Source organism: Rhodanobacter sp. PCA2 (assembly GCF_013620825.1).
GTDB lineage: Bacteria > Pseudomonadota > Gammaproteobacteria > Xanthomonadales > Rhodanobacteraceae > Rhodanobacter_A.
Genome location: NZ_NJIC01000008.1, coordinates 1 through 56,482 on the forward strand (window position 1 = coordinate 1; position 56,482 = coordinate 56,482).

General features: G+C 70.0%; 57 protein-coding genes (1 of these 57 cut by a window edge). 54 read left to right on the top strand and 3 right to left on the bottom strand.

Annotated elements, in window-relative coordinates:
• Positions 1-74: 74 nt before the first annotated feature.
• The 36 genes from PCA_RS01540 to PCA_RS01715 all read left to right on the top strand — a co-directional run bounded on the left by PCA_RS01540 (position 75) and on the right by PCA_RS01715 (position 35,533).
• Positions 75-1,166 (top strand): flagellar basal body P-ring protein FlgI, encoded by a 1,092-nt coding sequence (locus PCA_RS01540; RefSeq protein ID WP_343204388.1) that lies wholly within the window; start codon positions 75-77, stop codon positions 1,164-1,166.
• A gap of 12 nt (positions 1,167-1,178) precedes the next feature.
• Positions 1,179-2,156: a flagellar assembly peptidoglycan hydrolase FlgJ gene (flgJ, locus tag PCA_RS01545; protein WP_181300380.1), complete on the top strand. Its 978-nt coding sequence runs from the start codon at positions 1,179-1,181 to the stop codon at positions 2,154-2,156.
• 22 nt (positions 2,157-2,178) lie between these two features.
• A complete protein-coding gene (gene flgK / locus PCA_RS01550) occupies positions 2,179-4,071 on the top strand; it encodes a flagellar hook-associated protein FlgK (RefSeq protein WP_181300382.1) in 1,893 nt (630 codons plus the stop codon).
• A 14-nt stretch (positions 4,072-4,085) separates the two neighbouring features.
• A complete protein-coding gene (gene flgL / locus PCA_RS01555; protein WP_219918459.1) occupies positions 4,086-5,300 on the top strand; it encodes a flagellar hook-associated protein FlgL in 1,215 nt (404 codons plus the stop codon).
• 348 nt (positions 5,301-5,648) lie between these two features.
• Complete coding sequence (locus PCA_RS01560; RefSeq protein WP_181300384.1) at positions 5,649-7,103, top strand: flagellin; 1,455 nt, start codon at positions 5,649-5,651, stop codon at positions 7,101-7,103.
• 346 nt (positions 7,104-7,449) lie between these two features.
• Positions 7,450-8,892: a flagellar filament capping protein FliD gene (fliD, locus tag PCA_RS01565; protein ID WP_181300385.1), complete on the top strand. Its 1,443-nt coding sequence runs from the start codon at positions 7,450-7,452 to the stop codon at positions 8,890-8,892.
• A 13-nt stretch (positions 8,893-8,905) separates the two neighbouring features.
• The gene (fliS, locus tag PCA_RS01570) at positions 8,906-9,328 is read left to right on the top strand and encodes a flagellar export chaperone FliS (protein ID WP_181300387.1); all 423 of its coding nucleotides are present in this window, start codon (positions 8,906-8,908) and stop codon (positions 9,326-9,328) included.
• A complete protein-coding gene (locus tag PCA_RS01575) occupies positions 9,325-9,621 on the top strand; it encodes a flagellar protein FliT (RefSeq protein ID WP_181300389.1) in 297 nt (98 codons plus the stop codon). The genes fliS and PCA_RS01575 overlap by 4 nt, the downstream gene beginning before the upstream one ends.
• A 112-nt stretch (positions 9,622-9,733) precedes the next feature.
• Positions 9,734-10,291, top strand: a complete 558-nt coding sequence (locus PCA_RS01580) for a PilZ domain-containing protein (protein ID WP_181300390.1) — start codon at positions 9,734-9,736, stop codon at positions 10,289-10,291.
• A 333-nt stretch (positions 10,292-10,624) separates the two neighbouring features.
• Positions 10,625-12,055, top strand: coding sequence for a sigma-54-dependent Fis family transcriptional regulator (locus PCA_RS01585; RefSeq protein ID WP_181300392.1), 1,431 nt, complete (start codon positions 10,625-10,627; stop codon positions 12,053-12,055).
• Positions 12,056-12,169: 114 nt separating this feature from the next.
• Entirely contained in the window at positions 12,170-12,496 is a 327-nt protein-coding gene (gene fliE / locus PCA_RS01590) for a flagellar hook-basal body complex protein FliE (protein ID WP_181300394.1), read from the top strand.
• Between the two features lie 46 nt (positions 12,497-12,542).
• Entirely contained in the window at positions 12,543-14,255 is a 1,713-nt protein-coding gene (gene fliF / locus PCA_RS01595) for a flagellar basal-body MS-ring/collar protein FliF (RefSeq protein WP_181300395.1), read from the top strand.
• The gene (gene fliG / locus PCA_RS01600) at positions 14,245-15,261 is read left to right on the top strand and encodes a flagellar motor switch protein FliG (RefSeq protein WP_181300397.1); all 1,017 of its coding nucleotides are present in this window, start codon (positions 14,245-14,247) and stop codon (positions 15,259-15,261) included. The genes fliF and fliG overlap by 11 nt, the downstream gene beginning before the upstream one ends.
• On the top strand, positions 15,261-15,893 hold the full coding sequence (locus tag PCA_RS01605) for a FliH/SctL family protein (RefSeq protein WP_181300399.1): 633 nt from the start codon (positions 15,261-15,263) through the stop codon (positions 15,891-15,893). Before fliG ends, PCA_RS01605 begins: the two co-directional genes overlap by 1 nt.
• Positions 15,890-17,269, top strand: a complete 1,380-nt coding sequence (gene fliI, locus PCA_RS01610) for a flagellar protein export ATPase FliI (RefSeq protein WP_181300400.1) — start codon at positions 15,890-15,892, stop codon at positions 17,267-17,269. Before PCA_RS01605 ends, fliI begins: the two co-directional genes overlap by 4 nt.
• On the top strand, positions 17,266-17,691 hold the full coding sequence (fliJ, locus tag PCA_RS01615; protein ID WP_181300402.1) for a flagellar export protein FliJ: 426 nt from the start codon (positions 17,266-17,268) through the stop codon (positions 17,689-17,691). Before fliI ends, fliJ begins: the two co-directional genes overlap by 4 nt.
• A gap of 49 nt (positions 17,692-17,740) precedes the next feature.
• On the top strand, positions 17,741-18,910 hold the full coding sequence (locus PCA_RS01620; RefSeq protein ID WP_181300404.1) for a flagellar hook-length control protein FliK: 1,170 nt from the start codon (positions 17,741-17,743) through the stop codon (positions 18,908-18,910).
• A gap of 256 nt (positions 18,911-19,166) precedes the next feature.
• Positions 19,167-19,649, top strand: coding sequence for a flagellar basal body-associated FliL family protein (locus PCA_RS01625; RefSeq protein ID WP_181300406.1), 483 nt, complete (start codon positions 19,167-19,169; stop codon positions 19,647-19,649).
• Position 19,650: 1 nt separating this feature from the next.
• Positions 19,651-20,667 carry a flagellar motor switch protein FliM gene (gene fliM / locus PCA_RS01630; RefSeq protein ID WP_181300408.1) on the top strand — a complete coding sequence of 339 codons (1,017 nt, stop codon included), beginning with the start codon at positions 19,651-19,653 and terminating at the stop codon, positions 20,665-20,667.
• Positions 20,664-21,014, top strand: coding sequence for a flagellar motor switch protein FliN (fliN, locus tag PCA_RS01635; RefSeq protein WP_181300410.1), 351 nt, complete (start codon positions 20,664-20,666; stop codon positions 21,012-21,014). The genes fliM and fliN overlap by 4 nt, the downstream gene beginning before the upstream one ends.
• Before the next feature lie 8 nt (positions 21,015-21,022).
• Entirely contained in the window at positions 21,023-21,424 is a 402-nt protein-coding gene (locus tag PCA_RS01640) for a flagellar biosynthetic protein FliO (RefSeq protein WP_181300412.1), read from the top strand.
• A 125-nt stretch (positions 21,425-21,549) separates the two neighbouring features.
• Positions 21,550-22,257 carry a flagellar type III secretion system pore protein FliP gene (fliP, locus tag PCA_RS01645; RefSeq protein ID WP_255436603.1) on the top strand — a complete coding sequence of 236 codons (708 nt, stop codon included), beginning with the start codon at positions 21,550-21,552 and terminating at the stop codon, positions 22,255-22,257.
• A 283-nt stretch (positions 22,258-22,540) separates the two neighbouring features.
• Positions 22,541-22,810, top strand: coding sequence for a flagellar biosynthesis protein FliQ (gene fliQ / locus PCA_RS01650; protein ID WP_181300413.1), 270 nt, complete (start codon positions 22,541-22,543; stop codon positions 22,808-22,810).
• Entirely contained in the window at positions 22,810-23,592 is a 783-nt protein-coding gene (fliR, locus tag PCA_RS01655) for a flagellar biosynthetic protein FliR (protein WP_219918473.1), read from the top strand. Before fliQ ends, fliR begins: the two co-directional genes overlap by 1 nt.
• Positions 23,593-23,595: 3 nt before the next feature.
• Positions 23,596-24,729 carry a flagellar biosynthesis protein FlhB gene (gene flhB / locus PCA_RS01660; protein ID WP_181300415.1) on the top strand — a complete coding sequence of 378 codons (1,134 nt, stop codon included), beginning with the start codon at positions 23,596-23,598 and terminating at the stop codon, positions 24,727-24,729.
• A 19-nt stretch (positions 24,730-24,748) separates the two neighbouring features.
• Positions 24,749-26,839, top strand: a complete 2,091-nt coding sequence (flhA, locus tag PCA_RS01665; protein WP_181300416.1) for a flagellar biosynthesis protein FlhA — start codon at positions 24,749-24,751, stop codon at positions 26,837-26,839.
• Positions 26,840-26,964: 125 nt separating this feature from the next.
• The gene (gene flhF, locus PCA_RS01670) at positions 26,965-28,260 is read left to right on the top strand and encodes a flagellar biosynthesis protein FlhF (RefSeq protein WP_181300417.1); all 1,296 of its coding nucleotides are present in this window, start codon (positions 26,965-26,967) and stop codon (positions 28,258-28,260) included.
• A gap of 14 nt (positions 28,261-28,274) precedes the next feature.
• Positions 28,275-29,210, top strand: a complete 936-nt coding sequence (locus tag PCA_RS01675; protein ID WP_181300418.1) for a P-loop NTPase — start codon at positions 28,275-28,277, stop codon at positions 29,208-29,210.
• Positions 29,207-29,935, top strand: coding sequence for an RNA polymerase sigma factor FliA (locus PCA_RS01680; protein ID WP_181300420.1), 729 nt, complete (start codon positions 29,207-29,209; stop codon positions 29,933-29,935). The genes PCA_RS01675 and PCA_RS01680 overlap by 4 nt, the downstream gene beginning before the upstream one ends.
• 61 nt (positions 29,936-29,996) lie before the next feature.
• On the top strand, positions 29,997-30,404 hold the full coding sequence (gene cheY, locus PCA_RS01685; protein WP_181300421.1) for a chemotaxis response regulator CheY: 408 nt from the start codon (positions 29,997-29,999) through the stop codon (positions 30,402-30,404).
• Positions 30,401-31,042, top strand: a complete 642-nt coding sequence (locus tag PCA_RS01690) for a protein phosphatase CheZ (RefSeq protein WP_181300423.1) — start codon at positions 30,401-30,403, stop codon at positions 31,040-31,042. The genes cheY and PCA_RS01690 overlap by 4 nt, the downstream gene beginning before the upstream one ends.
• An 11-nt stretch (positions 31,043-31,053) precedes the next feature.
• Positions 31,054-32,925 (top strand): chemotaxis protein CheA, encoded by a 1,872-nt coding sequence (locus tag PCA_RS01695; RefSeq protein WP_181300424.1) that lies wholly within the window; start codon positions 31,054-31,056, stop codon positions 32,923-32,925.
• 5 nt (positions 32,926-32,930) lie between these two features.
• Entirely contained in the window at positions 32,931-33,671 is a 741-nt protein-coding gene (locus PCA_RS01700; protein ID WP_181300426.1) for a flagellar motor protein, read from the top strand.
• Entirely contained in the window at positions 33,668-34,717 is a 1,050-nt protein-coding gene (gene motD / locus PCA_RS01705; RefSeq protein WP_181300427.1) for a flagellar motor protein MotD, read from the top strand. Before PCA_RS01700 ends, motD begins: the two co-directional genes overlap by 4 nt.
• Entirely contained in the window at positions 34,714-35,193 is a 480-nt protein-coding gene (locus tag PCA_RS01710) for a chemotaxis protein CheW (RefSeq protein WP_181300429.1), read from the top strand. The genes motD and PCA_RS01710 overlap by 4 nt, the downstream gene beginning before the upstream one ends.
• Positions 35,183-35,533 carry a DUF2802 domain-containing protein gene (locus PCA_RS01715; protein WP_181300431.1) on the top strand — a complete coding sequence of 117 codons (351 nt, stop codon included), beginning with the start codon at positions 35,183-35,185 and terminating at the stop codon, positions 35,531-35,533. Before PCA_RS01710 ends, PCA_RS01715 begins: the two co-directional genes overlap by 11 nt.
• Positions 35,534-35,591: 58 nt before the next feature.
• On the opposite strand, the gene PCA_RS01720 is transcribed toward PCA_RS01715, so the two are convergent.
• Both PCA_RS01720 and PCA_RS01725 read right to left on the bottom strand, forming a co-directional pair.
• Positions 35,592-35,861, bottom strand: a complete 270-nt coding sequence (locus PCA_RS01720) for a flagellar biosynthesis protein (RefSeq protein ID WP_181300432.1) — start codon at positions 35,859-35,861, stop codon at positions 35,592-35,594.
• Positions 35,858-36,997: a flagellar hook-length control protein FliK gene (locus PCA_RS01725; protein ID WP_181300434.1), complete on the bottom strand. Its 1,140-nt coding sequence runs from the start codon at positions 36,995-36,997 to the stop codon at positions 35,858-35,860. Before PCA_RS01725 ends, PCA_RS01720 begins: the two co-directional genes overlap by 4 nt.
• Positions 36,998-37,215: 218 nt before the next feature.
• On the opposite strand from PCA_RS01725, the gene PCA_RS01730 reads away from it, so the two are divergent.
• The 12 genes from PCA_RS01730 to glpK all read left to right on the top strand — a co-directional run bounded on the left by PCA_RS01730 (position 37,216) and on the right by glpK (position 48,510).
• Positions 37,216-37,545 carry an STAS domain-containing protein gene (locus PCA_RS01730; RefSeq protein WP_181300436.1) on the top strand — a complete coding sequence of 110 codons (330 nt, stop codon included), beginning with the start codon at positions 37,216-37,218 and terminating at the stop codon, positions 37,543-37,545.
• A 13-nt stretch (positions 37,546-37,558) separates the two neighbouring features.
• On the top strand, positions 37,559-37,921 hold the full coding sequence (locus tag PCA_RS01735) for a response regulator (RefSeq protein ID WP_181300438.1): 363 nt from the start codon (positions 37,559-37,561) through the stop codon (positions 37,919-37,921).
• 10 nt (positions 37,922-37,931) lie between these two features.
• On the top strand, positions 37,932-39,911 hold the full coding sequence (locus tag PCA_RS01740; protein ID WP_181300439.1) for a chemotaxis protein CheA: 1,980 nt from the start codon (positions 37,932-37,934) through the stop codon (positions 39,909-39,911).
• A 101-nt stretch (positions 39,912-40,012) separates the two neighbouring features.
• Positions 40,013-40,519 (top strand): chemotaxis protein CheW, encoded by a 507-nt coding sequence (locus tag PCA_RS01745; protein WP_181300441.1) that lies wholly within the window; start codon positions 40,013-40,015, stop codon positions 40,517-40,519.
• Between the two features lie 13 nt (positions 40,520-40,532).
• On the top strand, positions 40,533-42,245 hold the full coding sequence (locus PCA_RS01750) for a methyl-accepting chemotaxis protein (RefSeq protein WP_181300443.1): 1,713 nt from the start codon (positions 40,533-40,535) through the stop codon (positions 42,243-42,245).
• A gap of 2 nt (positions 42,246-42,247) precedes the next feature.
• Positions 42,248-43,132: a protein-glutamate O-methyltransferase gene (locus PCA_RS01755; RefSeq protein WP_181300445.1), complete on the top strand. Its 885-nt coding sequence runs from the start codon at positions 42,248-42,250 to the stop codon at positions 43,130-43,132.
• Positions 43,132-43,782 carry a chemoreceptor glutamine deamidase CheD gene (gene cheD / locus PCA_RS01760; RefSeq protein WP_255436593.1) on the top strand — a complete coding sequence of 217 codons (651 nt, stop codon included), beginning with the start codon at positions 43,132-43,134 and terminating at the stop codon, positions 43,780-43,782. Before PCA_RS01755 ends, cheD begins: the two co-directional genes overlap by 1 nt.
• 70 nt (positions 43,783-43,852) lie before the next feature.
• Positions 43,853-44,944, top strand: coding sequence for a chemotaxis response regulator protein-glutamate methylesterase (locus PCA_RS01765; protein ID WP_181300447.1), 1,092 nt, complete (start codon positions 43,853-43,855; stop codon positions 44,942-44,944).
• 14 nt (positions 44,945-44,958) lie between these two features.
• Positions 44,959-46,137 carry a methyl-accepting chemotaxis protein gene (locus PCA_RS01770; RefSeq protein ID WP_181300449.1) on the top strand — a complete coding sequence of 393 codons (1,179 nt, stop codon included), beginning with the start codon at positions 44,959-44,961 and terminating at the stop codon, positions 46,135-46,137.
• An 11-nt stretch (positions 46,138-46,148) separates the two neighbouring features.
• Complete coding sequence (locus PCA_RS01775; RefSeq protein ID WP_181300451.1) at positions 46,149-46,448, top strand: STAS domain-containing protein; 300 nt, start codon at positions 46,149-46,151, stop codon at positions 46,446-46,448.
• A gap of 113 nt (positions 46,449-46,561) precedes the next feature.
• Positions 46,562-46,912 (top strand): hypothetical protein, encoded by a 351-nt coding sequence (locus PCA_RS01780; protein WP_181300453.1) that lies wholly within the window; start codon positions 46,562-46,564, stop codon positions 46,910-46,912.
• Between the two features lie 95 nt (positions 46,913-47,007).
• Positions 47,008-48,510, top strand: coding sequence for a glycerol kinase GlpK (glpK, locus tag PCA_RS01785; RefSeq protein WP_181300455.1), 1,503 nt, complete (start codon positions 47,008-47,010; stop codon positions 48,508-48,510).
• 86 nt (positions 48,511-48,596) lie between these two features.
• On the opposite strand, the gene PCA_RS01790 is transcribed toward glpK, so the two are convergent.
• Positions 48,597-49,532 carry a carbohydrate kinase family protein gene (locus tag PCA_RS01790; RefSeq protein WP_181300458.1) on the bottom strand — a complete coding sequence of 312 codons (936 nt, stop codon included), beginning with the start codon at positions 49,530-49,532 and terminating at the stop codon, positions 48,597-48,599.
• A 273-nt stretch (positions 49,533-49,805) separates the two neighbouring features.
• On the opposite strand from PCA_RS01790, the gene PCA_RS01795 reads away from it, so the two are divergent.
• The 6 genes from PCA_RS01795 to mltB form a co-directional block, all read left to right on the top strand.
• Positions 49,806-50,852 carry a rod shape-determining protein gene (locus PCA_RS01795; RefSeq protein WP_181300460.1) on the top strand — a complete coding sequence of 349 codons (1,047 nt, stop codon included), beginning with the start codon at positions 49,806-49,808 and terminating at the stop codon, positions 50,850-50,852.
• A 12-nt stretch (positions 50,853-50,864) separates the two neighbouring features.
• Positions 50,865-51,887, top strand: coding sequence for a rod shape-determining protein MreC (gene mreC, locus PCA_RS01800; RefSeq protein WP_181300462.1), 1,023 nt, complete (start codon positions 50,865-50,867; stop codon positions 51,885-51,887).
• On the top strand, positions 51,884-52,369 hold the full coding sequence (gene mreD, locus PCA_RS01805) for a rod shape-determining protein MreD (RefSeq protein WP_181300463.1): 486 nt from the start codon (positions 51,884-51,886) through the stop codon (positions 52,367-52,369). Before mreC ends, mreD begins: the two co-directional genes overlap by 4 nt.
• 15 nt (positions 52,370-52,384) lie before the next feature.
• Positions 52,385-54,364 (top strand): penicillin-binding protein 2, encoded by a 1,980-nt coding sequence (mrdA, locus tag PCA_RS01810; RefSeq protein WP_181300464.1) that lies wholly within the window; start codon positions 52,385-52,387, stop codon positions 54,362-54,364.
• Positions 54,361-55,482, top strand: a complete 1,122-nt coding sequence (rodA, locus tag PCA_RS01815; protein ID WP_181300465.1) for a rod shape-determining protein RodA — start codon at positions 54,361-54,363, stop codon at positions 55,480-55,482. The genes mrdA and rodA overlap by 4 nt, the downstream gene beginning before the upstream one ends.
• A 103-nt stretch (positions 55,483-55,585) precedes the next feature.
• Positions 55,586-56,482 carry the 5' portion of a lytic murein transglycosylase B gene (mltB, locus tag PCA_RS01820; RefSeq protein WP_255436595.1) on the top strand. It continues 108 nt past the right edge of the window, so only the first 897 of its 1,005 coding nucleotides appear in the window; the start codon lies at positions 55,586-55,588; its stop codon lies beyond the right edge, outside the window.

Consider the following 56,482-nt stretch of genomic DNA (forward strand, 5'->3'; position numbering starts at 1 on the left):
CCTCTTCCCTCCGGGGAGAGAGGGAACCCCCCGCGCCCTTCGCCCCCTCCCCTGCCTGGCAGGGGAGGGTTGGGGTGGGGTGCTTCGCGCTGCTGCTCGCGCTGCTGGCTGTCCCCGCCCACGCCGACAAGATCCGCGACCTCGCCTCGGTCGGCGGCGTGCGCGCCAACCAGCTGATCGGCTATGGCCTGGTGGTGGGCCTGGACGGTTCCGGCGACCAGACCACGCAGGCGCCGTTCACCACGCAGAGCCTGGAGAACATGCTGCAGCAGTTCGGCATCAATGTGCCGGCCAACGTGCGCCCGCAGCTGAAGAACGCTGCCGCGGTGACGATCACCGCCGAGCTGCCGCCATTCGCCAAACCGGGCCAGACCATCGACGTCACCGTGGCCTCGATCGGCAATGCCAAGAGCATCCGTGGCGGCGAGCTGCTGATGTCGCCGCTGCGCGGCGCCGACGGCAACGTCTACGCGGTGGCGCAGGGCAGCGTGGTAGTGGGTGGCATCAGCGCGCAGGGCAAGAGCGGCTCCAGCGTGCAGAAGAACATCTCAGCCAGCGGGCGTATTCCGAACGGCGCCACGGTGGAGCGCAGCGTGGCGTCCGCGTTCGCCGCCAGCGACCAGCTGCGGCTGAACCTCAATACGCCGGACTTCACCACCGTCTCGCGCATCGTCGGCACGATCAACCGCACCTACGGCGCGGACACCGCCCGCGCGGTGGACGGCGGCACGGTGGAGGTGCGCGTGCCGCAGGACCCGACCCAGAAGGTGGCGTGGCTGGGCACGATCCAGGATCTCGACGTGACCCCTGGCGCGCCGCCCGCGCGCGTGGTGGTGAACTCGCGCACCGGCACCGTGGTGATCGGCTCGGACGTGCGCGTCACCGCGGCGGCGGTAGCGCACGGCGCGATCCAGGTCACCATCGGCGAGCAGCCGCTGGTCAGCCAACCGGCACCGTTCGGCAACGGCCAGACCGCGGTGGTGCCGTCCAGCAGCGTGCAGGTCAGTGAGGAAGGCGGGCACATGTTCAAGTTCGGTCCGGGCGTGAGCCTGGACGCCATCGTGCGCGCGGTGAACCAGGTCGGCGCCTCGCCCAGCGACCTGATCTCCATACTGCAGGCGTTGAAGCAGGCCGGCGCGTTGCACGCGGATCTTGTGGTCATCTAGCGGGCCATCGATGTGACCGACGCCGCGCTGTCCGCCAACGCCTCGCTGAGCACCTGGACCGACCTGTCCGGGTTCGGCCAGTTGCGTGCGCAGGCCCAGCGCGATGGCAAGGCGGCGCTGCCCGCGGTGGCGCAGCAGTTCGAGGCGCTGTTCACCCAGATGATGCTGAAGTCCATGCGCGCCGCCAGCGACAGTTTCGGCGACGCGCTGGGCGACAGCGATGCGGGCAAGGCCTACCGCGACCTGTTTGACCAGCAGCTCTCGGTGAATCTGGCGCAGGGCGGCAAGGGACTGGGCATCGCGCAGATGCTCCTGCGTCAGCTGGGCGGCGCCATCGTGTCGCCGGCGGTCGGCGCCGCCGGTGACCTCGACGGCATCGGCGATCCCGCCCGCTTGCCGGCCACGCCCGACCAGTTCCAGCGCCGCCTCGCCAACGTGGTGGAGGCGGGGCGCGAGGTCGGCCGCAGCGCGATGAAGTGGCTGCCGCAGGACGCGCAGGAATTCGTGCACGCGCTGGCGCCGCATGCCGAGGCCGCGGCGCGTGCGCTGGGCGTGTCGGTGCGCAGCGTGCTGGCGCAGGCTGCGCTGGAAACGCAGTGGGGCCGGCATATGCCGCACAACGCCGACGGCTCCACCAGCTTCAACCTGTTCGGCATCAAGGCCGGCGGCAGCTGGGACGGGCGCAAGGTCAGCGTGCCCACGCTGGAGTACGAGGACGGCGTGGCGGTGCGCCGGCGCGCGCAGTTCCGCGCCTACGATTCGCCGGCGCAGTCGTTCAGCGACTACGCCAACCTTATCGCCTCCAATCCGCGCTATGCCGCCGTGCGCGGACACGGTGACGACGTGCGCGGCTTCGCCCGCGCGCTGATGCGCGGCGGCTACGCCAGCGATCCGTCCTATGCCGACAAGATCAGCGCCATCGCCGCGAGCCCGCAGATGCGTGCCGCGCTCGCGGCGCTCAAGAATCCGGCCGCGATGCCGAACGAATAAGCGACACCAGGAACCCTGATCCATGTCCAGCCTGCTCAACATTGGTGTTTCCGGCCTCAATGCCGCCCAGCTCGGCCTCAAGGTCAGCGGCAACAACATCGCCAACGCCGATACCGATGGCTACAGCCGCCAGAACATCGCGCAGGTGGACCGGGCGGGCCAGAACAACGGCCGCTACACCATGGGCGCCGGCGTGGACGTGATCGCGGTGCAACGCGCCTACAGCCAGTACCTCACGCAGACGCTGTGGAGCAGCAACACCGCGCTGCAGGGCGCCCGCACCACCAACGAACTCGCCACCACACTGAACGGCCTGCTGAAGAACGGCGGCAACCTGCAGTCGGCGCTGGACAGCTTCTACGGCGGCTTCAACGCGGTGGCCAACGCCCCGAACGACCAGTCCGCGCGCCAGGCGCTGCTGGGCAACGCATCGGCGTTGACGATGGCCTTCAACACCCTGGGCCAGCAGTTGGACCAACAGCGCGCGCAGATCAACACGCAGATCGCCGATGCCGTCGGCAGCGTCAACTCGCTGGTCAAGCAGATCGCCGCGCTCAACACCAGCATCAGCCAGGGCGGCAACGTCCAGCCGAACGCCTTGCTCGACCAGCGCGACGACCTGGTCAAGCAACTGGCTGGCGTCACCGGCATCTCGGTCGCAGCCCAGCCCGACGGCACGCTGAGCGTCTACAGCACGTCCGGCCAGGCGCTGGTCAGCGGCAGCTATGCCTACGGCTTCCAGGTCGGCAGCAATACCTACGACGCCGGCAGCACCACGGTGCTCGACGCCAGCGGCCACGACATCGGCGCGCGCCTGTCCGGCGGCACGCTGGGGGCGTTGCTGTCGTATCGACGCAACACGCTGGACCCCGCACAGAACCAGTTGGGCCGCGCCGCGCTGGCGCTGGCGCAGAGCGTCAACGCACAGCAGGCCAGGGGCCTGGATCTGAACGGCAACCAGGGCGGCCCGTTGTTCAGCGTGCCCGCCCCGGCCGTGGTGGGCGCAGGCGGCAACCAGGGCAGCGCCACGGTGGGCGCCAGCGTGGGCGACCTCGGTGTGCTTACCAATGACGACTACGTGCTCACGTATACCGGCAGCAATACCGCGCCATCGGTCAACGGCTGGGCGCTGGCCACCACCGGCGGGCGCGCGGTGGCGATGGCGGCGAACGCCGACGGAACACTGTCGGCCGAAGGCCTCGGCTTCACCGTCTCCGCCGGCGCCCAGGTCGGCGACAGTTTCCAGATCCGGCCCAGCCGCAACGCGGCCAGCGGCCTCGCACTGGCCACCGGCGATCCTTCCGCCATCGCGGCGGCAGCGGCGCTGAAAGGCACGGCCGCCGGCAGCAACACCGGTGGCGTTACGGTGGGCTCGGTGAGCGTGCGCGACAGCAGCGACGCGAACCTGTTCGCCGGCGCCACGGTGAGCTTCGGCGCGAACGGCAGCTATACCGTCACCGATGCCGCCGGCAACAGCAGCATCGGCACCTACACGGCCGGCACGCCGATCCAGTTCGACGGCTGGAGTCTCGACCTCAAGGGCGCGCCGGCCAGCGGCGACAGTTTCAGCATTGGCATCAACAGCGGCGGCCTGAACGACAACGGCAATGCGCTGGACCTCGCCGGGCTCGCCGATGCCGGCGTGCTCGACGGCGGCCGCACCTCGGCGTTGCGCGCCTATGCGGACCTGACCAACCAGATCGGCCTGGCCGGCAGCATGGCGGCCAACGAGCTCACCACCCGGACCGGCCTGTACAACCAGGCGGCCAGCGCCCAGCAGAGCGTGGCCGGCGTGAACCTGGACGAGGAGGCGGCCAGCCTCATCAAGTACCAGCAGGCCTACCAGGCCTCGGCGCAGGTGATCTCCACCGCGCAGACGCTGTTCACCAGCCTGATCTCCGCCATGCGCGGCTAAGTGGGAGTACATCCATGATCCGCCTCTCCACCAGCTGGATGTACCAGCAGTCGCTGACCACCATGCTCAACCAGCAGGGCGTGCTCAGCGCCACGCAGAACCAGGTGAGCAGCGGCCAGCGCATCAACCTGGCCTCGGACGATCCGGCCGGTGCCGCCCAGGTGGTCTCGCTGAACCATGTCCTGGCCAGCACGGCGCAGTACTCCGCCAACATCGGCGCCGCCAACGCGCGGCTCTCCACCGAGAGCAGCGCGCTCGATTCCTTCAACGCGCTGCTCGACCAGGCGCGCTCGATGGCGGTGCAAGGCATCAACGGCACGCTGTCGGCCTCCGACCGCCAGGACATGGCCACCCAGCTCGTGCAGATCCGCGCGCAGCTGGTGCAGCTGGCCAACAGCACGGACGCCAGCGGCAACGCGCTGTTCGCCGGCACCAGCACCACCACCACGCCTTTCGTGCTCAACGGCGACGGCTCGGTGAGCTACGCCGGCAACGGCGGCAACCAAATGACCGCGATCGGCAGCGGCCTGCGCATCGCGAACAGCGACGCGGGCGCTGGCCTGTTCATGGACATCCCGGCCGGCAACGGCTCGTTCGTCGCCAGCGCGGCGGCCGGCAACGGCGGCACCCTGCTGGTGGGCGCCACCAGCGTCACCGACAGCAGCGCCTGGAAGGCCGCGACAGCCGCCGGCCCGGTGAACTACCAGATCAGCTTCGACGACGCCGGCAACTGGACCGCCACCGACGCCGGCAGCGGCGACGCCGTTGCCGGCGGCAGCTACCGGGATGGCGGCAGCATCAGCTTCAACGGCATGACGATCGCCCTCAGCGGCACGCCCGCCGCCGGCGACACGGTGAACGTGGGTTCCGGCCGCACCCAGGACGTGTTCGCCACGCTGACCCACATGATAGCCGCGCTGGGCGACAGCAGCCTCGACGACACGCAGCTCAACAACGCGATGAGCCGGCAGATGGAATCGATCGATCGGGCGCAGGACCGTATCTCCAGCACCCAGACCGACGTGGGCGGTCGCCTGAACCGGCTCGCCCTGCAGCAGAGCACCTACAGCGACCTTACCTTGACCTATCGATCCACCCTCTCCGACGTGCAGGACGTCGACATGGCCAGCGCCATCAGCCAGCTGATGCTGCAATCCACTGCCCTGCAGGCATCGCAGCAGACATTCGCGAAAGTGCAGGGGATGAGCCTGTTCGATTACCTGAAGTAGTCGGCCCGGCGATCCGGGGCGGTCTCCGGGCGCCAACGGCCGTCGGGCGGCGGCGCAAATCTCGAATGGACGTCCATACGCCGCGCATACGCGGCGGCGTTCCAGCACCTCGCCGGAACGCAAAGACGCGTTTCCGGCCCATTGCCGGAGTACGGCCGGATGACGATGGGCCATCGCCGCGGATGGCTTCGCGCACGATGCGCGCCAGCACGAAGAAAGTTCGCTGGTCCGGCTCAAGAAACCTCCGCCGGCGCCGAAAAGCTTCCCGAGGCGGTTGGCACTCCGGTCGAGGAGCACCGCCGGAGCAAACATCCGACAGCTTCAAGACCGCTCATTAGGAGACACCCCATGGCACTGGTCATCAACACCAACGTTTCTTCGTTGAACACGCAGAACAACCTGTCGAAGTCGCAGAGCGCGCTGGCCCAGGCCACGCAGCGCCTGTCCTCCGGACTGAAGATCAACAGCGCAGCCGACAACGCCGCGGGCTTCGCGATCTCGCAGCGCTACACCACCCAGATCGGCGGCCTGGCCCAGGCCAGTGCGAACGCCTCGGACGCGATCAACCTCGCGCAAACCGCCGGTTCGGCGCTGGACCAGGTGACCGCGAACCTGCAGGCGATCCGCGACCTGGCCGCGCAGTCGGCCAACGGCACCTACAGCGACGACGACCGCAAGACCATCGACAACGAAGTGCAGCAGCGCCTGCAGGAAGTGACCCGCATCGCGAACCAGACCACGTTCAACGGCAAGAAGGTGCTGAACGGCTCGCTGCAGTCGCAGAGCTTCCAGATCGGCGCGAACGTGGGCCAGACGGTGAGCGTGGCGCTGGCGCAGGGCGTGAAGGCCAGCGACCTGGGCCAGGTGGCCGAGGTCAAGAGCGGCGACATCAGCGCGATCTTCGGTGCCGGCGCCGGCAGCCTGGCGACCAAGGGTTCTGTCGCAGCGGGCAATGTCACCGGCCTTGCCTCGGGCGTGAAGTTCACGATCGGGGGCGCCTCGGTCGACATCGCCAGCGCGACGGACCTGACCGACCTGGCAGGCAAGATCAACGCGGACGCCAACTTCAGCGCGAACTACGTCGCCAGCGTGAATGGCACCGGCATCCAGATCGATGCCAAGACTGCCGGCGCCGACACCATGCAGGTGAGCGGGCTCACCGGCATCACGTTCGGCGCCGCCACCGCCGGCACCGCCGCAGGGGCGGGCACGGCCGTCGACCTGAAGACCGAGGGCCTGAAGATCAACGGCAAGGACGTCACCTTCACCGGCAACGAGAAGAACCTGCAGGACGTGTCCGACGCGATCAATGCGGCCGGCATCGACGGCGTCAGCGCCGCGGTGAGCGCCGACGGCAAGGGCATCAACTTCTACTCCAGCAGCGCGCTGAAGATCGAAGACACCGGTGGCAACGTCATCAGCGCCGCCGCCACGGACGGTAACAAGCCCGGTACCGCCTACAACGCGGGCGACACGGTGGCTACTGGCGGCAATCTTTCCACCGGCTCGGTGGGCACGGTGGACGGCGCCAACGACCTGATTTCGCGCATCGACGTGGCGCTGAAGTCGGTGGCCGACTTCGCCGCCCAACTGGGCGCGGTGCAGAACCGCTTCCAGTCGACGATCTCCACACTGAGCTCGCAGTCGACCAACCTGAAGGCCTCGCAGTCGACCATCCAGGACGCGGACTTCGCGGCCGAGACGGCGGCGCTGAGCAAGGCGCAGGTGCTGCAGCAGGCGGGCATCTCGGTGCTGGCGCAGGCCAACTCAAACCCGCAGCAGGTGCTCAAGCTTCTGCAGTGACGGCGCGGCAAGCCCGTCGCGGCCTGCGGCGGGTTTGCGTCCTCTTCCGACGGCGGCACCCGCAAGGGTGTCGCCGTCGTAGTTTGCAGGGGCCGTGCGGAATGGAGGATCGCGGCGCGTTCGCACGCACGTGCACCGGTGGCCCTCAAGTTGGCGCGCGAACGGCCGATCCAGTCAGGGTCGGGGCCTGCTGGCGCCGGCAGCTGGAACAGGGGATCCCGCCGGCATGGCCGTAACGGTCATGCCGGCCGGGATTTTCGGGCGGCCACGAGCGGTTGGCGCGGCTCTTGCCTGTCATCCACCGTTCCGCCGATGGCGGAGTTTCGTATCCACAGGACACGGCGCCATGACATCGATTTCCGGCCTGGGCACGGGCAGCACCACAGCCACGCAGCAAACGACATCAGGCAGCAGCCAAGGCATATCCGGCGGCGCCCTGCTCAGTTCGGCCGGCATCGGGTCCGGCCTGAAAGTCGACGACATCGTCGCCGCGCTGGTCAACGCCAAGCAGGCCGGCCCGGCGCAGCAGATCAGCGGCCAGACCACCCAGTTGCAGGCGCAGGAGGCCGGCCTCACCGCGCTGAACGGTGCGCTGGCCTCGCTGCAGTCGGCGCTGGGCAAGCTCACCGCCACCGGCACCTTCAGCAGCTACGCGGCCACGCTGTCGAACTCCGCCGTCGGCACCGCCAGCACGCTGCCCAATGCGCAGCCGGGCAGCTACACGGTGGTGGTGGACCACCTGGCCACCGCGCAGAAGCGCGCCAGCGGCAGCTATGCCGCGGGTGCCGACGTCGGCGGCGGAACTTTGACGATAGGCGTCGGCGCCGCGTCGATGGACGTCAAGGTTTCGGACGCCGGCTCGATCAGCGACCTCGCCGCGGCGATCAATGCCGGCAAGGACAATCCCGGCGTGCAGGCCACCGTGGTCCACGGCGCCAACGGCAGCCAGTTGCTGCTGACCTCCACCAGGACCGGGGTGGCCAACGCCTTCACCGTCAGTGCGAGTGCCGACAGCAGCGACGGTCTCGCGGCGCTGGCGCAGGCGCTGGACACGGCGGGCGCCAGCGAGGCGAGCGACGCCAGCCTGAGCATCGACGGCATTGCCGTGAGCAGCGCCAGCAATGCGGTGAGCGGCGCGCTGAACGGCGTGACCCTCAACCTGGCCACCACCGGCACCACCACCTTGACGGTGAGCCGCGACAACAGCGCGGCGCAAAGCGCGGTGGCGGGATTCGTCAGCGCGTACAACAGCTACGTGTCAACGGTGGGCACGCTGAGCAGCTACGACCAGAGCACCCGGCAGGCCGGGGTGCTGCTCGGCGACACCACGCTGATGTCGGTGCAGCGGCAGATCAACAGCGTGCTCAGCGGCAAGGTGACGGGCAACGCGATCGGCTCGCTGGCGGCGCTGGGCATCAAGCGCGGCGCCGACGGCACGCTGACGCTTGACAGCGGCAAGCTCGACAGTGCGCTCAACGGCAATCCGGGTGCGGTGCAGGACCTGTTCGCAGGCGGCAACGGTTACGCCACCAAGCTCAACAGCGCGCTGAACGGCTTCACCGGCAGCGGCGGCATCATCGCCACGCGCATCGCCAGCATCGAGAAGCGGCTGGGCGGCCTGGGCCAGCAATCGGCGGCGCTCACCGCGCGCATGAACGTGTACGCGGCCCAGCTGCGCCAGCAGTACACCGCGCTGGACACGCTGATGTCCTCGCTCAACAACACCAGCAGCTATCTCACCGGCGCGCTCAAGCAGCTGGAAGCCACCTACACCGGTTCAAACAAGTGACGAGGCTTCTGCCATGACCTACGGCCACATGCGCAACGCCAGCGCGATGTACCAGCAGACCCGCGCGCAAGGCAGCGTCGAGGGCGCCGACCCGCATCAGCTCACCGCGATGCTGCTGGATGGCGCGATCGAGCGCATCGCCCAGACGCGCGCCCACATCCGCCACCGCGACGTGGCGGCCAAGGGTGCCGCCATTTCCAGGGCCGTCGCCATCGTCGGCGAACTGCGCGCCAGCCTGGACCACGAGGCCGGCAGCACGCTGGCCGGGCGGCTGGACGCGCTCTACGACTACCTCACCCGCCGGCTGCTGGTCGCGCAACTGGACGACGACGACGCGGCGCTGGCCGAGTGCGCCGGCCTGCTGGGACAGGTGCGCGATGGCTGGAGCGGCATCCGCGAAGCCTACCTCGCCGGCCGCGGCGCGGGCGCCGCGTGAGCGCGGGACACGCCGCGTTGGAACGCGCGCTCGCGGTCAGCGACTCGATGCTGGCGGCCGCGCGCGATGGCCGCTGGGACAACCTGCCCGCGCTGGACGCCGAGCGCCAGCCGTTGCTGCATGCCGGCCACCCGCGCGACGGGCGCAGCCGCGAGCTGCTGCAGCAGTTGCTGGCGTGCAACCAGGAAATGCTGGACCTGACCGCGCGCGTGCGCGCCGAAGTCGCCGACGCCCTGAGCCGCCACGGCTACGCACGCCATGCCCTGCGCGCCTACGTCGACCTCGCCGGGTGAGTCGCGGCACCGCCCCGTCGTGCCCGATCCACCACGACTCGGCGCGCGTCGTGCCGCGGTACAACTACCTGCGGGCTGCGGCTGATCGCCGGGACCGCCACGGGGAGCCGACATGAGCACCAGCAGCTGGGAGGAATTCGAACAACGCCTGGGCAGCGAGGAACGCCTGCTGGCCGACAGCCGGCCGCTGGCGTGGCCGCCGCCGCCGGAACTGCTGCAGCAACTGGCCGAGCGCAACGCGAACACGCTGGCGACGCTGGCCGCACTGGAGGAGCGTCGCGCCGATCCCGGCGACGACGACAACCCGCTGATGCAGGAAATACTGCGCATGGATGCCAAGCTCACCGCGCTGGTGGAGATCGTGAACCACCTGCTGGCGCCGGACGACACGCTGCTGCCGCGCCACTGCCTGCGATTCAATGCGGTGGGCGCCTTGCTGCCGGCCGCGCTGGTGCCGCCGGGTGGCGAAGGTCTGTTGTTGCGCCTGCGCTTCGACGCCTGCCGCAGCCTGCCGCTGGAACTGGCGGGGCGCGTGGTGCGCCAGCTCGACGATGGCCGCAGCTTCGTGGAATTCGCGATGCCCCATGAGGCGACGGGTGACGCGATTGAACGTCTCGTGTTTCGCCATCACCGACGCAAAGTGGCAGGTGCGCGCCAGCAGGCCGGGTGAACCGCGAATGCGGTCAGGATTCACGTGTGATATCGATCACACTTCAAGAGGTTCCCCGGAGAAAATTTTCGACGCCTGTCACAGTGCCGGCGCGGTTCGTCGCGATCCTGGCATCTTGCAAAAATCTTCAGCTTCATGTGCTTGCGGCAAACTCTTGCGAACGCTGCCGACGCACGGCCCCCGGCCTGCGACATTCTGCTGTCACATCGAGCGTCAAAGTTGGCCTCCTTGTTGCTGTCTGTTCATCAGGCCGGCGCCGGAAAGTCGGCACTGACGAGCGACGCACCCCGCTGGAAGCGGAGCCGCGGCGACGAGTGAGCAGGAGAAGGGGTTGTGCAAAAGTTCGATTTCCTCATTGTCGAGTCCGACGCGACTCGAGCGGAGGCCGTGGCATCCGCGCTTCACTTCATGGGCTATCGCCCGCAGCACGCGGCCGAGTGTGGCTCCGTCGACGAGTCCACCCACGCCTGGCAAGCCGTCTACGTAGGCAACGTCGAGAGCGAGGCTGCGGCCGAACGCCAGCTGTCCCTGCTCGGTGACGCGGTGCGTCAGGTGCCGATGCTGGTGGCGGCCGACGCGCCGCTGGCCGCGCGCTGCGCGATGATGGCCTCGTCGTCTGCCGCGCACATGGCGGCGCTGGAGTTTCCGCTGCGCTACGAGCAGGTGGCCGAGGCGCTGCGCAGCGTCCAGGCGCGCTTGGCCGGCGGGCAATCCGGCGCGTTGCGCTTCGTGGGCCAGTCGGCGCCGATGCTGCGCGTCAACGCGCTGATCCGCCAGGTGGCGCCGTTCGATTCCACCGTGCTGGTGCTGGGCGAGTCGGGCACCGGCAAGGAGATGGTGGCGCGCGCCGTCCACGAACATTCGCCCCGCCGCGGCCGGCCGTTCGTGGCGATCAACTGCGGCGCGATCCCGGCCGAGCTGCTGGAAAGCGAGCTGTTCGGCCACGAGAAGGGCGCCTTCACCGGCGCGATCAGCGCGCGCAAGGGCCGCTTCGAACTGGCCGAGGGCGGCACGCTGTTCCTCGACGAGATCGGCGACATGAGCCTGGCGATGCAGGTGAAGCTGCTGCGCGTGCTGCAGGAGCGCGTATACGAGCGCGTGGGCGGCAGCAGGAGCCAGCGCTGCGACGTGCGCGTCATCGCCGCCACCCATCGCAACCTGGAGCAGGCCATTGGCGAGGGCAGGTTCCGCGAGGACCTGTATTACCGCCTCTCCGTGTTCCCGCTGGAACTGCCGGCGCTGCGCGAGCGGCTGGAGGACCTGCCGGTGCTGATCGAGGAGTTCAACCAGCGCCTGGCGCGCCGTGGCCTCGACGTGGCGCGCTTCAGCGCCGGCGCGATGCACGCGCTGCGCGGACACGCGTGGCCCGGCAACGTGCGCGAGCTGGCCAACCTGGTCGAGCGCATGGCCATCCTGTGCCCGCACGGCGAGGTTCGCACCGGCGACCTGCCGTCGAAATACCGCCATGCGCCCGCTGGCGAGGAAGTGCAGGGTGCAGCCCTGCTGGCGCTGATGGAAGAGCAGCCGGCCATCGGCATGGTCGGCGTGCAGCCGGTGGACGAGGCGTTGCGCCTGCTGCCGGAGGACGGCCTCGACCTGAAGGATCACCTCGCCGACATCGAGGTGGGGCTGATCCGCCAGGCGCTGGATGCCACCGGCGGCGTGGTGGCGCATGCCGCACGCCTGCTGCGCATGCAGCGCACCACGCTGGTGGAGAAGCTGCGCAAGTACGGTCTGCAGGCCAACAACGGTCTGGCGGCCTGAAACGCGGACCGCCGCGCGTCGCTCCCTGCGCGTGGCATGCCTCGTGCATTCACCTTGCGGAATCCCGTCGCGTGACGGGATTCCGTCTCCCTACACCGACACGGACCACTCGGCATGAGCACGATCGACGTCAACAACCTGCTTGCCCAGATGCGCCAGATGACGGCGCCGGCGCGCATGCCGGAAACCGCGGTGCAGGCGCCGGTCGGCGGCGGGGCCAAAGACTTCTCCACGCTGTTCCGGCAGTCCATCGCTGCGGTGGGCAACAGCCAGATGGAGGCGGGGCAGATGGCCGCGGCCTTCGAGCGCGGCGACCCCGGTGCCGACCTCGGCCGCACCATGATCGCGGTGCAGAAGGCCGACCTCTCGTTGCGTACGACGGTGGCGGTGCAGAACAAGCTGGTCGATGCGTACAAGGACATCATGAACATGTCGGTCTGACGCCGACGCCCCGATCACCGAACAGCCCCGACCGACGAGCAGCAGCATGGCCGAGAACGCCATCGCGACGACCGACAACAGCAGCGGCGCGCGCCTGGATTCCCTCAAGCAGATCATCCGCAACCCGGCGGCGCGCCAGCTCGCGCTGCTGGTGGCGGTGGCCGCGGCAGTGGCGCTGGGCGTGGCGGTGGTGCTGTGGTCGCGCGGCCCGAACTACGGCCTGCTCTACGGGGGGCTGGAGCAGAAGGACGCCGCCGCGATCGTGCAGGAACTGCAGGCCGCCAACACCGCGTACAAGCTCGGCGGCGACGGCAGCTCGATCATGGTCCCGGCTGCCGACCTTGCCGCGCTGCGCCTGCGGCTGGCGGCCAAGGGCCTGCCCCAGGGCGGCGCCGCGATCAACGCGCAGGCCGCCGGCGACTCGCCGTTCGGCATGAGCGACCTCGCCGAGCGCACGCGCTACCAACAGATGCTGGAGAACGACCTCGGCGCCACCATCGCCTCGCTGCAGTCGGTGCGTGGCGCGCGCGTGCACCTGGCGATGCCCAAGCCCTCGGCCTTCATCCGCGACAGCCATGGAGCCAGCGCCTCGGTGCTGCTCACGCTGTACCAGGGCCGGCAGCTCGACGCGGGGCAGGTGGCGGCGATCGTGCACCTGGTGGCGTCCAGCGTGCCGGGGCTGGACCCAGGCCAGGTGTCGGTGGTCGATCAGCAAGGCCGCCTGCTGACCGGCACGGCAGACCCGTCCGGCGAAGCGGGCGACACCCGCCTGCGCCTGGCCACGCGCATCGAGAACACCTACGCGCAGCGCATCGAGGAACTGCTGACGCCGCTGGTCGGCTCCGGAAGAGTGCGCGCGCAAGTCAACGCGGACCTGGATTTCAGCCAGACCGAGAAGGCCAGCGAGACCTATGGCCACGAACATCCGGCGCTGCGCAGCGAGCAGGTCAGCAGCGAGCAGCGCAGCAGCGGCGCTGCCGGCGGCGGCGTGCCGGGTGCACTCAGCAACCAGCCGCCGCCCACTGTGGCGCAACCCACCGCCGCCACACCGAACACGGGTGCCGCCGCCGCGCCCGGCACCATGACGTCGACGGCGACGGCCAGCCGCGATGGCGAGAGCTCCAGCAACGGCACGCGCAACTACGAGCTGGACCGCACCATCAGCCATGTCAGCGATCCGGCAGGCAGGCTGGCCAGGCTCACCGTGGCGGTGGTGGTGGATGACAAGCTGGCCGCTGCCGCGGCTGCCGCCGCCGGCGGCGCCAAGAGCGAACCCAGGAGCGTGCCGTTCACGCCGCAGGAACTGCAGCACCTTACCGACCTGGTGAAGAACGCAGTGGGTTTCGATGCCGCCCGCGGTGACAGCGTCAGCGTGATCAACCAGGCATTCCACCGCAGTCCCACGCCGGAGACGGAACCCTCGACGCCGTTGTGGGAACGGCCCGGTGCGCTGGACCTGATCAAGCAGGGGCTGGGCGTGCTGATCGCACTGCTGGTGGCGTTCGGCCTGCTGCGCCCGTTGCTCAAGGGGCTGCTGCGCGGCGCGCCGGCGAAGGGAAGCCTGCCGGAGCCACTGCCGACGATGTCCGTGCGGGTGGACGACGACGAATCTTCGGAGGGCGCCCATCCGCCCCGCATCGACGGGGTGCCGATGCTGGCCTACGAGCAGCGCATCGGCCAGGCACGTCGCATGGTGGGCGAAAACTCCAAGCAGGTGGCTCAGGTGGTGAGGAACTGGGTGAACGACGATGGCAACTAACCGTTCCGATGCGCCGGTCAGCGGCGCGCAGCGCGCCGCGATCCTGCTGCTGACGCTGGGCGAGCAGGACGCGGCCGAGGTGCTCAAGCATCTGAGCGCGCGCGACGTGCAGGCGGTAGGCACCGCCATGGCGGGACTCTCCAGCGTCTCGCGCGAACAGGTCGCCCAGGTACTGGACCGGCTGGACGAGGACATGGGCCGGCAGACCTCGCTGGGCGTGGGCACCGAGGAATACATCCGCAAGATCCTCACCAACGCGCTGGGCGAAACCAAGGCCGGCGGCCTGATCGACCGCATCCTGCTCGGTCGCAGCTCCAAGGGGCTGGAGTCGCTGAAGTGGATGGAGAGCCGGGCGATCGCCGAGATGATCAACCAGGAGCACCCGCAGATCATCGCGCTGGTGCTGGCGCATCTTGAGCCGGACCAGGCGGCCGAGGTGATCGGCTACCTGCCGCAGCGCGTGCGCTCCGACGCGGTGATGCGCATCGCCACGCTGGACGGCGTGCAGCCGCACGCACTGAACGAGCTGGACGAGATCATGGAGCGCCAGTTCAACGGCAGCACCAAGAAGCTGAAATCCGCCAACGTGGGCGGGCTGAAGGCGGCCGCCGACATCCTCAACGCGATGGACAGCAGCCGCGAGGCCGAGCTGATGACCGCGATCCGCAGCCAGGACGAGGCGCTGGGCGGGCGCATCGAGGACTTGATGTTCGTGTTCGAGGATCTCGCCGAGATCGACGATCGCAGCATGCAGACCCTGTTGCGCGAAGTGCCGTCCGGCATCCTGATCACCGCGCTGAAGGGCGCCGAGCCCTCGGTGCGCGAAAGGATCTTCGCGAACATGTCCAAGCGCGCCGCCGACATGATGCGCGACGACCTGGAGGTGAAGGGTCCGGTGCGCCTCAGCGAGGTCGACACGGCGCAGAAGGAAGTGCTGGCCGTGGCCAGGAAGCTCGCTGACGCCGGCCAGCTCAGCCTGGGCGGCGGCGGGGACGAATACGTGTGATGGCGGCCGCGATCCACGACGTCGCGATGGACTTCCGGCGCTGGGAACTGCCGCAGGTCGGCGCTGCGCCGGCCCCGGCAGCGACCACCAATGCAGCGTCGGCGCAGCCCACCGTGCGCGAACTGGAGCAACTGGAACAGCAGGTCCGCGACGAAGGCCGCGCCGCCGGCCTCGCCGAAGGGCGGGCCGCGGCGGCGCTGGAATTGCGCGAGCGCATGGCCCAGCTCGATGCCGTATGCGAGGCTGCGGCGCGTCCGCTGCAGGCGTTCGATGAGCAGGTCGCGCTTGAACTCGCGCGTCTCGCGATGGTGGTGGCCGGCCGGGTGGTCGCGCGCGAGCTGCAGCTGGCGCCCGAACTCGTGGTCCGCGCCGTGTGCGAGGCGGCCGAGGCGTTGCCGGCAGCGACGCGCGAATTGCGCGTACATCTGCACCCGCAGGATCTGGCCTTGCTGCAGGAACTGGATGCCGCCGAACGCCACTGGCAACTGCTGGCCGACCCCGCGCTTGCGCGCGGCGACTGCCGGCTGGAAAGCGAACACTCGCGGCTGGACGCGCGTGTGGAAACGCGCCTCGCGGCGGTGGTCGATGCCGTGCTCGGCGAGTTCGCCGGCCCGGGCAGCGACGAAGCATGAACGCCGACACCCAGGCCGACGCCGATCCCGCCATGCGGCGCGCGCGCTGGCAACGGCAGTTCGCGCGGCAGGCCGCGCGAGCGGCGAGCGCACGCACGCTCGCGGTGGAAGGCCGCCTGCGCCGCGTGGTGGGGCTTACCCTGGAAGCCGAAGGCTGTGAGGCCGCGCTGGGTGCGCGCTGCCTGGTCGACACCGCCGACGGCGTCAGGCTGGAAACCGAGGTGGTGGGCTTCGCCGACGAGCGCCTGTTGCTGATGCCGGTGGGAGACGTGCATGGCGTGCTGCCCAACGCGCGGGTACGCCCCTGCGCGCGCAGCGGTGGCCTGCCGGTGGGAATGCATCTGCTGGGTCGGGTGATCGGTGCCGACGGCGTGCCGCTGGATGGCCTTGGCGCGCTCGATGCCGACGAGCATGCAGCGCTCAAGAACGAACCGATCAATCCGATGGCGCGCAAGCCCATCGACACGCCGCTGGATGTGGGCGTGCGTGCGATCAACGCACTGCTCACCGTGGGTCGCGGCCAGCGCCTGGGCCTGTTCGCCGGTTCCGGCGTGGGCAAGTCCACCTTGCTCGGCATGATGACCCGCTACACCAACGCCGACGTGGTGGTGGTGGGCCTGATCGGCGAGCGCGGCCGCGAAGTGAAGGAGTTCGTCGAACATACGCTGGGCGAGGAAGGCCGCCGGCGCGCGGTGATCGTGGCCGCGCCTGCGGACGCGCCGCCGCTCAAGCGACTGCGCGGCGCGCAGTACGCCACCGCGATTGCCGAGTGGTTCCGCGACCGCGGCCAGCGCGTGCTGCTGCTGATGGATTCGCTGACCCGCTACGCCCAGGCGCAACGCGAGATCGCGCTGGCGATCGGCGAGCCTCCGGCCACCAAGGGCTATCCGCCGTCCGTGTTCGCGCTGCTACCGGCGCTGGTCGAGCGCGCCGGCAACGACGCCGAGGGGCGCGGCTCGATCACCGCGTTCTACACCGTGCTCACCGAGGGCGACGACTATCGCCACGACCCGATCGCGGACGCCGCCCGGGCGATCCTCGATGGCCACATCGTGCTGTCGCGCGATCTCGCCGAGGCCGGCCATTACCCGGCGATCGACATCGAGGCCTCGATCAGCCGCGTGATGCCCCAGGTGACGGCGCGCGAGCACCTGCAGGCGGCGCGGTGTTTCCGCCGCGTCTATTCCGCCTACCGCCAGCAGCGCGACCTGATCGCGGTGGGCGCCTACCAGAAAGGCTCGGACCCGCAGGTGGACCTCGCAATCGAACTGTGGCCGCAACTGCGCGGTTTCCTGCAGCAGGAAGTGGATGAGCCGATGACGTTGGAGGCCGCCGTCGGGCGGCTGGGTCAGCTCGCCGAACTGGTGACCCAGTGAACGCGCGTTCCGCACGCCTGCAGCCGGCGGTGGAACAAGCCCACCAGAAGGCCGAGGACGCACTGGCGAGTCTGGCCGCGCAGCAGCAGCAGCTGGCGAAGGCCGAACACCAGCTCGGCGAGCTGCAGCGCTATCGTGCCGAGTACGCCGCCGCGGGCGCCGGGGCGGTGAGCGTCGCCGCGTTGCTCAACCGCCAGCAGTTCGTCGCGCGCATCGACCAGGCGATCGCCCAGCAGGCCACCGAGATCGATCGGCAGCGCCGCCGCATGGAGCAGATGCACGGCCACTGGATGCAGGCCCACGCGCGCGAAAGCGCGCTGGACAGCGTGGTCGCGCAACACCGGGAACTCGAACGCCGCGCCGAAGAACGGCGCGAACAGGCCGAGATCGACGAACGCATGCAGCACCGGCGGCCGCGCTGAAGCGCAACGCTGCGATACGGCGCCGCCTGCCGGCAAAGGAGTCCCCCCCATGTCACCACCTGCCGCACTTCCCCCGCTGCCCGCCGCCACCGGCGGCTGCGCCGCGCCATCCGCAGCGAATGCCCCGTGCGGCGACATGGCGCCAGGCCCGTTCGACCGGCACTTGCAAGCGGCCATGGGCGCCCCGGGCGACGCCGCAGCGGCGGATACGCGCGGGCCGGCAGATCCCACCACCGCCGATGCCGCAACGAAATCCGCGCCGGAGTCGAACATGCCCACGCTCGCCATGTTGCCTGCCGCGTCGTCCGTGAATACCTCGCCCGCGGCGCCGCAAGAGCCGGTGGATGCGACACGGATCGACGTGACCCTGGCTGCGGCCCAGACGGTTGCGCCACCCCAGGCCGAAGCGGGCGAGACCGCGGTCGGCGCTACGCCGGAAACCGCAACCCCCGACGTGGAAGCCGCTGCCACGCTGGCCGGCGCCATGCTCGCCATGCTGGAGCGCGTGACGGGCAACACCCCGGCGGCATCGCCCGCTGCGGACGCCACCGCGATCGCCGCGGATGGCTCGGCATCGGGCCACGCCAAGGCTGCCATGCTGCGGCAAGCCGTGGACGAGCAGACGCTGGCCACTGCCGATGCACCGGTAGCCAGCCCGATCGGCATGCCGGACAGCATGGAAAACCTGCTCGCCCCGATCCATGCAGACGTGCGCAAGGACCGTGGCCTCGATGCGTTGGCGCTGGCGACTGCGCCCGCATCCGCAGCAACGCCGGTTGCCGTTGCTGTGGTGCTGCCCCGCCTGCAGCTGGCGGCGTCGCCAGGGAGCCCGGGCTTCGCCGACGAACTCGGCCAGCAGGTGCTGTGGCTGGGTCGGCAGGACATCCGGGAGGCGAGAATCCGCCTGCACCCGGAGGACCTGGGCTCGCTGGACGTGCACCTCAGCGTGAACCATGAGCGCGTGGATGTGGTGTTCAGCGCGCAGCACCCGGCGGCGGTCACGGCCGTGCAGCAAAGTCTGCCGCAACTCGATCAGCTGCTGGCCCGGCACGGCCTCGCGCTTGGCCATGCCGAGGTGGGGCAGCAAAATCGCGGCGACGAGCGTGCACGCGACCAGGGGCGTGGCGCGGCGGCGGCGACCGGCGAGATCGAAGCGGTCCATACCGCGGACCGAACTGTCGCCATGGGCCGCGTCGGCCTGCTCGACGCGTTCGCCTGAGAACCCGAAAGCCCGGAATCGACGCGGCCGCGCCGCGACCACGGCAGCTGCGCGCGTCGTGCCGTGCGCACGACCGTCAGACGTCGCGACAGGTTTGCGGCACGCGTCAAGAAAGCGCCGCCGACGCGTCGTCTACGCGTGCATGCTGCCGCAAATCCGCTTGCAGCAAGGCACTTTCGTGCATGGCACATGGATTGCATTGGATCGGTGGGCGCGCTGCGGTGCGCAACTCTCAACCGGGTGGATCGAGGATTTCATGGCCAACGAGGAACAGACCGCGGCGGAACCGGCGGCGCGCAAGCGAGGCCGGCCGCTGCTGATCGGTGCGGTGGCGCTGTTGGCGCTGGCCGGCGGCGGCTACGCCTGGCAGGTGCGGCAGGCAGCGCACGTGGCCGCCAAGGCGGCTGCGCCGGACGTCAAGCCTGAGCTGTACCTGCCGATGGACCCGCCCTTCGTGGTGAATTTCCGCGACGAGGAATCGCTGCGCTACCTGCAGGTGGCGGTGACCCTGATGTCGCACGACCCGAAAGCGATCGAGGTGGCGAAATCCGTCGACCCGGCCATCCGCGACGCGCTGGTCTCGCTGTTCAGCAATCAGGAGTACGCGGTGATCAGCGAGGACGCCGGTCGCCGGAAACTGCAGGGGCAGGCACTGGAGACGGTGCGAAAGGTCGTGCAGGCACGGCTGGGCCGGCCCGGCATCGACGCGCTGTACTTCACCAGCTTCGTGATGCAGTGAGATGAGCGACCTGCTTTCCCAGGACGAGATCGACGCGCTGCTGGACGGCGTGACCGACGGTGCGGTGGCGACCGGCGGTGACCAGCCGCTGCCGCGCGACGCGGTGGTTTCGTACGACTTCACCCAGCAGGACCGCATCGTGCGCGGCCGCCTGCCAACGCTGGAAATGGTCAACGACCGCTTCGCGCGCTACTTCCGCAGCGGCGTGTTCAGCGTGCTGCGCAAGACCTGCGAGGTCTCGGTGCTGGGCGTGAAGATGCAGAAGTTCGCCGAGTACGTGCACGGCCTGGTGGTGCCCACCAACCTGAACCTGGTGCGGATCAAGCCGCTGCGCGGCACCGCCCTGGTGGTGTTCGAGCCGCGCCTGGTGTTCAGCGTGATCGACAACTTCTTCGGCGGCGACGGCCGCTACCACGCGCGCATCGAAGGCCGCGACTTCACCGCCACCGAGAACCGCGTGATCCAGATCATGCTGGGCGAGCTGTTCACGGCGATGGTGGAGGCCTGGGCGCCAGTGCTTGGCCTGTCGTTCGAGTACCAGGCCTCGGAGATCAACCCGCAGTTCGCCAACATCGTCAGCCCCACCGAAACGGTGGTGGTGTCGCGCTTCCATGTAGAGCTCGACGGCGGCGGCGGAGAGATCCACCTGACACTGCCCTACGCGATGGTCGAGCCCATCCGCACCCTGCTCGACGCCGGCGTGCAGAGCGACCGCGTCGACCGCGACGATCGCTGGGCCGAGCTGCTGCGCGACGAGGTGCTGGACGCCGAGGTGCCGCTCTGTTCGCAGCTGTTCGAGATCGAACTCACCCTGGGCGAGTTCCTGCATCTGCGGCCCGGCGACGTGCTGCCGGTCCAGCTGCCCGAACTCGCCACCGTCTACGCCGAGGACGTTCCGCTGTTCCGCGGCCGCTACGGCCAGGCCAACGGCCGCAACGCCGTCCGTTTCCACACCCAGGTCGGCCGGCGCGAAGCGCGCACCGGCGGCGATCTGTCCAGCCGGGAAGAAACCGCATGAACCAGTCCACCGAAGCCTTCGCTGGCGATGCCGGCGAACGCGTCCAGTTCGATTCGCTGCGTGGCGGCGGCGCCGCTGCAGCCGCCGAGGTCAACCTCGACATGATCCTGGACGTGCCGGTCACCCTGGCGATGGAGGTCGGGCGTACCCGCATCAGCATCCGCAACCTGCTGCAGCTCAACCAGGGCTCGGTGGTGGAACTGGATCGCGCCGCAGGCGAACCGCTGGACGTGTTCGTCAACGGCACCCTGGTCGCCCACGGTGAGGTGGTGGTGATCAATGAGAAGTTCGGCATCCGCCTGACCGACGTGATCAGCCCCGCCGAGCGCGTGCGCAAGCTGCGATGACCACCGCCATGGATCGGACGTCGGGAACGGGGTGCCGGGTCGTCGCGGCGCTGGCGCTGCCGGCGGCGGACATCGACGTGGGCAGCGAACTGTTGCGCGTGCTGCTCAGCGTGGCCGCGGTGGTGGCGATGATCTTCGTGGCGGGCTGGCTGAGCCGGCGCATGCAGGCGCGCAGAGGGCCGGGCGGCCGGCGTCTCCGCTGCGTGGAGGCGATCGCGGTGGGTGCGCGCGATCGCGTGCTGCTGCTGGACGCCGACGGCAAGCGCTTGCTGGTGGGCGTGGGTCCGGCCGGGCTGCGCACGCTGCATGTCTACGAGGGCGCCGCGCCGGCCGAACCCGCATCGCCGACGCCGCTGCCGGCCGTGCCCAGCATCGTGCAGTTGCTGTCGCGCTGGAAGGCCAGGCCGTGAGCGTGCGCAACCCGTTCGCCGTGCGCTGCTGGCTCGTGCTGGCCCTGTCGCTGCTGCCGCTGTTTGCGGCGGCCGCGCCGCAAACAGCGCGCACCGCGGCCGCGCCGGCCGCGCCGGCGCTGGCCATGCCGGCCAGCCCGCCGGGCCTGGGCAGTGCGGGCATCCCCGTGCTGACCGTGCACGATGCGCCGGGCGGCGCGAAGAACTGGACGCTGTCGCTGCAGATGCTGGCACTGCTCACGGTGCTGACCCTGCTGCCGGCAGTCCTGCTGATGATGACCTCGTTCACCCGCATCATCATCGTGCTGGGCTTCCTGCGCCAGGCGCTGGGCACGCAGTCCACGCCGCCCAACCAGGTGCTGCTGGGGCTGGCGCTGTTCCTCAGCTTGTTCGTGATGTCGCCGGTGCTCAACCGCGCCTACACGGACGGCGTGAAGCCGTACATGGATGGCCAGCTGAGCGCGGAGCAGGCATTGCCCGCGGCCAGCGCGCCGTTCAAGCGCTTCATGCTCGACCAGACCCGCGAGACGGACCTTGCCCTGTTCACCCGGCTGGCCGGCGAGCAGCCCTATGCCGGCAAGGACGACGTGCCGTTCAAGGTGGCGATGCCGGCCTTCCTCACCTCGGAACTGAAGACCGCGTTCCAGATGGGCTTCCTGCTGTTCATCCCGTTCCTGATCATCGACCTGGTGGTGGCCAGCGTGCTGATGTCGATGGGCATGATGATGGTCTCGCCGATGATCATCTCGCTGCCGTTCAAGATCATGCTGTTCGTGCTGGTGGACGGCTGGACGCTGCTGCTGGGAACGCTGGCCGGGAGCTTCTACACATGAGCGCCGTGCCGACGTGCACTCCCTCTCCCCGCCGGGGTGAGGGGCGGGTGCTGGCTGAAGGCTGGCCAGTCTGCAAAGAGCATGCGTGCGCCTGTGGCGGCCGCCGTCTCCCTCCCCTGCGCACAGGGAAGGGTTGGGGTGGGGTGCCGTTGCTTCTGCGCGCCAGGGCGCGCTGCGCCCTGGACGCAGCAGGAGCGCCGCACACAGGGTGCGCTCCTGCGGACGCACGGGAGCGGAAGCTCTCGATCGTTTCTTCAGCGAATCACGACGCAGGTGCCGCTCCATGACCCCCGAATCCATCATGGAAACCGGCCAGCACGCGCTGTACGTGGCGATGCTGGTGGCCGCGCCGCTGCTGCTGACCGCGCTGCTTGTGGGCCTGCTGGTCGGCGTGGTGCAGGCGGCCACGCAGATCAACGAGATGACGCTCAGCTTCATTCCCAAACTGATCGCGATGGCGCTGGTGGCGCTGATCGCGGGGCCATGGATGCTGCGCATGCTGGTGCACTACACGACGCAGTTGATCGAGAGCCTGCCCGGAGCGATCCGGTGATGACGCTGGAAGTGGCCTGGCTGTTGCCGTGGCTGGATCGCTTCCTGTGGGTGTTGGCCCGGGTTGGCGGCCTGTGCCTGGTGGTGCCGGTGTTCGGTGCCACGGTGATTCCGCGGCGAGTGCGGTTGGGCGCGGTGGTGATGCTCACCCTGGTGCTGGCCCCGCTGGCGCCCGCGGCGCCGGACGTGCTCGGCGCCTCGGGCATGCTGGGCCTGGCGGGGCAACTGGTGACCGGCGCGGCGACGGGCTTCGTGCTGAAACTGGTGTTCGATGCGGTGCAGTTCGGCGGTGGCCTGGTGGGGCAGGGCATGAGCCTGGGCTTCGCCGAGGTGGTCGATCCGCAAGCCGGCGGCAGCGCGAACGTGCTGGGCCAGTTCTACCTGGTGCTGGCGACCTTGCTGTTCCTGGCGATGGACGGCCACCTGCGTCTGATCGCATTGCTCGCCGACAGCTTCGCCAGCCTGCCGCCGGGCGGCTCCGCGCCGGGCGGCTCCGCGCTGGGCGCGAACGGGCTGCATGCGGTGCTGGCCTTCGGCGTGCAGCTGTTCGGCGGTGCGGTACGCGTGGCGTTGCCGGCAGTCACCTCGCTGCTGGTGGTGAACATCGGCTTCGCCGCGATCAGCCGCGCGGCGCCGTCGATGAACCTGTTCGCGGTGGGTTTCCCGATCACCGTATCGCTCGGTTTCATCGCCTTGTGGCTCTCCCTGCGCAGCCTGCCCGGTGCGTTCGACGCCTTGCAGGGCGATGCCTGGGACCTGATGCACCACCTGCTGGATGGTTGAGTGGTGAGCGACGACAGCGACCAGGAAAAAACCGAACAGCCGACCGAAAAACGGCTCAAGGAATCGCGCGAGAAAGGCGAGGTCCCGCGCTCGCGCGACCTCAGTGGCGCGGCGGTGGTGCTGGCGGGCGTGGCGGCGCTGATGGCCGACGGCCCGACCTCGTTCGGGCATGCGCGACGGATCTTCGCGTTCGGCCTGGGCTATTCGCGCGAGGCGCTGTTCTCCGACGTGTTGCCGGGGCGAGTGCTGCACGCGGCGTTGCGTGAGGCGCTGGCGCTGTTCGCGCCGGTGGCGCTGGCCACCTTGGTGGCCGCGCTGGCCGCGCCGCTGCTGCTGGGCGGCCTGAACTTCAGCGGCAAGGCGCTGCAGCCGAAATTCGAGCGGCTGGACCCGATCAAGGGGCTGGGTCGCATCTTCGTGCTGCGCGGCTTGGTCGAACTGGGCAAGGCGCTGCTGAAGCTGCTGTTCATCGGCACCGTGCTGGCGCTGTTGCTGCGCCACTGGCAGGGCGCGCTGCAGGCCACCGGACGCGGCACGGTGAGCTCCGGCATCGCGCAGGCGCTGGGCCTGCTGGGGCAAGCCGCGCTGTGGTTCGGCTGCATCCTGGCGCTGCTCGGCGGCCTGGACGCGCTGTATCAGAAGTACGACCACACGAAGAAGCTGCGCATGAGCCGGCAGGAGATCAAGGACGAGATGAAGGAGAGCGAAGGCAGCCCCGAGATCAAGGGCCGCATTCGCCAGGTGCAGATGGCGCAGGCGCGCCGCCGCATGATGGAGGAATTGCCGAAGGCCGACGTGGTGGTGGTCAACCCGACCCACTTCGCGGTGGCGCTGCGCTACGACGAAGGGCGCACCGGCGCGCCACGGGTGATCGCCAAGGGCGTCGACGTGCTGGCGCAGCAGATCCGCCTAGTGGCAGGCAGCCACCGCGTTCCGCTGGTCGAGGCGCCGCCGTTGGCACGCGCCTTGTATGCAAGCACCAGGCTAGGCCAGGAAATCCCCGCCGCGTTGTACGTGGCGGTGGCCCAGGTACTCGTCTACGTCTACCAGCTCAAGCAGGCTGCGGCGCAGGGCGGGACGCCGCCGGCAGCACCGAACCCCGAGGTCGATCCCGACCTGATGGGGCCTTACCGTTGATCGGTCGCGAGTCAAATCCATGACGGGTACGCAGGTACTGGGCAATTTCAGGCAGCTGGCGCGGCGGGGCGCCGGCGCGCCGGTGATCATGCTGGTGATGCTGGCGATGATGATGTTGCCGCTGCCGCCGTTCCTGCTCGACATGCTGTTCAGCTTCAACATCGCGCTGTCGCTGGTGATCCTGCTGGCGGTGGTTTACGTGATGCGTCCGCTGGAGTTCGCCGCGTTTCCCACCGTGGTGCTGATGGCCACGCTGCTGCGGCTGGCGCTCAACATCGCCTCCACCCGCGTGGTGCTGCTGCACGGCCACGACGGCCCCGGCGCCGCGGGCAAGGTGATCGAGGCGTTCGGCGAGTTCGTGATCGGCGGCAACTTCGCGGTGGGCCTGGTGGTGTTCGCGATCATCACCATCATCAACTTCGTGGTGGTCACCAAGGGCGCCACCCGCGTGTCCGAGGTGACGGCGCGCTTCACCCTGGACGCGATGCCCGGCAAGCAGATGGCGATCGACGCCGACCTCAACGCCGGCCTGCTGACCCAGGAGCAGGCGCGCGATCGTCGCCAGGAAGTGCGCGAGGAGGCGGACTTCTACGGCTCGATGGACGGCGCCTCGAAGTTCGTGCGCGGCGACGCCACCGCCGGCATCCTGATCCTGATCATCAACATCGTCGGCGGCTTCTTCGTCGGCGTGATGCAACATGGCCTCTCCGCCGGCGAAGCGGCGCGGACCTACACCTTGCTCACCATCGGCGACGGCCTGGTGGCGCAGGTGCCGGCGCTGATGCTGTCGGTGGCCGCCGCGATCATCGTCACCCGCGTCTCCAGGGCGCAGGACATGGGACAGCAACTGGCCGGCCAGGTGTTCGGCCAGCCGCGCGCGCTGGCGGTGGCGGCCGTGGTGCTGGGCGTGATGGGGCTGGTCCCCGGCATGCCCAACCTCGCGTTCCTGCTGCTGGGCGGCGTATGCGGCGGCGCCGCGTGGCTGCTGCTCAAGCGCCAGCGCGAGACGCGCGAAAAGCTGGCCGCGGCGCCGACCGAGGCGCCGGCCGCCACGCTGCCCGCCGAGCGCGTGGAGCTGGGCTGGGAAGACGTCACCGCGGTCGATCCGCTGGGTCTGGAAGTGGGCTACCGGCTGATCCCGCTGGTTGACACGCACCAGGGCGGCGAGCTGATGGGACGGATCAAGTCGGTCCGCCGCAAGCTGTCGCAGGAGCTGGGTTTCCTGGTTCCCGCGGTGCACATCCGCGACAACCTCGACCTCGGCCCCGCCACCTATCGCATCATGCTGATGGGTGTGCCCATGGGCGAGGCCGAGGTGCACTCCGACCGCCTGCTCGCAATCAATCCGGGCCAGGTGCACGGCAGCGTGCCTGGCATCGCCACCCAGGACCCGGCCTTCGGCCTGGAAGCGGTGTGGATAGAGCTGGGCCAGCGCGAGCTGGCGCAGGGCTACGGCTACACCGTGGTCGATCCGGCGACGGTGATCGCCACCCACCTGTCGCACATCCTGCAAGGCCATGCGCACGAGCTGCTCAGCCACCAGGACGTGCAGCAACTGCTGGACCGCCTCGCGCAGGGCGCGCCCAAGCTGGTCGAGGACCTGGTGCCCAAGCGCCTGGCGCTGGGCGTGGTGGTGAAGGTATTGCAGAACCTGCTGGCCGAGCGGGTGCCGATCCGCAACATGCGCGGCATCGTCGAATCCTTGGCGGAACACGCGGGGCAGAGTCAGGATCCCGGCGTCCTCACCTCGGCCGTGCGCGTGGCGCTGGGCCGGCAGATCGTGCAGGAGATCGCCGGGCTGGGCACCGAGATCCCCGTGATCACGCTGGCGCCGGAGTTGGAGCAGATCCTGCTGGGCTCGATGTCCGGCGGCGGCATGGCCGGCGCCGCAGTGGAGCCGGGCCTGGCCGACCGCTTGCAGCAGAGCGTGGCCGAAGCGGCGCGGCGCCAGGAAATGAGCGGCGAACCGGCGGTGCTGCTGGTCGCGCCGCTGCTGCGGCCGTGGCTCGCGCGCTTCACCCGGCACGTGGCACAGAACCTGCACGTACTCGCCTACAACGAGGTGCCCGACAACCGTCGGGTGCGATTGGTACAGGCGCTGGGACGTTGAGGGCCGGGCATCGTGCGTAGGGAATCGACAACGGGACAAGCGGCGTGTGGCGCTGTGCCGGGCGCCTGCTTTCGTGCCGACCGTTCCCGGCTTTCCGTTCCCCATTTCCGCTTGCGGAGCAGGCAATGAAGATCAAGCGTTTCGTGGCACCGGACATGCGCCAGGCGATGCGCGAAGTGCGCGAGGAGCAGGGGCCGGATGCGGTGATCCTGTCCACCCGGCGCATGGACGAGGGCATCGAGGTGATCGCCGCGATCGACTACGACGAGGCGCTGGTGCGCGAGGCGGCCCGGCATGGCGCACCGCCGGCGGAAGCGACGGCGCCGAAGGTGGAGACGCGTCCCGCGGCGAGCCCTGCGCCGGTGCAGGGCGCGGCACCGGCGCAGCTGCCCACCGCAGTGCCTGCGCCGCCGCGGCGGCGGTCGGCTGCCGTCGAACCGGCCGCCGCTGCAGCGGCGGCCGAGCCGCCGCCGCAGGCGTTGATGGAGCGCGCCGCGCGCGACACCGCGCAGCTGCGCAGCGAACTGGGCGATCTGCGCGCGATGCTGGAGGTGCAGTTGTCCAGTCTGGCCTGGAACGATCTGGAGCGGCGCCAGCCGCTGCGCGCGCGCATCCTGCGCGAGCTGACCCGGTTTGGCATCGAGGCCGACGTGGCGCGCACGCTGGTGGACGAGCTGCCGGAACAGATCAATGCCGAGCAGGCGCGCTACCTGCCGCTGGGCATGCTCAGCCGCAGCCTCGCGGTGAGCGGCCGCCCCCTGTGCGACGACGGCCGCGGCGTGGTCGCCCTGGTCGGCCCCACCGGCGTCGGCAAGACCACCACCATCGCCAAGCTCGCGGCGCGTGCGGTGATGCGCCACGGCGCAGGGCGGGTGGCCCTGGTCAGCACTGACCACTACCGCATCGGCGCCGCCGCGCAGCTGGAACACTACGGGCGTCTGCTCGGCGTGCAGGTCTACCCGGCCTACGACGCACGCAGCCTGGGCACGGTGCTGGAGATGCTGCAGGGCCGCCACACCGTGCTGATCGACACCGCCGGCATGGCCGGCAGCGATCCGCGCCTGGCGCAGCAACTGGAGATCCTCGCCGGTGCCGGCGAACTGCGTTCCTGCCTGGTGCTGGCGGCGAATGCGCAGATCGCGTCGCTGGAGGAGGCTGTGCGCGCCTATCGCGTGCTCAAGCCGCATGCCTGCATCCTGACCAAGCTGGACGAGTCGCCGAAGTTGGGCGGCGCGCTGTCGGTGCTGATCCGCCACCGGCTGCCGCTGGACTATGTCACCGACGGCCAGCGCGTGCCCGAGGATATCGCCACCGCGGATGCGCGCGTGCTGGTATGCCGCGTGGCCCGGGCGCCCAGGGCCGAGGCTCCCGACGACAACCTCATGGCCGAACGCTTCGGTCTCGCCGTGGCCCAGGCATGAACGGGGCGCTCGCAATGAACCAGGCCTCGGGGTTGAAACAGATGCTGGCCGCGTTGACGGGGCGCCCTGCAAGGGAAGTGATCGCCGGCCACCAGGCCGACGGCCTGCTCACCGCGGTGCCGATCCCGCGGAGGCTGTGCCGACCGATCGCGGTGGCGGGCGGCAAGGGCGGCGTCGGCAAGAGCACCGTTGCGGTGAACCTCGGCGTGGCGCTGGCCAGCGCCGGGCACGAAGTGATGCTGCTGGACGCCGACACCGGGCTGGCGAACGTCGACGTGATGCTGGGGCTTGCCCCGTCGCGCCATCTCGGCCACATGCTGGACGGCGCGTGCACGCTGCAGGAGCTGCTGCTGCCTGCGGCCTGCGGCCTGCAGGTGGTGCCGGCCGGCTCCGGCGCGCGCCGGCTGGCGCAACTGGACCATGGCGAACTGGCGGCGATCATCCACGCCTTCGACGAGCTGGCGCGGCCGCCCGAATACCTGCTGGTGGACACCGCCGCGGGCCTCGCGGACAACGTGACGATGTTCGCCGCCGCCGCCGCCGAGGTGATCCTGGTGGTGTGCGACGAACCGGCTTCGCTGACCGATGCCTACGGGCTGGCCAAGGTGCTCAGCCGCGACTTCGGCGTGCGCCGCCTGCGCATGGTCGCGAACATGACGCGCAACGAGGGCGACGCGCGCCTGCTGCACCAGAAGCTGGCACGGGTAAGCGACCGTTTCCTGGAAGTGGTGATCGAGTTCTCCGGCTGGGTGCCGCACGACGAGCGCCTGCGCCAGGCGATCCGGCGCCAGGCCGCGGTGGTCGAGCTGTGGCCGGGGAGTCCGTCGGCACGGGCATTCAAGAAACTGGCCGATACGGTCGATACATGGGGCGAGCCCGGGCGCGCTGGCCTGGACCGCATCTCCTTCTTCGGCGGCCGCACGTCGGCGGGCGCGGAGGGACCGGGATGAGCGCGACTTCGGAATATCTGCAACTTTCCCGCGAGAATGCCGACGAACTGGTACGTCGGCACGCGCCGCTGGTCCGGCGTATCGCCTATCACCTGATGGGGCGGTTGCCGCCCAGTGTCGACGTGGGCGACCTGATCCAGGCGGGAATGATCGGTTTGCTGGAGGCGGCACGCCATTTTGCCCACGACAAGGGCGCCAGCTTCGAGACGTTTGCGGGCATCCGCATCCGTGGTGCGATGCTGGACGAGTTGCGCAAGGCCGACTGGACGCCGCGCTCGGTGCACCGCAAGGCGCGCGAAGTGGCCGAGGCGGTCCGCCGGATCGAGGCCGAGACCGGTACCGAGGCCGACGACGCCGAGGTGATGCGCCGCCTCGGCATCGGCGCGGAGGAATACCACCAGGTGCTGGCCGATGCGGCCAGTTCGCGCCTGCTCAGCCTCACCGTGGCGGACGATGGCGAGGACGTCGGCGTGCTCGACGTGGCCGACGAAAACAGCCTGGCGCCGGACCAGGGCATCGAGCACGACGGCATGCGCGAGGCGTTGGCCGAAGCGATCACCGCCCTGCCCGAACGCGAGCAACTGGTGATGTCGCTGTACTACGAGCAGGAATTGAACCTCAAGGAAATCGGCGCCGTGCTGGGCGTCAGCGAGTCGCGGGTGTGCCAGATCCACGGCCAGGCCGTGATCCGGCTGCGCGCACGGCTGGTCGACTGGCGCGACTGAGCAGGCGCCACCCCACCATTCCCCGGGGCCGTGCGGCGGCCCGATGCAGTGGAGCAGACGTTTGGACAAGAACATGAAAATCCTGGTGGTGGACGACTTCTCCACCATGCGGCGCATCGTCAGGAACCTGCTGGTCGAGCTGGGTTTCAGCAATCCGCTGATCCAGGAAGCGGACGACGGCGAGAGCGCGCTGACCATGTTGCGCGGCCAGCCGTTCGACCTGGTGGTGACCGACTGGAACATGCCGAACATGACCGGCATCGACCTGCTGCGCGTGATCCGCGCCGAAACCGCGCTGAAGGGCTTGCCGGTGCTGATGGTGACGGCCGAGAACAATCGCGACCAGATCATCGCCGCCGCCCAGGCCGGCGTGAACGGCTACATCGTGAAGCCGTTCACCGCGGTCACGCTCAAGGAAAAGCTCACCAAGATCTTCGAACGAATCGCCGCCAGCGGAGCCAGCGCATGAATGCCGTACTTCCCCTCGCCGTGGACGAGAGCCTGCCGCCCGAGCTGCGCGAATTGCTGAACAGTCCGGACGGCCCCGCCTTCGAGCAGGCGCTGGATGCGATGGTGCGCCAGCGCGAGCAGCACCTGTTCCGCGCGCTGGGCCAACTGGCGCGCGAACTGCACGACGCCGTGCGCCGCCTCGGCGGCGAGCTGGCCCAGGAAGGCGTGCCCGGCATCGTCGCCGACGCACGCCAGCACCTGCAGGACGTGCTGGAGATGAGCGCGAACGCCGCCAACCGCAGCATCGATTTCGCGGAACGCCTGCGGCCGCAGGCCGATTCGCTGGCGCACAACGCCGGCCAGCTCCTGCAATGGACCGGCGGCGACGAGCCGGCCGCCGTGCTGGCGCGCGAGGCTGCCGAATTTGCCGGGGACTGCCGCGCCGGCCTGGCCGACATGGTGCTGGCGCAGTCCTGGCAGGACCTCACCGGCCAGCGCGTCAAGAAGGTCGCCAGCTTCATCGGCACGGTCGAATCCTCGCTGCTGGAACTGGTGCGCCTCACCGGCGCGCTGGCCGTCGGCGAAGCGCCGGTCGACGTGGCGAAGGTGACCAGTCAGGAGGACGCCGACCGCCTGCTCAGCGAATTCGGGTTCTGAGCGGCCCGGCGATGAACGCGGACTTCGACAACGAGCTGCGCCAGGATTTCCTGGTCGAGGCCGGCGAGCTCGTCGAGCGCCTGGGCGAGCAACTGGTGGCGCTGGAGCAGGCGCCGGACGACGGCGAGCTGCTGAATGCCGTGTTCCGCGCCTTCCACACCGTCAAGGGCGGCGCGGGCTTCCTCGCGCTGGAGCCGATGGTGCAGCTGTGCCACCACGCCGAGGATCTGCTCAACCTCGCGCGCAACGGCCGCCTCACGCTGGACGCCGGCTACATGGACGCGCTGCTGCAGACGCTGGACCTGCTGGCCGGAATGATGGCGGCGCTGGGCGCCGGCGAAGCGTTGGCGCCGCCGCCGGCCGCGCTGTTGGCGGCGCTGCTGCCGCGCGACGGGGCAGTTGCCCCGGTTCCAGCGCCCGCACCTGTTCCCGCACCGGCGGCCGACGCAGCCGGCGTCGGCATCGACGACAGCGAATTCGAGGCCTTGCTGGACAGTCTCTATGGCACCGCAGCCCCCGGCACCATCGAGCCTGCCGCGCTGCCGGCTGCCGTGCCGCCGGGCGCCGGCGGCATCGACGACGATGAATTCGAGGCGTTGCTGGACACGCTGCATGGCAAGGGTGGCCAGCCCGGTGCGGTCGTGCCGCCGCCTGCACCGGCCGCGACGACGGCCATGGCCCCCGCGCGTCCCGCGGCGCCGACCGTGGTCGAAACCACGGTGCGCGTGGATACCGCGCGACTGGATCTGCTGGTCAACCACGCCGGCGAACTGGTGCTGGTGCGCAACCGTCTGCTCAGCCTCGCCGCGCGGCATCGCAGCGAGGTGCTGGCGGAGGCCGCCGACGAACTGGATCGCATCACCGACGAGCTGCAGGGCGCAGTGATGGGCATGCGCATGCAGCCGGTGGGCCGGCTGTTCCAGCGCTTTCCGCGCATCGTGCGCGACCTCGCCCGCCAGCTCGGCAAGGAGGTGGAGCTGGTGCTGGAAGGCGAAGGCACCGACCTCGACCGCAGCCTGGTCGAGGCGCTGGCCGATCCGCTGATCCACCTGCTGCGCAACGCGCTGGACCATGGCGTGGAAGCGCCCGACGCACGCGAGCGCGCGGGCAAGCCGCGCAAGGGCTGCGTCGTGCTGGCGGCCAGCCAGCGCGGCGAGCGCATCGTGATCACGGTGCGCGACGATGGCCGCGGCATGGACCCGGACGTCCTGCGCAGCAAGGCGGTGGAGAAGGGTGCGATCGACGCGGCGCAGGCCGCGCGCCTGTCCGAGGCCGAGTGCTATGAACTGATCTTCCGTCCAGGCTTCAGCACTGCCGCCATCGTGTCGGATGTTTCCGGCCGCGGCGTGGGCATGGACGTGGTGAAGACCCGCATCACCGAATTGGGCGGCACGCTGGCGGTGCATTCGCGCCTGGGCCACGGCAGCGAACTGGAGCTGGCGGTGCCGCTCACCCTGGCGGTGCTGCGCGTGCTGATGGTGCGCGTGGGCCAACGCCTGCTGGCGCTGCCTCTGGGCAATGTGGAAGAGGTGTTCGAACTGGCCGTGGGCCAGGACTGCCTGCTCGACGGCCGCCTGGTCGCGCGCCATCGCGGCCGCGCGCTGCCGCTGGTCGACATGCTCGACTGGACCGGCGAGCCCGCCGAGGCGATACGCCATGTGGCGGTGCTGCACATCGGCCATCAGCGGCTGGGCTGCCTGGTGCACCAGGTGCTGGGCCGCGAGGACGTCATCGTCAAGCCGCTGGGCCACCTGTTCCACGGCGTGCCGGGCGTGGCCGGCGCCACCGTCACCGGCGACGGCCGGCTGGCGCTGGTGCTGGACCTGGCCGGCCTCGCCGACGGCGCCACCCAATCTCCCACTCCCCTCGCACAGACCGGCTGACCGTCATGGATCTGATCAGCATCATCGGCACGATCCTGGCCTTCGTGGTCATCATCGTCGGCACCATCCTCAAGGGCTCCAGCGTCGACGCGCTGTGGAATCCGGCGGCGTTCGTGATCGTGTTCCTGGGCACGCTGGCGGCGCTGCTGGTGCAGAACCACGGCACGGTGCTGAAGCATGCGCTGCGGATGCTGGCCATGGTCTACCGGCCGCCCTCGCACCGGCCCTCCGACCTGATCAGCCGCATCGTGGGATGGAGCGAGATCTCGCGTCGGCAGGGACTGCTCGGGCTGGAACCGCAGATCGAGGCCGAGCCCGACCCGTTCGTCAGCAAGGGCCTGCAGATGCTGGTCGACGGCGGCGAGCCGGAGGCGATCCGCAGTGTGCTGGAAGTGGACCTGGAGACCCGCGAGGCGACCGACCTCGCCGGCGCCAAGGTGTTCGAGATGGCCGGCATCTACTCGCCAACGCTGGGCATCATCGGCGCGGTGATGGGACTGATGGCGGTGATGCAGAACCTCGCCGACCCGGCCAAGCTCGGCCACGGCATCGCCGCGGCGTTCGTCGCCACCATCTACGGCGTGGCGTTGGCCAACCTGTTCATGCTGCCGATGGCCGCGCGGCTGAAGAGCCTGATCGGCAAGCAGACCCGGATGCGCGAGATCCTGATCGAGGGCCTGGTGTCGATCGCCCAGGGCGACAACCCGCGCCAGATCGAGGCGCGCCTGCAGGGCTACGTGGCATGAGGCGGCACAAGCACGAGGAACACGCCAACCACGAGGCCTGGGCGATCCCGTATGCCGACCTGATGACTCTGCTGCTGGCGTTCTTCGTGGTGATGTACGCCGTCTCGGTGGTCAACGAGGGCAAGTTCCGCGTGATGTCCGAGTCGATGATCGAGGCGTTCAACGGCTCCAGCCATGCGATCGCGCCGCTGCCGCCCACCCAGGTGCGCCCGCACAACATCAGTCCGTCCATCGCCGCGCCGGCCGGGCAGGCCGGCTCCTCGGTGGTGCCGGTCGCGGTGCCGATCCCGCCGCATCCGGTGGCCATGCAGGGCGGCCACGGGCGCGACATCGCCAGCCAGGTCGTGCAGCCGGCGAAGCTGGAGCGCATCGAGTCCGAGGTGCGCAAGGCGCTGCAGGCGCTGATCGACCGCAAGCAGGTGACCGTGCGCAACAACGGCCACTGGCTGGAGATCGAGATCCGCACCGATATCCTGTTCCCCAGCGGCGTGGCGCAGCTGTCCACGTCGGCGCAGGGCGTGCTGCACGCGCTGGCCGGGGTGCTGGCGGGGTTCGGCAATGCGCTGCGGATCGAGGGCTTCACCGACGACGTGCCGATCAACACGGCGCTGTACCCCTCGAACTGGGAATTGTCCGCGGCGCGCGCGGGCAGCGTCGCGCGGCTGTTCGTCGACAGCGGCATCGCGCCGGACCGGCTCGGCATCATCGGCTGGGGCGAGGTGCATCCGGTCGCCGACAACGGTACCGAAGTCGGGCGCAACGAGAACCGCCGCGTGCTGGTGGTGGTGATGGGCGAGGGTTCGGCGCCGCAGCGCGAGCGCAGCGGCGTCCGCGAGCTCGACCGTCAGCCGGGCATCGCCTCGCTACCGACGCCGGGCGTGCTGCCCACCGTGCAGGTGGTCGAGCCGCAGCGGCCGGCGCCGGAGGCTGGGGCGGCGAAGAACGTGCCGCAGGCCGCTGCGCCTGCCGCTGCGGATGCGTCGGCCGCGGCGGGCTTCTCGGGCAGCGCGGGCGACAGCGTGCGCAGGACAGGAGCAATGCCATGAGTCTTTCCGTGGCCGACCGGACCGGCGTGGACCGCCACTGGCTGACGTTCCGGATCGGCGCGCAGCTGTACGCCGCGCGGCTGGCCGAGGTCAGCGAGGTGATCCGCGACGAGGAGCTGACGCCGGTGCCCGGAGCAGCGGCCGACCTGCTTGGCGTGAGGCACCTGCGCGGACGCATCGTGCCGGTGATGGACGGTCGCCGCCGGCTGGGCTTGCCGGCGCAGCCCGCGGCCGATCCGCTGGCGGTGCGCATCGTCATGCTGATGCATGCCGGCCAGCCGCTGGGCCTCAAGGTCGATGCGGTCGGCGAGTTGATCGACGGCGATGGCCTGGAGATCGCGCCGCCGCCCCCCGGGCGGGCCAGCCGCGACGACGATCCGGTCAGCGGCGTGCTGCCGTGGCGCGACGGTTTCGTGGCCTTGCTCGACGCACGGCGGTTGTACCGGCTGAATGGAGGCGAAGGCGATGTGGCTTGAACTGAGCGTGCTCGTGCTGTTGCTGCTGGCCGTGGGCCAGACGGCGTTGCTGCTGCGGCTGTGGTGGGACTCGCGCTGTCTGCGGGAGCGCGTCGATGCGCTGTGGCACAACGCGGCGGCCGCAGGCACCGACGTGCCGACTTCGATGCTGGTGACGGCGCTGGGACGGCTCGAACGGCAGCTTGGCCACGCGGACCGGCCGGCGTCGCCGGACCGATCCTGGGAGCTGGCCCGGCAACTGGTGCGCGCAGGTGCCGACGTCGACCAGCTGGTCACCCGGTGCGGGCTGTCGCGCGACGAGGCGAAGCTGATCCTCGCGATGCGCGCGCCGGTGGCATAGCGCGCACGATGGCGACGCAGCGTTGGCCACGCAACAGGCCGTCGCCTGGCGCTGCCGGTCAGCCTTGTTCGTCCGCCGCATCGTAGACCGCGGCCAGCAGCGACGCCGCAGCGGCGTAGAGCAGCGCCGGCACATCCTCGCGCAGGCGCAGTCCGGCCAGCAGGGCGGCGATCTGCGGATCGGGATGCAGCGGCAGGCCCAGCGCCTGCGCACGTGCGCGCAGGGTTTCCAGCGATTCGTTCGGCAGCGCCCGGCTCTCCCCACCGCCGGGAGCGGACAGGCGCAGGCTGACCCTACGCGTGGGTGGCGGAGGCGCCGGCGCGCTCATGCAGTGGCCTGCAGCAGCACGGCGCTGTAGCGGTTCGGCGGCTCCGGCTGGCCCAGCTGACAACTCAGCTGGTCCAGCAGCAGGCCGCAGGCGGCCAGCCGCTGGCGCAGCGCGCCGAACTGGCGCTCCAGTCGCTGCACCGTATCCGCCTGGGCGGCCCACAGGCGCACCGACAGGCGCGGCTCGCGCAACTGCAGTTCGCCCTGGATCGCGCCCAGTGCGGGCAGATCAAGCGCAAAGCCCAGGTTCCAGCCGCGGCTGCCGTCGCCGGGGTCGACGACATATTCCAGTTGCAGTTGCAGCACGTCGCGTCCATCCACGCCGTGCAGCGGAATCTCTATCATCCACGCCGGCAGCGGGCTGCTGGCTGACTCGAGCTGCGCCACGTCGATCCGCGCCAGCGCGGCTTTCACGTCGCCTCGCAGGCGATCAAGCAGCGGTTCGACCGCGTCGCCCGCGAGCGACGGCGGCAACGCGGCGCGCGGCTGCGCCTGTAGGCCGCGTTGCAGCATGGGTGGTGCGGTGTCGCCGGCATTCTGCCGCGGTGGCGCCGACGCGCGACGGTCGAGCAAGGTGGCCACGCGCAGCAGCGCGCCTTTCCAGTCGCCCACCAGCGTCGCCGGATAGTCGGGAGAATGCGCGAGGAGCGCTTCGAGGAACAGCCCGCTGCGTTCGATCGCCACGCGCAGGCCTTCCCCACGGGTGACCTCGGCCGGGCTGTGCATCGCCTGTTCCAGCAGGGCGAGCGCGCCGCGCAACTCCGCCGGCAACTGGCGCAGCACCGGCCGCTGGGCCAGTGCGCCCAGCGTGGCCAGCAACGGCGCATAGCCGTTCTGCTGCGGCAGTCGTTCGCGCAGGGCACGCTGCAGCACGGGGTCGGCGGGTTGCGCGAGCAGCTCCAGTTGCGGCTGGGCGCCCAGGCTCAGCACGCGCACCTGGAACTGTGCCGGCAACTGGCTGCCGGTCACGTCGGCTTCCACCGTCAAGCCGCCGATCTGCAGCACCTGCAGCCCCTGCGGGTTCACGCCCAGCGGCCGCGCCAGCAGCACGCTGCCGATGCGCCAGCTCGGCGCCGCGCTGCCGGAGGCGGCGCCGGCCCAGGTCAGGGCGGCCATACTGGTCGGCTGGATGATCAATGCGGTTCCTGCGCGTGGATGGCGGCGTCGGGGGCGAGCCCGTCCCGGAGAACATCGACCGGCAACGCGCGAACTTGAGATGGCGCTGCACCAGGCGCCATCGCGGTCGCAGCAGGACGGCGCGCATCACGAGGGGGCGCGAACGGACTCTAAAGCGCGCGCCATCGCGGCCGATAAACCGGACAGTCAGCGCCAGCGGGCGCGAACGGAGCGATGGCATGGCCGGCAAGCGGGCCGCGAAACGGGACGGCGAACAGATGGTGGGCGACGCCGCAGTGCGGTTGCCGCCGGACTGCCGCCTGGGCGCGCTGTCGGCGCTCCATGCCGAGCTGGTGGCGGCGCTGCCCGGCGGCGCCGTCGAGCTCGACGGCAGCCAGGTGGAACGCGTGGATACCGCCGCACTGCAGTTGCTGGTGCTGTTGTGCCGCGAGCTGGATCGGCGCGGCGGCACGCTGGCCTGGCGCGGCAGCAGCGCTGCCCTGGACGAGGCGGCCGGCCTGCTGGGCGTGGCGAAGATTCTGGAATTGCCGGCCGCCGGGCCGGCCTGAACGAGGTGGCAGCATGGCAAAGATTCTTGCGGTAGACGACTCCGCTTCGATGCGCGGCATGGTGGCCTTCACCCTGCGTGGCGCGGGGCACGAGGTGACCGAGGCCGAGAACGGCCAGCTGGCGCTGGACGCGGCCGGCGCGGGTGCGTTCGACCTGGTGCTGGCCGACGTCAACATGCCGGTGATGGACGGCATCGCGATGGTGCGCGCGCTGCGCGCCAGGCCCGAATACCAGGGGGTGCCGATCCTGATGCTCACCACCGAGTCGCACACCGAGAAAAAGATGGAAGGCAAGGCCGCCGGCGCCACCGGCTGGCTGGTCAAGCCGTTCGATCCCGACCAGCTGCTGGCGACCGTCAAGCGCGTGCTGGGCTGAGGCAGGGCGCATGGCCACGGTCGATCTCAGCCAGTTCCACAAGACCTTCTTCGAGGAGAGCCTGGAAGGCCTTGACGCGATGGAGGCGGCCCTGCTGGCGCTGGACTCGGGCTCGGCCGACCACGAACTGGTGCACACCATCTTCCGTGCGGCGCATTCCATCAAGGGCGGCGCGGCGACCTTCGGCTTCGCCGATGTGGCCGCATTCACCCACGTGGCCGAATCGCTGCTGGAGGAAGTGCGCAGCGGGCGCCGTGCGGTGGACGCCGGGCTCACCGACCTGCTGCTGCGTTCGGTCGACTGCCTGCGCGCCATGCTGGCCCGCACCGCCCGGGGCCAGCCCGTGGCCGACGCCGCCAGTGAAGCATTGCGCATCGAGTTGACGCAGCTGGTGGCTGGCGAGGCGGCGCCCGCGCCCGCGGCGGCGCAGGCCGGCGCCACCGCGGTGGATGGCTGGGACATCCGCTTCGTCGGGCTGCCGCACCTGCTGCGCAGCGGCCACGAGCCGCTGCGCCTGTTCCGCGAGCTGCAGCAGCTGGGCCGGCTGGAAGTGCTGCGCGCGTTCGTCGGAGACGCCGTGGCTGCGGATTTCTCCACGCTCGATCCCGGTGAGTGCCACCTGGGCTGGGAGCTGCGCCTGCACGGCGCAGTCGCGCGGCCAGATCTGGATGCCGTGTTCGAATGGCTGGACGGCGACTGCGAACTCGCGATCGCGCCGCTGGCCGCGGTCGAACCCGTGGCGCCTTCGCCGGAGCCTGCGGTGGCCGCACCGGCTGCCGCGCGTGAGGCGTCGGCAGCCGGCCACGCCGACGGCGGCTCGATCCGCGTGGGCATCGACAAGGTCGATGCGCTGATCGACATGATGGGCGAGCTGGTGATCACCCAATCCATGCTCAACGACATCGGCGCCAACTTCGACCTGTCGCAGCTGGAACGGCTGCGCGAGGGGCTGGCCCAGCTCGAGCGCAACACGCGCGAGCTGCAGGACAGCGTGATGCGCATCCGCATGCTGCCGATCGGCACGGTGTTCAACCGTTTTCCGCGGCTGGTGCGCGACCTCGAGCGCAAGCTGGGCAAGCAGGTGAAGCTGGAGCTGCATGGCGAGCACACCGAGCTGGACAAGACGGTGCTGGAGAAGATCGGCGATCCCATGGTGCACCTGGTGCGCAACGCGATCGACCACGGTCTGGAACTGCCCCGGCAGCGCCGCGCCGCGGGCAAGCCGGAAGCCGGCACGCTCAGGCTGGACGCCCATCACGAGGGCGGCAACATCGTGGTGCGGATCAGCGACGACGGTGCCGGACTCAACCACGAACGCATCCGTGCCAAGGCGGTCGAGCGCGGGCTGGTGCCGCCTGACCAGCCCCTGGGCGACGACGAGATCGCCGCGCTGATTTTCGAGCCCGGCTTCTCCACCGCCGCCCAGGCCACCGACCTTTCCGGCCGCGGCGTGGGCATGGACGTGGTTCGCCGCAACGTGCGCGACCTCGGCGGCAGCGTCGGCGTGAAGAGCGTGGCCGGCCAGGGCAGCGTGTTCACCATCGCCCTGCCGCTGACGCTGGCGATCATCGACGGCCTGGTCACCGCGGTCGGCGGCGAACGCTACATCGTGCCGCTGATCTCCATCGTCGAGTCGCTGCGCCTGCCGGCCGATGCCGTGCGCCGCACCGCCGGCGGCGGCGAGGTGTTCCGCTTCCGCGACGAGTACCTGCCGGTCATCCGCCTGCATCGCGCCTTCGGCTGCGCCGATGCGGTCACCGAGATCGGGCGCGGCATCGTGGTGGTGGTCGAGGACGGCGGCCAGCGCGTGGGCCTGCTGGTGGACGAACTGGTGGGCCAGCAGCAGGCGGTGATCAAGTCGCTGGAGAAACATTACCGGCAGGTGCAGGGCGTGTCGGGAGCCACCATCGTCAGCGACGGTTCGGTGGCGCTGATCGTGGACGTGGGCGGCGTGGTGCGGCTGGGACGGTGCAGCGGCAAGGCCGCCTGAGCGGACCGGGGCCCGCCGCGACCCGCTCAAGTCCTTTTCGCCCAGGCCGATAAATCAACGAGGCCGGCGCCTGCGGGCGCCCATCACCAGGCAGACGATCCATGCACGAAAACCACGCGGACACGGCGCCCACCGTCCAGCAGCTCACCTTCAGCCTGGTGGGCGAGGAGTACGGCGTCGACATCCTGTCGGTGCGCGAGATCCGCGGATGGACGCGGGTCACGCGGATTCCGCAGACGCCCGTCTACGTGCTCGGCGTGCTGAACCTGCGCGGCGCGATCGTGCCGGTGCTGGATCTGCGCCTGCGCTTCGGACTGGAGCGCGAGAGCTACGGCGACAACACCGTGATGATCGTGGTGGCGGTCGCCGAGCGCCTGTTCGGCATCGTGGTGGACGCGGTGTCCGACGTGGTCGACATCGACCCGGCCACGATCAAGCCGGTGCCGGACATGGGCGCGATCGTCGACACCCGCTACCTGAAGGGCCTCGCCACGCATGCCGAGCGCATGGTGATGCTGCTGGACGTGCAGAAGCTCATGCGTCCGGAAGACGTTGAAACGCTGGACGCCGCGCTGCCGGACGTTCGCGCTGCCGAAATTGCCGCCTGATCCTGGAACCTCCATGAACATCAAGAAATTCACCGCGCGTCTCGCCACGTTCTCGAACGTGTCCGTCAAGGCCCGCCTGATCTGCACGTTCGCGTTGCTCGGCTTCATGCTGGTGGCCGGCGCGGCGGTCGGTCTGGGCATGATGTCCTGGCAGAACGACGGCATGCGGCGCAGCTACGAAGATGCCATGGTGCCGGCGCAGCTGATGGGCGAACTGCGCGCGAAATCGTTGATGAATTTCGTGGTGCTGGGCGAGGCGGCCAGCGCGATCGGCAAGGCCGATCAGGTGAAGCAGAAGGTCGCCGAATCGGAGAAGCTCCAGAAGGAGATTGCCGAGATCGACAAGCAGTTGTCGTCGCTGCCGATGGGCGCGGACGTCCTGACGAAATACAAGGCGTATCGCGCCACCGATGGGGATTACCTGAGCAGCCTGAAGGACGTCTACGACGCACTCGGCAAGAACGACGACGGCGCTCGTGATCTGCTGGAGATGGACGTTCGTCCGGCAATGATGATGCGCCAAGACACAGTCGATCAGTTGATCCGGACACAGGCCGGCGAGATGAAGGCGACCTATGAGGCCCAGGTCAGCCGTTACGGCGTGGTGCGCGCGCTGGTGCTGGTCACCCTGATCGCCGGCCTGGTCTTCGCGCTGGTGGTGGCGACCTTGCTGGTGCGCTCGATCAGCAGCACGCTGGCGCGCCTGGTGACGGTGGCGCATGCCATCGCCGACGGCCAGCTGGGCCACGACATCAAGGTCAAGCGGCACGATGAGCTGGGCCGGCTGCTGGATGCCTTCCGCATGATGGACGAACGTCTGGCCGCGATCGTGGGCGAGGTGCGCCAGGGTTCCGACGCGGTGAGCAGCGCGGCGCAGCAGATCGCGCGCGGCAACGACGACCTCAGCCAGCGCACGCAGGAGCAGGCCTCCAGCCTGGAGGAAACCGCCTCGTCGATGGAGGAGATGACCTCCACCGTGAAGCAGAACGCGGAGAACGCCAGCCACGCCAACCAGCTGGCGCGCGGCGCCCGCGAGCAGGCCGAGCACGGCGGCGAGGTGGCCGGCAAGGCGATCGCCGCGATGGCCGAGATCGACGCCTCCAGCCGCAAGATCGGCGACATCGTGGGTCTGATCCAGGAGATCGCCTTCCAGACCAACCTGTTGGCCCTGAATGCCGCGGTGGAAGCGGCGCGCGCCGGCGAGCAGGGCCGTGGCTTCGCCGTGGTGGCCAGCGAGGTGCGCAACCTGGCGCAGCGCAGCGCCGGCGCGGCGAAGGAGATCAAGAGCCTGATCGCCGAGAGCGAGGAGAAGGTGCGTGGCGGCTCGGAGCTGGTCAACCAGTCCGGCCGGGCGCTGGCCGAGATCGTCGACAGCGTGAAGAAGGTCACCGACATCGTGGCCGAGATCGCCGCGGCCAGCCAGGAGCAGTCGGCCGGCATCGACCAGGTCAACAACGCCGTGATGCAGATGGACGAGATGACCCAGCAGAACGCGGCGCTGGTCGAGGAAGCCTCGGCCGCCGCACGCGCCATGCAGGAGCAGGCCGCCGAACTGACCGACCAGGTGGGCTTCTTCCGCCTCGCCAGCGATACGGTGGAAGACGTGCCGCCGACGCGCGCGAAGGAAGTCAGCCGCGCCACCGAGGCGGTGTTCGCCGCCGTGCGCAAGGCCCCGCCGCGAGCCGCCGCCGAGACGGCGGAGGCCGGTGCCTGGAAGGAGTTCTGAGCATGGCCGTCGCCGCCACTGCGATCCCCCGTGACGGGGCGCCCGCGGGCGGCGGCGCGGTCCCGCTCGGCGACGCCGAGTTCCGCTTCCTGCGCGACTTCGTCCACGCGCATTGCGGCATTGCGCTGGGCGAACACAAGCGCCAGCTGGTGCAGGGGCGGCTGGCACGGCGCCTGCGCGCGCTGCAACTGCCCGACTACGCCGCCTACTGCGCGCTGCTGCGCAGCGACCCGGATGGCGAACTGGGCGAACTGGCCAGCGCGATCAGCACCAACGTCACCGCGTTCTTCCGCGAGCCGCACCATTACGAATTGCTGGAAAACGAGCTGTTGCCGCGGTGGCTGGAGCGCAAGCGCCGCGACGGCGGCCGCCTGCGGCTATGGTCGGCCGGCTGTTCCACCGGCGAGGAACCCTATGCGCTGGCGATGGTGCTGGCCGAGGCGCTAGAACGGCATGGCGCGACCGACGTGGACGCAAAGATCCTGGCCACCGACCTGTCGCCGCAGGCGCTGGAAACCGCACGCAACGGCGTGTATCCGCTGGACCGGCTCGACGGCATCGGCGACGAGCGCCGGCATCGCTGGATGCTGCGCGGCGCCGGCGAGTACGAAGGCTACGCCTGCGTGCACCCGCGCCTGCACGAGCTGGTGACCGTGCAGCCGCTGAACCTGCTGCACGACTGGCCGATGCGCGGGCCGTTCGACGCGATCTTCTGCCGCAATGTGGTGATCTATTTCGACCAGCCGACCAAGCAGCGGCTGATCGGCCGTTACGCGGCGCTGCTTCCGCCGGGCGGCCACCTGTTCCTTGGCCATTCCGAATCGCTGCACGGCATCAGCGACGACTTCGAGCTGATCGGGCGCACCGTCTACCGGAAGCGCGCCTGATGCTGGCGCCCACCACCGAACGCCGGGCCACGCCCACCTTGCCCGAGGCCATGCCCGGCTTCGAGCACCTGCGCCGGTTCTGGGACCCCGCCCAGGACTGCATGGTGGTGAAGGTGTTGCCGGGCGAGTTCTACGTGAGCGCGCAGGACGAGCTGGTCAGCACCGTGCTCGGTTCCTGCGTGGCGGCGTGCATCCACGACGCGAACCGCGGCATCGGTGGCATGAACCACTTCATGCTGCCCGAGCCGCGCGGCGGCAGCGACAGCTGGGCGTCGACCGTGGGCCGCGCCGCGCGCTATGGCAGCGACGCGATGGAGCAGCTGATCAATGCGGTGCTGAAGGCCGGCGGCCAGCGCGCGGACCTCCGGGTCAAGGTGTTCGGCGGCGGCCGCGTACTGGCCCAGCTCAGCGACGTGGGCCAGCGCAACATCGACTTCGTGCGCCGGTACATCGCGGCCGAGCGCCTGCAACTGGTGGCCGAGGACCTGGGCGACGTGTATCCGCGCCAGGTGCAGTTCTTCCCGCAAAGCGGCCGGGCGCGCGTGCGCCAGTTGCGCCGTGGCGACGACGTGGCGCTGGTGGCCGGCGAGCGCGGCTACCTCAAGCGGTTGGCAAATGATCCGATAAAGGGAGAGGTCGAGCTGTTCTGACGCCGGGCGCCGGCGCGGCATCGACCGGGCCATCGTCGTCGGCGACGGGGCCGCATGGCCAAGGTGAGCAATGGAAAGAGTACGCGTACTGGTAGTCGACGATTCCGCCCTGGTGCGCAAGCTGATGTCGACCATGCTTGCCTGCGACCCCGGGATCGAGGTCGTGGGCACGGCGGCCGATCCGCTGATCGCCCGCGAGAAGATCAAGCAGCTCGATCCCCACGTGCTCACCCTGGACGTCGAGATGCCGCGCATGGACGGCCTGACCTTCCTGGAGAACCTGATGCGGCTCAGGCCGATGCCGGTGGTGATGGTGTCGTCGCTGACCACGGATGGGGCCGAGGTGACGTTGCGCGCGCTGGAGCTGGGCGCCGTCGATTTCCTGGCCAAGCCCGGCAACGACCTGGCCTCCAGCTTCGGCGACAGCGCGCTGGAAATCTGCGCCAAGGTCAAGCTGGCGGCGCGGGCGAAGCCGCGCGCGCGCGCCACCGTACGCAAGCTGGAGGTGGTGCCGCGGCTCTCCGCCGATGCGGTGCTGCCGCGTTCGCAGGGTGCAGGCAGCCGCGGTGGCAGCCCCATCATCGCGATCGGCGCCTCCACCGGCGGCACCGAGGCGGTGCGCGTGGTGCTGGAAGCGATGCCGCCGGATGCGCCGCCCATCCTGGTGACCCAGCATATTCCCGCCGCCTTCAGCGGGCCGTTCGCCGCCCGCATGGACCGCTGCTCGGCGATGCGCGTGTGCGAGGCGCGCGACGGCCAGCCGATCCAGCAGGGCCACGCCTACATCGCCCCCGGCAGCCACCATCTGCTGGCGATGTGGGACGGTGCCAGATACGTGTGCCGCCTGCACGACGGGCCGCCGGTGAACCGTCACCGCCCCAGCGTCGACGTGCTGTTCCGCTCGCTGGCGGCCAGCGCCGGCGCCGCCACCATCGCCGCCCTGCTCACCGGCATGGGCGACGACGGCGCCCGCGGCCTGCTCGAACTGCGCCAGGCCGGCGCACCCACCCTGGTGCAAGACGAGGCCAGCTCGGTGGTGTGGGGCATGCCCGGGGCCGCCTGGAAACTGGGTGCGGCGGCGGAGACGTTGCCGTTGGACCACATCGCCGGCCGCCTGCTCGCGTTGGCCCGTCGCACCCATGCCAGCACCATTTGCGCCTGAACACGGATTCCACCATGTCACTCATTCCCGCCATTTTTCGCAGGCGTCCGCTGGCAGGCTGGACCGCTAGCGTCGTCGCCCTGCTGCTGACGCTGCTGTGGCATCCGGCCTGGCTGGCGCCGATCCTGCTGCTCGCGGTGACCGCGGTGTGGGCCGTCGTCGCACGTACCCGGCCGCCGGCCGCGCCGGCCACCGTCGTGCCTGTCGGCGCCGAGCCGGTGCGCGAAGCGCTGGAGGACGTGCGCAGCGCGCTGGTCGACGAGCTGGGCCACGCCAGCCGCGAGTTGCACCAGGGCCTGGACCTGCTGCGCGACGCGGTGTCCGAGCTGGGCGGCGGCTTCGACGGACTGTCCAGCAAGACCGCGCTGCAGCAGGCACTGCTCAAGCAGATCATCGACGCCCAGGATGGCGGCGTATCCGTGCAGGACTTCGCCGCGCGCACCGGCGACCTGCTGGAACACTTCGTGGGCCTGATCGTGCAGATGTCGCGCGAAAGCCTGCGCATCGTCTACCGCATCGACGGCATGGCGAAGGAGATGGACGCGGTGTTCGGCTTGCTGCGCAACGTCAACACCATCGCGGAGGAGACCAACCTGCTGGCGCTGAACGCGGCGATCGAGGCGGCGCGCGCAGGCGAGTCCGGCCGCGGCTTCGCGGTGGTGGCGGGCGAGATCCGCAACCTGGCCAGCAACTCCAACCAGCTCAACGAGCGGATCGGCGACCACGTGGAGCGAGCCCGGGCGGCCATGGAGCAACTGCGCGGCCTGATCGGCGCGATGGCGTCGCAGGACCTCAACGTGGCGCTGTCGGCCAAGGGTGGCATCGACGCGATGACCGCCCACGTCACCGAGAGCGACGCGCGCACCGGCAAGGTGGCCGACAAGGTGGTCGAGATCAGCCGCGGCCTCGGCAGCGACGTTTCCACCACCGTGCGCTCGCTGCAGTTCGAGGACATCCTGCGCCAGCTGATCACCCAGACCCGTACCCGGCTCACCGAGCTGCAGGAAATCACCACCGAGTGCACCCGCGACATCGAGGAACTGGCCTGCGCCACGCTGGAAGCCGACGCGCTGGAGGAGCGCTCCCGGCGCGTACGCAGCCGGCTGGCGATCCAGCGCGAGAAGGCGCGGCTGCGCTCGCGCGGCCCGGCGCTGCAGAACTCGATGGATGCCGGCGAAATCGAACTGTTTTGAGGATCGTCCCCATGATCGTCCACCACGACCCCGAACTCGACTGCCTCACCCTGCAATTGGGCGAGCGTTTCGATTTCAGCATTCACCGCGACTTCCACGACGCCTGTCTCGGCGGGGACAAGCCGGCACGCAGCTATGTGATCGACCTGGGCGCGGTTGCCGCCATGGACAGTTCGGCGCTGGGCATGCTGTTGCTGCTGCGCGAGTACGCCGGTGCCGATCGTGCCGACATCCGCATCGTCAACGCCGCGGGCGAACTGCGCAGCACCTTGCGCGTGGCCGGCTTCGACAAGCTGTTCGTGCTGCACTGACGACCGCCGGCACGCGGAGCGGGGCGAGGCTAAAGTTTTCCGCGCGCATACCGACACCAGAGTCACGGGCCGTTTCCGGACCGCAGTTTTCCAACATCCCTCTGGAGTCTCCCATGAAAGCATTCGCCGCCTTCGCCGTCCTGCTGCTGGCGCCTCTGGCCGCCCACGCCGCGTGTGCGCCCACCGACTTCGAAATCAGGGACTTCAAGCCTGCCGCGGCGGCCGGTCGCCTCAGCCTGCGCGGCGAGCTGGTGAACAAGTGCGCCGCCGCCTCGGCCGCGCAGATCCGCATCGAGATCAAGGATGCCGCCGGCAAGGTGCTGCAGAGCAAGCAGGCGTGGCCGGCCGGCACCTCGAACATCGCCCCCGGCAGCAACGTGAACTTCGACCTGGGCCGCATGTTCCGCCCGCAGTCGGACATGGACAGCTTCACGGCCAGCGTGGTGGACGTGCGTACCTGGTAAACGCCCGGCTCGCGTGCGCGCCCCGGGGGCCGCACGCGGCGGAGGGGCGGCTTCGTTGCTAATCTTTGTGCGGGCATCCACGCACGAGGTGTCTCATGACGAAGCGATACATCCTGGTGCTGGATCAGGGCACCACCAGCACGCGGGCGATGCTGGTCGACGCGGCCGGCTGCGTGGCGGGCATGGCGCAGCGCGAGTTTGCGCAGCTCTATCCGCAGCCCGGCTCGGTCGAGCACGACCCGCGCGAGATCCTCGCCAGCGTGCTGGTGACGGTGACCGAGGTGTTGACGCGTTGCCAGGTCGAGTTGCGCGAGGTGGCCGGCATCGGCATCACCAACCAGCGCGAGACCACGGTGGTGTGGGATCGCCACAGCGGCCAGCCGGTGCACAACGCGGTCGTGTGGCAGTCGCGGCAGAGCATGGCGATCTGCGAGCGGCTGAAAGCGGAAGGTTGCGAGCCGACCGTGCGCGCGAAGACCGGCCTGCTGATCGACGCCTACTTCTCGGCCAGCAAGATCCGCTGGATCCTCGACCATGTCGAGGGCGCGCAGGCACGGGCGGAACGCGGCGATCTGCTGTTCGGCACGATCGAGAGCTGGCTGGTGTGGAACCTCACCGGCCGGCGACTGCACGTCACCGATGCCAGCAACGCCGCGCGCACCCTGCTGTACGACATCCATGCCTGCGACTGGGACGACGAGCTGCTGCGCATGTTCGGCGTGCCGCGCAGCCTGCTGCCGCAGGTGCGCTCCTGCAGCGAGCATTACGGCGACACCGACCCGGCGCGCTTCTTCGGGGCCGCGTTGCCGATCGGCGGTCTTGCCGGCGACCAGCAGGCGGCCCTGTTCGGCCAGGCCTGTTTCGAACCGGGCATGGCGAAGAACACCTACGGCACCGGCTGTTTCATGTTGATGCACACCGGCGGACAGGCCGTGCCGTCACGGAGCGGCCTGCTGACCACGATCGCCTGGGACATCGGCGGCCGGGTCGAGTACGCGCTGGAAGGCAGCATCTTCGTGGCCGGCGCGGTGGTGCAGTGGCTGCGCGACGGCCTGCGCGTGCTGGACCACGCCGCCGACTCGCAGGCGCTGGCCGAAAGCGTGCCCTCCAGCGACGGCGTCTACCTGGTGCCGGCCTTCGTGGGCCTGGGTGCGCCGTACTGGCGCAGCGAGGTGCGCGGCGCGATGTTCGGCCTCACCCGCGGCACGCGCCGCGAGCACGTGGTGCGCGCGGCGCTGGAGGCGATGGCCTACCAGTCGCGCGACGTGCTGGCGGCGATGGAGGCGGATGCGGGCATCCCGCTGAAGGAGTTGCGTTGCGACGGCGGCGCGATCGCCAACGATTTCGTCGCGCAGTTCCAGAGCGACATGCTGGGCGTGCCGCTGCTGCGTCCGCGGGTGCAGGAAACCACGGCGCTGGGTGCGGCCTATCTGGCTGGTTTGGCGCTGGGCTTCTGGGAAAGCCGCGAACAGCTCGCACAGTTGTGGCAGATGGAACGACGCTTCGAACCACGCATGCCCGTGCCGGAACGCGAGCGCCGTTACCGCGGTTGGCAGGCGGCGGTGCAGGCCGCCTGCGCGTTCCATCCCGAAGCCTGAAACCGGCAACGCGCCGCGTGTACCCGCGCCTGGCATTGTCGAACGGGCGAATGGAGGAGGCGCAGGAAGCGCTACCCCGCGTCCCCTCAATCCAGCGCGTAGCCGAACTGTTCCTGGAAGGCGGCGGCGAATTCGGTATAGCTGAAATGCTGGTTCTGCGTGCCGGGATGCTCGACCTTGAGCGCGCCCATCAGCGACGCCATGCGGCCCACCGTGGGCCAGTCCTTGCCGCGCGTGATGCCGAAGATCAGGCCGGCGCGGTAAGCGTCGCCGCAACCGGTGGGATCGACGATGCGGCTTTCGCGCGCCGGGGGGATCTCGTGCGTGGTGCCGCCGGCATGGATCAGCGAACCGCGCGGCCCCAGCGTGACGACGTAGGCCTTCACGTGGGCGGCGATGTCCTCGGCGCTCCAGCCGGTGCGCGTCTGCAGCAGCTGCGACTCGTAGTCGTTTACGATGACGTAGGTGGCCTTCTCGATCATCGTGCGGAATTCGTCGCCGTTGAACAGCGGCATCGCCTGGCCGGGATCGAAGATGAAGGGCACGCCGCGCGCGGCGAATTCGTCCACGTGCTGCAGCATCGCCTCGCGGCCGTCGGGCGCCACGATCGCGAAGTCGATGTCGGGGATGTCGCGCACGTGGTTGTCGTGCGCGCTGGACATCGCGCCGGGGTGGAAGGCGGTGATCTGGTTGTTGTCCAGGTCCGTGGTGATGAAGCACTGCGGGGTGAACTGGTCCTCGAACACGCGCACGCAGTCGAGCCGGATGCCGCACTTTTCCAGGTGGGTGCGGTAGGGCGCGAAATCCTGGCCGACCGCGGCCACCGGCAGAGGATCGCCGCCCAGCAGCTTGAGGTTGTAGGCGATGTTGCCGGCACAGCCGCCGAACTCGCGGCGCATCCGCGGGACCAGGAAGGACACGTTCAGGATGTGCATCTGGTCGGGCAGGATGTGGTTCTTGAACTGGTCCTGGAACACCATGATGGTGTCGTAGGCCAGCGATCCGCAGATGACGGCAGACATGGTTGCGAGGTTGTCCCGATGGATGAAGGATGGCGCGCGCGGCGCGGCCGACAAACCCGGATCCGCGGACCCGGCCAAAGTCTCGCATCGTATCGTGAACCGGCGTCCGTGGCGAATCCCGCGGGTAGCGCGATGGCCTGGCCCGGCACACAGGAATGTGCGGCAAGTGGCGTCATGGAAAGGCTTTTTTAACGTCTTTCCGGTTGCGCATGCGGGTCGCGCTGACTAGACTGGCGAGCTTATTTTTATTCTGGCCGGCATACGGCGGACCTCATGTTCAAGAAGTTTCGCGGGATCTTTTCCAACGACGTCTCGATCGACCTCGGCACGGCCAACACGCTGATCTACGTGCGTGGCCAGGGCATCGTGCTGAACGAGCCTTCGGTGGTGGCGGTGCGCCAGGATCGCGGCCCGGGCGGCCCGCGCGCGATCGCGGCGGTGGGCAGCGACGCCAAGCGCATGCTGGGCCGCACGCCCGGCAACATCGCCACGGTGCGCCCGATGAAGGACGGCGTGATCGCCGACTTCACCATGACCGAGGCGATGCTGCAGCACTTCATCAAGCAGGTGCACAAGGCGCGCCTGCTGCGCCCCAGCCCGCGCGTGCTGGTCTGCGTGCCCTGCGGCTCGACCCAGGTCGAGCGTCGCGCGATCAAGGAGTCGGCCGAGGGCGCCGGCGCCCGCGACGTGTTCCTGATCGAGGAGCCGATGGCCGCCGCGATCGGCGCCGGCATCCCGGTGCACGAGGCGCGCGGCGCGATGGTGCTGGACATCGGCGGCGGCACTTCGGAAGTGGCGGTGATCTCGCTGAACGGCATCGTCTACTCGCAGTCCGTGCGCGTGGGCGGCGACCGCTTCGACGAGGCGATCATCAACTACGTGCGCCGCAACCACGGCACCCTGATCGGCGAGTCCACCGCCGAGCGCATCAAGCTGGAGATCGGCTGCGCGTTCCCGCAGAGCGAGGTCAAGGAGATCGAGATCTCCGGCCGCAACCTCGCCGAGGGCGTGCCGCGCATGTTCACGATCAACTCCAACGAGATCCTGGAAGCGCTGCACGAGCCGCTGGCCGGCATCGTGGCCGCGGTGAAGTCGGCGCTGGAGCAGACCCCGCCGGAGTTGTGCTCCGACGTGGCCGAGCGCGGCATCGTGCTCACCGGCGGCGGCGCGCTGCTGCGCGACCTGGACCGGCTGATCTCCGAGGAGACCGGCCTGCACGTGCAGGTGGCGGACGACCCGCTGACCTGCGTGGCGCGTGGCGGCGGCAAGGCGCTGGAGCTGATCGACCAGCACGGCAGCGACTTCTTCGCACCCGAGTAAGGCCGACTCATCGTGGCGCGTTCGCGCGATGAGTCCTCGCCCCTGTTTGCCGGCAACGCCGCGGGCACGCTGCGGCTTATCTCCTACCTCGCGCTGGCCATGGTGCTGATGGTGCTCGACCATCGCAACGGCTGGCTGTGGCGCGTGCGCTACGCGGCGTCGGCGGTGGTCGAGCCGGTGTACCGGCTGGCCAACCTGCCGGGCGCCGGCATGCGCACGCTCACGGTGGCGTTCGCCGACCGCAAGCTGCTCACCGAGCAGAACCAGCGCCTGCGCGAGGACCTGCTGCTGGCGAACGCGCGGCTCAACCGCATGGCCGCCGTGGCCGAGCAGAACCAGCGCCTGAAGGAGCTGCTGGACACCCAGCACAGCCTGGAGCTCAACGTGCAGCTGGCCCGCGTGGTCGGCGTGGACCTGGGCGCCTGGCAGCAGCGGCTGGTGATCAACCTCGGCGCGCGCGACGGCGTGAAGCCGGGGCAGCCGGTGATCGACGCGCACGGCGTGATCGGCCAGGTGGTCGAAGTGCTGCCCACCACCGCCGTGGTGATGCTGGTGACCGATCCCGCGCACGCGATCCCGGTGGTGGTGGAGCGTTCCGGCCTGCGCACGGTGGCCTACGGCGCGCGCGACGGCAGCGGCATGGTGCTGCCCAACATCCCGCTGGCCGCCGACGTGCGGCCGGGCGACAAGCTGCTCACCTCCGGCCTGGGCGGGCGCTTCCCGCCGGGCTTTCCGGTGGGCAAGGTGGAGTCGGTGGGGCTGGGCGCCTCCGGCATGTTCCGTGCGGCGCAGGTGCAGCCCGCGGCCGACATCGATCGCAGCGAGGACGTGCTGTTGCTGCACGACCAGGCCGAACCCGCCGGACCGCCGACGCCGGCGGCGCCGTCCGGGCCGCCGACGGGCCTGGCGCCCGCACCGGGCGCGGCCGCCGGCGGCATGCCGGCCGCAGCCGCCTCGGCCGGCAATCCACCATCCGCGCCGACACCGGCGCGTACCGCCGGGACCGCGCCGGCCCCGGCCGGAGGTGCGCGATGAACCGCCAGCGCCTTTCCCTGTGGTGGTTCATCGGCACGCTGCTGTTCGCACTGCTTTCCATGCTGGTGCCGCTGCCGGCGCCGCTGGAGCCGTTCAAGCCGTACTGGCTCGCGCTGGTGCTGCTGTACTGGGCGCTGGAGTCGGAGGACCGCGTCAGCCTGGGCCTGGCGTTCCTGCTGGGGCTGGGCGCGGACCTGTTCGACGGCGTGCTGCTGGGCGAGCAGGCGCTGCGCCTCACCGCGCTGGTGTTCATCGCGCTGCGCTTCCGTTCGCGGCTGCGCTTCTTCCCGATGTGGCAGCAGACCCTGGCGGTGCTGGCGCTGCTGCTGAACGACCGCATCCTGCTGCTGGTGGTGCGGGTGCTGTCCGGCTCCCCGGTGCCGCCGGCGAGCTGGTGGATCTCGCCGTTCGTGGGCGCGGCGCTGTGGCCGTTCCTGTTCCTGCTGCTGGACGACCTGCGCGCGCGTCTGCGTATCCAATGAGCGGGCGCCGCTGACATGAAGCTGCAGCGCTCGATCAAGGACGCACGGAGCGAGAGCGAGCTGTTCCGGCGGCGCGCGCTGGCCGGCTTCGCGCTGATCCTGCTGGGCCTGATCGGGCTGATCGGCCGCTACGTGATCCTGCAGGTGCAGCGCTACGACGAATTCGCCACGCGCTCGCAGAACAACCAGGTCAAGCCCATCCCGATCCCGCCGGCGCGCGGCCTGATCTACGACCGCAACGGCGTGCTGCTGGCGAACAACGTGCCGGCGTTCCGGCTCGAGGTGGTGCCCGAGCAGGTCAAGGACATGCAGGCGATGCTGGCCCGGCTGGGCCAGGTCATTCCGCTGGGCCAGGACGACCTCGACGCGTTCCGCAAGCAGCTGAAGCAGAGCCGCCGCTTCGAGAGCGTGCCGCTGAAGATGCGCCTCACCGAGGACGAGATCGACCGCTTCGCGGTGAACCGCTGGCGCTTCCCCGGCGTGGACGTGGTGCCCTACCTCAACCGGCGCTATCCGCTGGGCGAGCTGTTCGCGCACGTGATCGGCTACGTCTCGCGCATCGACGCGGACGACCTCGCGCGGCTCGACCCGGCGCGCTACAAGGGCACCACCCACGTGGGCCGCATCGGCCTCGAGCGCTCCTACGAGGACATCCTGCACGGCACGCCGGGTTACCAGCTGGTCGAGGTGAACGCGGACGGCCGCACCCAGCGGGTGCTGCAGACGCACGTCGCCACGCCCGGCCAGAACATCTACCTCAGCATCGACGCACGCATCCAGAAGGCCGCCGAGCAGGCCTTCGACGGCCGCCCCGGCGCGGCGGTGGCGATCGACCCGCGCAACGGCCAGGTGCTGGCGATGGTCAGCGTGCCCACCTACGACCCCAACCTGTTCGTGGACGGCATCAGCCACGCCGACTACGGCGCCCTGACCGGCTCGCCGGACAAGCCGCTGCTGAACCGCGCGCTGCGCGGCGTGTATCCGCCCGGTTCCACGGTGAAGCCCTACGTGGCGCTCGGCGGCCTGGAGCTGGGTCTGCGCACGCCGCAGGACACGGTGCTCTCCACCGGCACGTTCTACATCCCCGGCCAGTCGCGCGGCTACCGCGACGACCGCCGCGGCGGCTTCGGCACGGTGGACCTGCGCAAGGCCATCATGTGGTCGGTGAACACCTACTTCTACAAGCTCGCGCTCGACATGGGCATCGACCGCTTCAGCGCGTGGATGGGCAGGTTCGGCTTCGGCAAGCCCACCGGCATCGACCTCGAGGGCGAGGCCAGCGGCATCCTGCCGTCGCGCGAATGGAAGGCCAAGCGCTTCAAGCAGGGCTGGTACCCCGGCGAGACGGTGATCGCCGGCATCGGCCAGGGCTACTGGGCGGTGACGCCGCTGCAGCTGGCGCATGCGCTGGCCACGCTGGCCGGGCGCGGCGTGCCGTACGCGCCGCGGCTGGTGATGGCCACCCAGACCGGCGTGGATGCGCCCAGGCTGCCGCTGCCCAATCCGCCCAGCGGACCGTCGCTGGTCACCAACCAGGCCAGCTGGCAGGCGGTGGAGCAGGGCATGCAGCTGGTGGTGAACGACCCGCGCGGCACCGGTTACGGGCTGGGCAGGGGCTTCCCGTACACCATCGCCGGCAAGAGCGGCACCGCCGAACGCTACTCGCGCCGCACCGACGCCTACAACGAGAACAAGAACCTCGCCTACCTGGCCAGCCGCCACCGCGCCTGGTTCGAGATGTTCGCGCCGGCCGAGAACCCGCGCATTGCGGTGGTGGTCGTGCTGGAACAGGGCGCCTGGGGCGCTTCCTCGGCCGGCCCGATCGCGCGCAAGATCCTGGACGCCTGGCTGGCCACCCAGCCGGACGCGCCGCCGGACACGCCGCTGCCGCCGGAAGGCAGCCGCAGCGCGCCGGCGCCCGCGCCGGCCGCGTCGCTGCCCGACGTGCCGGAGGACGAGCCGGCCGAGGCCGCCACGCAGGAGACGCCGCCATGATCGAGGCGCTGCACGTACGGACGCGACGCCTGCTGCACCGCGTGCTGACCCGGCCGCGGGTCGACCTGCCGCTGGCGCTCGGCCTGCTGCTGCTGGCCGGCACCGGGCTGACCACGCTGTACAGCGCCGCCGACGGCAGCTTCCCGCTGGTCGGCGGCCAGGCCATGCGCTTCGGGCTGGGCTTCGCGCTGCTGCTGCTGGTCTCGCGCATTCCGCCCTCGGTGCTGCGCAACTGGACGCCATGGCTGTATGCCGGCAGCACCTTCCTGCTGATCGTGGTGGCGGTGCTGGGCGAGGGCCGCGGCGCCGACCGCTGGCTCAACCTGGGCGTGATGCGCTTCCAGCCGTCCGAGCTGGTCAAGCTCACCATGCCGATGATGGTGGCCTGGTACCTGCACCCGCGCCAGCTGCCGCCGGGCTGGAAGGACATCGCGATGGTCGGCATCCTGATCGCGATTCCCGCCGCGCTGATCGCCAAGCAGCCGGACCTGGGCACGGCGTTGCTGGTGGCGGCGGCCGGCGCGTTCGCGCTGTTCCTCTCCGGCATGGCGTGGTGGCGCATCGGACTGCTGCTGGGCAGCGCGGCCGCGATGGTGCCGGTGATCTGGCACTTGCCCGTCATCCACCAGTACCAGCGCGACCGCGTGCTGACCCTGCTCAACCCGGAGTCCGATCCGCTGGGCAACGGCTGGCACATCATCCAGTCGCAGATCGCGGTGGGCTCCGGCGGCGTGTTCGGCAAGGGCTGGATGCACAGCTCGCAGTCGCGGCTGGACTTCCTGCCCGAGCACACCACCGACTTCATCTTCGCGGTGTACTCCGAGGAATTCGGCCTGGTCGGCGTGTGCCTGATGATGGCGCTGTACGCGTTCATCATCGGCCGCTGCCTGTGGATCGCGATGGAGGCGCGCGACACCTACTCGCGCCTGCTCGCCGGCGCGATCGGCATGAGCCTGTTCGTCTACGTGTTCGTCAACGGCGGCATGGTGTCCGGCATGCTGCCGGTGGTGGGCGTGCCGATGCCGCTGGTGAGCTACGGCGGCACATCTGCGGTGACGCTGCTGACCGGCTTCGGCATGCTGATGTCGATCCACGCGCATCGCAAGCGGCACGACTAGGGCAGCTCGCGCCATCGTCGAGCGAAGGCGTGCCCACGCGGATGTCGGCGCGTGCGGACAAGCATGCTAGGCTTCCCCACACAAGAATTTCATGAGCAAAGGCATGCTCTCCTTTTCCCGTTTTCGACCGCTGTTTCTGGCCCTGGCCTGCACGCCGTGCTTTTCCGTGGTGGCCGCCACCCATCCCGGCCAGGCGGCGCTGGTGAAGGAAGTGGCCCGCGACACCGGCAAGAGTCCGCAGGCGCTGAATGCGCTGCTCGACCAGGCGAAGGTGCAGCAGGGCATCCTGGACGCGATCAGCCGCCCGGCCGAGGCGAAGCCGTGGAGCGCGTACCGGCCGATCTTCCTCACCGACAAGCGCATCGACGACGGCGTGGCGTTCTACCGCGAGCATCGCGCGCTGCTGGAGCGCATCGGCCGGCAGTACGGCGTGGCGCCGCAGTACATCGTGGCGATCATCGGCGTGGAGACGTTCTACGGCCGCGTCACCGGCAAGTACAAGGTGCTGGACGCGCTGGTGACGCTGGGCTTCCACTACCCGAAGCGCGCGACCTATTTCCGCCAGCAGCTGAAGACCCTGCTGGAGCTGCCGGACAGCCATCTGGGCGGCCCGGTGGACACGCTCACCGGCTCCTACGCCGGCGCCCAGGGCTGGGGCCAGTTCATGCCCGACAGCATCCGCGACTACGCGGTGGACGAGGACGGCGACGGCCGCATCGACCTCGCGAACTCGCTGCCCGACATCCTCGCCAGCGTGGCGAACTACTTCGCGAAGCACGGCTGGGTCGCCGGCGGTCCGGTGGCGGCGCGCGCGCAGGCGGACGGCGCGGCGAAGGCGCTGGGCGACTGGACGCCCAAGCCGCAGTGGCCGCTGGAACAGCTCGAGGCCTGGGGCTACGCGCCGGTGCAGCGGCTGGACCCCGGCGAGTCCAGCAGCCTGCTGACGCTGGACGGCGCGAACGGGCCGGAGCACTGGTTCACCTTCAACAACTTCTACGTG

Bases quoted from the DNA above. Each gene is read 5' to 3' on its own strand.
- flgK (WP_181300382.1), top strand. From the start codon at position 2,179: ATGTCCAGCCTGCTCAACATTGGTGTTTCCGGCCTCAATGCCGCCCAG.
- flgL (WP_219918459.1), top strand. From the start codon at position 4,086: ATGATCCGCCTCTCCACCAGCTGGATGTACCAGCAGTCGCTGACCACC.
- PCA_RS01560 (WP_181300384.1), top strand. From the start codon at position 5,649: ATGGCACTGGTCATCAACACCAACGTTTCTTCGTTGAACACGCAGAAC.
- fliD (WP_181300385.1), top strand. From the start codon at position 7,450: ATGACATCGATTTCCGGCCTGGGCACGGGCAGCACCACAGCCACGCAG.
- fliS (WP_181300387.1), top strand. From the start codon at position 8,906: ATGACCTACGGCCACATGCGCAACGCCAGCGCGATGTACCAGCAGACC.
- PCA_RS01580 (WP_181300390.1), top strand. From the start codon at position 9,734: ATGAGCACCAGCAGCTGGGAGGAATTCGAACAACGCCTGGGCAGCGAG.
- fliE (WP_181300394.1), top strand. From the start codon at position 12,170: ATGAGCACGATCGACGTCAACAACCTGCTTGCCCAGATGCGCCAGATG.
- fliF (WP_181300395.1), top strand. From the start codon at position 12,543: ATGGCCGAGAACGCCATCGCGACGACCGACAACAGCAGCGGCGCGCGC.
- fliG (WP_181300397.1), top strand. From the start codon at position 14,245: ATGGCAACTAACCGTTCCGATGCGCCGGTCAGCGGCGCGCAGCGCGCC.
- PCA_RS01605 (WP_181300399.1), top strand. From the start codon at position 15,261: ATGGCGGCCGCGATCCACGACGTCGCGATGGACTTCCGGCGCTGGGAA.
- fliI (WP_181300400.1), top strand. From the start codon at position 15,890: ATGAACGCCGACACCCAGGCCGACGCCGATCCCGCCATGCGGCGCGCG.
- PCA_RS01620 (WP_181300404.1), top strand. From the start codon at position 17,741: ATGTCACCACCTGCCGCACTTCCCCCGCTGCCCGCCGCCACCGGCGGC.
- PCA_RS01625 (WP_181300406.1), top strand. From the start codon at position 19,167: ATGGCCAACGAGGAACAGACCGCGGCGGAACCGGCGGCGCGCAAGCGA.
- fliM (WP_181300408.1), top strand. From the start codon at position 19,651: ATGAGCGACCTGCTTTCCCAGGACGAGATCGACGCGCTGCTGGACGGC.
- fliN (WP_181300410.1), top strand. From the start codon at position 20,664: ATGAACCAGTCCACCGAAGCCTTCGCTGGCGATGCCGGCGAACGCGTC.
- PCA_RS01640 (WP_181300412.1), top strand. From the start codon at position 21,023: ATGGATCGGACGTCGGGAACGGGGTGCCGGGTCGTCGCGGCGCTGGCG.
- fliP (WP_255436603.1), top strand. From the start codon at position 21,550: ATGCCGGCCAGCCCGCCGGGCCTGGGCAGTGCGGGCATCCCCGTGCTG.
- fliQ (WP_181300413.1), top strand. From the start codon at position 22,541: ATGACCCCCGAATCCATCATGGAAACCGGCCAGCACGCGCTGTACGTG.
- fliR (WP_219918473.1), top strand. From the start codon at position 22,810: ATGACGCTGGAAGTGGCCTGGCTGTTGCCGTGGCTGGATCGCTTCCTG.
- flhA (WP_181300416.1), top strand. From the start codon at position 24,749: ATGACGGGTACGCAGGTACTGGGCAATTTCAGGCAGCTGGCGCGGCGG.
- flhF (WP_181300417.1), top strand. From the start codon at position 26,965: ATGAAGATCAAGCGTTTCGTGGCACCGGACATGCGCCAGGCGATGCGC.
- PCA_RS01675 (WP_181300418.1), top strand. From the start codon at position 28,275: ATGAACCAGGCCTCGGGGTTGAAACAGATGCTGGCCGCGTTGACGGGG.
- PCA_RS01680 (WP_181300420.1), top strand. From the start codon at position 29,207: ATGAGCGCGACTTCGGAATATCTGCAACTTTCCCGCGAGAATGCCGAC.
- PCA_RS01690 (WP_181300423.1), top strand. From the start codon at position 30,401: ATGAATGCCGTACTTCCCCTCGCCGTGGACGAGAGCCTGCCGCCCGAG.
- PCA_RS01695 (WP_181300424.1), top strand. From the start codon at position 31,054: ATGAACGCGGACTTCGACAACGAGCTGCGCCAGGATTTCCTGGTCGAG.
- PCA_RS01700 (WP_181300426.1), top strand. From the start codon at position 32,931: ATGGATCTGATCAGCATCATCGGCACGATCCTGGCCTTCGTGGTCATC.
- motD (WP_181300427.1), top strand. From the start codon at position 33,668: ATGAGGCGGCACAAGCACGAGGAACACGCCAACCACGAGGCCTGGGCG.
- PCA_RS01710 (WP_181300429.1), top strand. From the start codon at position 34,714: ATGAGTCTTTCCGTGGCCGACCGGACCGGCGTGGACCGCCACTGGCTG.
- PCA_RS01715 (WP_181300431.1), top strand. From the start codon at position 35,183: ATGTGGCTTGAACTGAGCGTGCTCGTGCTGTTGCTGCTGGCCGTGGGC.
- PCA_RS01720 (WP_181300432.1), bottom strand. From the start codon at position 35,861: ATGAGCGCGCCGGCGCCTCCGCCACCCACGCGTAGGGTCAGCCTGCGC.
- PCA_RS01730 (WP_181300436.1), top strand. From the start codon at position 37,216: ATGGCCGGCAAGCGGGCCGCGAAACGGGACGGCGAACAGATGGTGGGC.
- PCA_RS01735 (WP_181300438.1), top strand. From the start codon at position 37,559: ATGGCAAAGATTCTTGCGGTAGACGACTCCGCTTCGATGCGCGGCATG.
- PCA_RS01740 (WP_181300439.1), top strand. From the start codon at position 37,932: ATGGCCACGGTCGATCTCAGCCAGTTCCACAAGACCTTCTTCGAGGAG.
- PCA_RS01745 (WP_181300441.1), top strand. From the start codon at position 40,013: ATGCACGAAAACCACGCGGACACGGCGCCCACCGTCCAGCAGCTCACC.
- PCA_RS01750 (WP_181300443.1), top strand. From the start codon at position 40,533: ATGAACATCAAGAAATTCACCGCGCGTCTCGCCACGTTCTCGAACGTG.
- PCA_RS01755 (WP_181300445.1), top strand. From the start codon at position 42,248: ATGGCCGTCGCCGCCACTGCGATCCCCCGTGACGGGGCGCCCGCGGGC.
- cheD (WP_255436593.1), top strand. From the start codon at position 43,132: ATGCTGGCGCCCACCACCGAACGCCGGGCCACGCCCACCTTGCCCGAG.
- PCA_RS01765 (WP_181300447.1), top strand. From the start codon at position 43,853: ATGGAAAGAGTACGCGTACTGGTAGTCGACGATTCCGCCCTGGTGCGC.
- PCA_RS01770 (WP_181300449.1), top strand. From the start codon at position 44,959: ATGTCACTCATTCCCGCCATTTTTCGCAGGCGTCCGCTGGCAGGCTGG.
- PCA_RS01775 (WP_181300451.1), top strand. From the start codon at position 46,149: ATGATCGTCCACCACGACCCCGAACTCGACTGCCTCACCCTGCAATTG.
- PCA_RS01780 (WP_181300453.1), top strand. From the start codon at position 46,562: ATGAAAGCATTCGCCGCCTTCGCCGTCCTGCTGCTGGCGCCTCTGGCC.
- glpK (WP_181300455.1), top strand. From the start codon at position 47,008: ATGACGAAGCGATACATCCTGGTGCTGGATCAGGGCACCACCAGCACG.
- PCA_RS01790 (WP_181300458.1), bottom strand. From the start codon at position 49,532: ATGTCTGCCGTCATCTGCGGATCGCTGGCCTACGACACCATCATGGTG.
- PCA_RS01795 (WP_181300460.1), top strand. From the start codon at position 49,806: ATGTTCAAGAAGTTTCGCGGGATCTTTTCCAACGACGTCTCGATCGAC.
- mreD (WP_181300463.1), top strand. From the start codon at position 51,884: ATGAACCGCCAGCGCCTTTCCCTGTGGTGGTTCATCGGCACGCTGCTG.
- mrdA (WP_181300464.1), top strand. From the start codon at position 52,385: ATGAAGCTGCAGCGCTCGATCAAGGACGCACGGAGCGAGAGCGAGCTG.
- rodA (WP_181300465.1), top strand. From the start codon at position 54,361: ATGATCGAGGCGCTGCACGTACGGACGCGACGCCTGCTGCACCGCGTG.